Below are 54,701 nucleotides of genomic sequence, written 5' to 3'. Positions count from 1 at the left end.
CCTGCTACTTCGCAGAACAGCCCCCGCAGTCGCGGGGGCTGTTCTCTTTTCGTTGAGTCTGTCGGCATGCGGCGCCGGTACGCTCAGCCTCGTGACGACTTCCGATTCTCTTCCCGATCTGTCGCGGGAACACCGCGCGGTGTATCGCGGCGCCGTTCGCATGGCGCAAGCTGCCGGCGACGCCGCCGAGACCGCGGGCATCCCGCGCGCCCTCGTGGAGCTCATCAACGTGCGCGTCTCGCAGATCAACGGATGCGCGCGCTGCCTCTCCGTGCACGTGCCGGCCGCGCGCAAAGCCGGCGTCGACGACGCGAAGCTGCACCTCGCATCCGCCTGGCGGGAGGCGGGCGTGTTCAGTGACCTTGAGCGAGCGGCTCTCGAGATCGCCGAGCTCACGACCGAGCTGCCGATCGACCCGGCCCGCGCCGCGTTCGCCGCCGGGCGTCAGGGGCAGCTCAGCGACGATCAGATTGCCGCCATCGAGTGGATCGCGATTTCGATCGGCGCCTTCAACCGCATCTCGATCATGTCGGGCCACCACGCGTTGGCTGACAAGTTTGTCGCCGGCACTGACGCTGGCGAAGGAAGCTAGGAGTGACAACATGAGTCAAGTGCTCGTTGACGGCAAGCGGCCCGCGGTGCGCGACGACGCGGAGAGCAACCGCTACGTCGTCGAAGTTGCAGGGGAGCGGCTCGGTCTCATTGACTACAAGATGCGCGGCGAGAACATTGCCCTCGTGCACACTGAGGTCGACCCCGACCGCTCGGTGCCCGGCCTCGCGAAGCTCCTCGTGGCCGAGACGCTCGCGGATGTGCGCTCCCGTGGTCTCGGGGTGTTGCCGTACTGCCCCTATGTGCGGCGCACCATCGACCGCAATCGCGAGCAGTACCTCGACCTCGTGCCCGAGGACCGCCGCGCCGAGTTCGACCTCGGCGACGCCGCACACTAGCTGGCGGGCCTTCGGCGACAACCCGCGGGCGCGTGAGTCCCTCACGTGACGCGGCCATCCTGCCGTTGCCAGGCGGCGCCAACCAGTGACCAACCTCGGGATGCTCCTCGAGCTAAGCAGCGAACGGATCGGTGATCGCGCGCAACCGCATGAGGCTCGCCCGCGACTTGGCCATCGCATCCTTGCCGAATCAAGGAGTCGGCTTCGGGGTTCCGTGAGCTAACCAACGAACGGGTCGGTGATCTCTCGCAACCGCGTGAGGCTCGCCCGCAGCTCGGCCATCGCATCCTTGCCGAGGTGCGCCGACCATTCGGCCTCGAGTCGCTCCTCCTCGCGCCGTGCGATCGGGGCGAGGCGTTCCTGTGCCATTTCGGTGAGGCGCACGACGCGCGCGCGACCGTCGCGGGGGTCGGGTATCCGCTCGACGTAGCCGCTCGCCTCGAGCCGATCGACGAGCGCGGTCGCCGTCTGCTTCGTCACCTGCGCCTGTTCGGCGAGCTCGGAGATGCGCGTGCCCTCGGGCGCCATTCGCGCGAGCAGCCGGCTCTGCGCGAGCGTGATGTCGAAGCCCGCCGCCTGCACGGCACCGACGATGCGGTTCTCGGCCGCGCGGTAGGCAATGAACATGAGCACCGACACGGGTAGCTCGCGCTCGGCATTGTCGTTGCGAGGATTTGACATCAGCACCATTGTTCTAGTTCGAAAAGCGAAGTAATCTAGTTCGAAGATCGTACCAAACCGCCACACGCTTGGCACGGTCCTGGCGGCTCAACGACGAGAAAGGCAGCGCCATGGCCACCCCACTTCTCAACCTCGACGAGGTCTGGGCTGCGATCGATGCCCAGCGCCTCCGCACTGCGGCCATGCTCGACGACCTCACCGAAGACGAGTGGGAGCAGCCCTCGCTCTGCGCGGGCTGGCGCGTGCGCGACGTCACCGCGCATCTCACACTGCAGCAACTCAGTCTCGGCGACGTGCTCGGCTCGATCGTGCGAAGCCCCGGCAACCTCAACCACGTCATCCATGCGTCGGCCGTGCGCGCGGGGCGGCAGCCGACCGCAACGTTCGCGCCGCAGATTCGCAACACGATCGGCTCGCGGCGCCACAACTTCGGCGTGACGCCGCTCGAGACGCTCATCGACGCGCTCGTGCACCCGCAAGACATCGCCATTCCGCTCGGCCGCGAGATGCGCATGGATGCGCGGGCGGCGGCGACCGCCGCGGCCCGCGTCTGGTCGTACGGCGGTAAGGGCTCGGCGAAAGTATTTCGGGCCCTGTCGGTGCAGCGGATGCGCCTGGTCGCGAACGACATCGACTGGTCGGTCGCCCCCGACTCCGGCGAGACCGTGCGTGAGATCCGTGGGCCAATCGCGGCGCTGCTCTTGCTCCTCACGGGACGCACCACCGGCCTCGACCAGCTCGAAGGCTCCGGTGTCGAACAGCTCCGGGAGCGTGCCTAACTGATTGCCTTCGCCCCACGCCGCAGCTGTTTCAGCGCCGGCTTCAGCCCCTTGGCGTGATCGCTCGCGCGAGACTCGGCCGCCTCGGTCAGCTGCTCGTACGGCGCCACGGCTTCGCCCGCCGCGTCCGCCGCCGCTCGTGCCAGGCGCAGCCGCGCGACAAGCAACAGCGCGTCGCGCTGCTCGCCGAGCGCGTCGTGCACGCCCTTGCCAGCCGCGACCAAGTGGGAGACCTCGAAAAGCCCCGGGGCCTGCGTACCGATGGCCTCGGCGATGTACCGCAGCCGGCGACCCGCCTTGCGCAGCTCGTGCTGGGTCTCGAGCCTGCCGTCGTACGCTCGCTTGGCCCGCCGCACGCGCTTGATCTCGTGCTGTAGGACGCGGCGAAGATCTTTGCGTGCCTTGCCGCCCCGCGCGTGCGGCTCGGCCGCAAACCGCTCGAGCCGCCGCGCCCGCTTCGTTGCCGCGGTAAACGACGCCTGCTGCTCCAGGCGCGCGTGCTCGACCACGTATTGCTCGCGCTCGCGCCCGACGAGTCGGCGCCACGCATCCGCGTCGTCGACGTCGGCGTCGGTGAGCGCCGCATCCGCCTGCTCGGCGCGCACCTCGAGGTCGCGCACGACGCCGAGGGAGTGGCCCCACTCGCGATACTCGTCGCGCAGGCGGCGCGCGGCCGGAGCATCCACGTACCGGCTGACGCCCGCGAGCACAGCCCGCAGCCGCCGAACGCGCGTGCGGTGCTCATGCACGGCGTCGGGTTCGTCGCGCAGGGCAGCCGGCAGGGTGTCGCGCACGTCAGCGGCCGCCGCGCGCACCATGCGCGTGACGACCTCGGATGTGCGGAGCGACCTCGCCTTCGCCATGCGCCAACGCTAGCCCTCGCGCCTGATGGCCCACTCACTGCAGGATGCGGGTTTCTGGTGACCGGCTGGCGGATGTGCGGAAGCAGCACCGCCAAACGCCGGCCTGACCTCATGTCCCTACGGTCAATCCACATGGCCGTTGGCACACCGCTCCACCGCCGCGCCTTCGCTACTAATACGTCACGAGTTGGGGCTGCGGCTCAACCTCGAGCGTCTGCGCGGGAGTGAACGTCGGGGTGTCTTCGTCGATGAAGTTCTTCCAACCGAGCGCCATGCCGTCGGGCAGGTCGGCGGTCAGGGCGTTCCAGGTCTCCATCTTGAGCCCGGGCGTTCCGTGCCCGTCGATATGCACGACGAGCTGCAGGGTGTCGTGACCGGTGTCGATGGCGTCGCGATCGCCGAGCATGTCGCCACGGAACTCGTGCAACACCACCACCTTCTGCGGCAGCTGGTGCTCGGCGGTGAAGTCGGCGAGCCAGTCGAGCGTCTCGTTGATCTCCTCATCGCTCACGGTGCCAATCTGCTCGAGATGCTTCTGCCCGGGCTTGAGGCGCCACTCGGGGTCGAGCGCGAGGCCGACGTGCGGCTCGGCGAGCAGCGACTCATACTGCTGCGCCTGCTCGGGGAACGACGACAGCCCCGGCTGCAGGTCGAGCACGACGTAGATACCCTCCTCGGCCGCGCGGTCGATCCACGGGCGCAGCGCCTCGGGGTCGCTCTCGGCCGAGTAGTCGCCGTCGTCGCCGGCGCTGCCGCTCGCGAGCGTCACGATGATCTCGAAGGTTGGCACGACCTGCTTATCGGTGAGCGCCTGGTATTCGGCGGCACGCTCCTTCACGTCCTGCACCGCCCAGTCAAGGTCGTGCTCGCCGAGCACCCCGAGCACGGGCTCGCCGGGATATCCGTAGTCGGCGACGAGGATGCGGTCGCGCAGTGGGAGCATCCCGCCGCCCGGCAGCTCGGCCGAGTTCGCGGCCGCCCCGACCCGCTGCGCGAAGTCGTCGCTCGCCCCGAAGTCGTCGCCGAACCCGAGCACGTTCGCCCCCGGATGCTCGCGGACGATCGCGACCGACTCGCTTGTCGCGCGCGGGTCGCCTCCCGGCAGCGCCTCGATCGTGCCCCGGACTGCGGCAAGCGTCGCTGCGGGCGCGGCCGCGGCGTCGGGCACGGCGCCGTCCTCGGTGAACAGCACGGCGGGCGCAGGGTCCTGGGTCCGGTTGAGCTTGGGCACCTCGGTCGACGCGGGGTCGGCGGACGCGTCGACCGAGACCTCTGTGACGCCGCTCAACTCGACCTCGTCGCCGTTCGCGGTGACGACCGTCGTGGCGCCGAGACGATCGAGCTCACCGCCGAGGTCGGGGCCAGCCACGAGCAGCGGCGCACCCGCCGCGATCGCATCATCGGCGAGCTCACCCGCGTGCTCGGCCGTCGCGACGAACGCAAGCTCGCTCGTCTCAAAGAGCGCCGCGCTCGCGGCAATCGAGGCCGCGCTCGGATCATCGACGTCAAGCGACACCGCCGCAACCGCCTCGGCGCGCGGGCGTGCCTCGAGCCCGCCGCCGGCGCATCCGGTCACCGCCGCGAGCGGCACCGCGAGCCCGAGCACGGCGAGCAGGATGCGGATGACGGGGCGGCGGAGCATGTGACCTCGACGGTTGGCGGGGCGGGCACTCGGCCCGCGAGTACGCCGCGAGTGTAGCCGCCGAGCCTCACCGCGCCCGCAAAGCTGGCTGGTGAGGTGTTCTTCGCCGTGACGTTGTGAACGGTGTGGCGGCGAGTTAGTTATCTGAACGGCTCAACGGGGCAACGAAGACCCGGCACACGTCGCGGTGGGGTCGCGAAGTTCGGTGCCAGTGGGGTGCCAATTTCTGTCGCGGCAGTTGCCCAACTGCGCCCTGATGACTCTCGCGTGAGCAGTGGCGCGCTCAGCGACGCGGTGCGAGTGGCAGTGGCGCTGTCAGCGACAACTGGCGCGATGCTGGCAGCGCCAGTTGTCGCTGACAGCGCCACTGAGTGCGACGAAGGTCCGACGGGGCGGCGCGGGCTGGCCCAGGATCGGAAAGACGCTCGCCAGCCCCGGACGTTCACAACGTGTCAGGGGACCACAACCAGTTGACGATGCGCAGGCCGATGTCGGTCTCGACATCCTGGCGCTGGCCGCCCGAGTGCGTGAGCTGGCGTCCGTCGGCGTCGACTGTGAGCTGCGTGCGGTGACTGCGCAGCGCCGCGAGCACGGCAGCCCGCTGGTGCTCCAGCACGAACCACTCGGTGCCGGGCAGGTTCGGGTCATCGACGAGCTCGGCATAGCGAATGCCGGATGCTCGGGCGACGGCGAGCGCGGCCTCGCGGGCGCGCAGATGGTCGGGATGCCCGTATCCGCCCGTATCGTCGTAGCTCACGACAAGCTCGGGGCGCTCGAGTTCGACAACAGCCGCGAGGTCGGCGACCACGTCGGCGAGCGGCGCCGCGGTGAGCGACCGGGCGTCGCTCGAGTCGGTCGGCCCCGCGACGCCGGGCCGCACCCACCGCATGCCCGAATCGCGGTAAACCCGCGCTCCCGTGCCCGCGGACCTGGCGGGCGGAGTGCCAAGCCAGTAGTGCGCCGCGATGCCGAGCGCCCCCACCGATCCGCGTACTTCGCGCTCGCGCACCACTGCGAGCTCGGCCTCGCTCGTGCCATCAGGCAGAACGCCAGCAACGATCTCGCCGGCCTCGCCGCGCGAGCAGGTCACGAGCGCCACCCGAACCCCGCGCTCGTGCAGCTCGCGCAGCAGGGCGCCGCCGGCGAGCACCTCGTCGTCGGGATGCGCGTGCACCACGAGCACGCGGTGAACCCCCGCGAGCAGGCTGTCGCGCTTAGGCATGGATTGCTCCGTTCTCAACTTCGGCACGCACCGTGAACTGGTCGCGCTCCGAGACCGCGAATCGGTCGCGCTCCGACCCATCGAACTGGCTCACGAGCTGGATGCAATCATCAAGCCAGCCGTCGCGCTCAGCCACGCGCCGCCCCATTCACGAGCTCGCGATAGACCTCGAGCAACTGCCCAGCCGATGCATCCCAGCTCATGGCCCGCGCGTGGGCGAGCGCGGTCGTGGCCAGCCGCTCGTACAACCCCGCATCGCCGAGCACGCGCGCAATCGCGGCGGCCCAGTCGGCGGGCTCACGAGTGTCGACGAGCAGTCCCGTCTCGTTATGCCGCACCGACTCGGCCAGCCCGCCGGATCGATACGCGATCGCCGGCAGCCCGCACGCCGCCGCCTCGAGCACGACGAGCCCGAAGGTCTCGGAGTGCGAGGGCATCAACAACAGGTCAGATTCGCGCATCTCGCCCGCGAACCCTGCGCGCGAGAGCGGCCCGGTGAACCGCACCCGCTCGTCGAGCCCATGTCGGGCAACGGCGTCGTGCAGCGACCGCTCGTAGTCGAGCGAGTCGGGCGGCGGCGCTCCCACCACCACGAGGTCGGGCCGCGACGCCTCGGGCAACTTGGCGACCGCGTCGATCGCGAGGTCGATGCTCTTGAGCGGATGCAGCCGCCCGCCAACAATGAGGCGCGGCCGGTCGCGACCCGCACCTGGGGCCGCAACGACAGCATCCGCGGGATAAAACACCGTCTGGTCGACGCCGGGTGGCACGACGAAGATCCGCTCGGGCGCCGCGCCCAGCCGCTCGATCGCGGTCTCGCGCTCCGCGTCGCTGATGACGACCAGCGCATCCGACTCCCGAGCGAGCCGGGCCTCGCCCTCGAGCCGCCCGGGCGACTCCGCCCGCTCGCCCGCCGACAGCGGCAGCGACGCGTCGGCCGCGATCGAGTGGAAGCTCTGCACGAGCGGCACCCCGAGCTCGCGCGCGACCGGCAGCGCCGCGATGCCCGAGAACCAGTGCTCGCCGTGGATGACGTCGACCGGCACGTCGCGCAGCAGCGCCGCGAGGGCGTCGCGGAACTCGTCGATAAGCGCCTCGTGCTCGCCCTTCTCAATGGTGCGCGCAGGGCCCGCGGTCAGCGAGTGCAGCCGCAGGTTCGGTGCGAGCTCGACCACGGCGGGCTCATCGGGCCGCTGCCGGCGCGTGACCAGCTCGACCCGGTGCCCGGCGCGCGCAAGCACCTCGGCCTGCGCGCGCACGACGACGTTCATGCCGCCCGCATCCTTCGTGCCGGGTTCGTCGACGGGGGAGGTGTGCAGCACGACAAACGCGATGCCGAGGGGCGCGACCGAAGCTGCGTCAGAAGTCATGCTGCGACGCTACCGCGGCAAGCCCAGCGTCGCACTCGCTGCCGACGCGACGGGTCACAGGTGCCGGCCAGGCGCATCCGCGAGGGTGGGCGCATGATCATCACGGCACAGGACGACGGTTTCTCGCTCAACGAGCCCGACAACTTCTCGAGCTTCCACGTCGACGCGGGCGGGCGCACGAGCGCCGAACTCACCGAACTTGCGACGGCGCATGTCTCGGTGATCCCCATCGTCGACGCCGACCACCTCTGGGTGTCGGCCGACTTCTTGCGGCGGGAGGGCGACAGCGACGAGCGCACCGGCCAACTCGAGCGCCTCGTCGAGTTCGCGCGCGAAAAGGGTTGGTTTGATGAGGATGCGCAGGCGATCCGGGCCCACGTCGAGAACCTCGGCGAGTAGTCGCGCGCCGGGCAAACGCAGCATTTCCCTCGCGACGACGCGGGTGTAATGTGCTCGGGTGATGTTTTCGATGACTCAGCACGAGAGTGCGGTTGGAGGTCGTGGCGGCGCTGCCGCCACGGGTAGGTGACCTCGCCGCTCAAACCGGTTCTGCGCATCCGCGGTGCCGGTCACTCGTGCTGCGCAATCTGCGTGGCGTGCCGGCCGTGTGGCCGGAAATGATCATCAACGCTGGCGCTGTCATGGCGCCATTCGAAAGGCCATCATCATGCTTCCGATCACGGAAAAATTCATTCGCACCAACTTCATGAACGCTTCGAAGAAGGAGCGCACGGAGCTCTCGCTGCCCGAGCACTTCGACGAGGTCGACTGGGACTCGCTCGACTACTTCGGCTGGCGCGACCCGCGCATCGCCCGCCGCGCCTACGCCTTCGTGCCGATCGGTGGCGACGAGGTGCGCGGTATTCTGTTTCAGCAACAGCCACCGCTCTCGAAGCCGCAGCTGTGCGGTTGGTGCCACGACGTGCGTTTGCCGAACGACGTCGTGTTCTCGAACGCGAAGCGCTCGGGCTCGTCGGGCCGCAACGGCAACACCGTCGCGGTCTACGTGTGCAAGAACTTCGAGTGCTCGTTCAACGTGCGTAACGACCCGCCGAGCCCGTACGACGGCTTCGATATGGATGCGGCACGCACCTCGCGCATCGAAGGCTTGCGCGAGCGCGCGGCGAAGTTTGCCGCCGAGCTCTAGCTGGTCTCAGCGCGGATAGGGACGGCGGGGGGTGAAGTGCCGCCCCGCTGCCCGCTGCCCGCTGCTGCGCGTGGCCGGTGGCGCGATCATCGAAGACTGGCACGATGCTGACGGCGCCAGTTGCCGCTGAACCCGCCGCGGCGTGCGGGCTCCCTGCGTTTCCGAGGGTGCACACCAGGTGTCGTCACTATGCTCTGGAGCAACCTGCACGTGGTGACCTCGCAACGACGCGAGCCGCCCCGATTAGCGGCGACGCTGCCGCGGTGAGGAGTCCTCATGATCTTTACGAGCCCCTACGAAGACGTCGAGATCCCTGCCGAAACGCTCTACGAGGCGATCTTCGTCAACCTGAATGAGGCGGATGCGCGCCGCGTCGCGATCGTCGATGGCCCGACCGGCAACACGACGACCTACGGCGAGTTGAAGGCGCAGGTCGATGCGATCGCCGGCGGGCTCGCCGAGCGTGGCATCGCGCCCGGCGACGTCGTCGCGCTGCACGCCCCGAACATCCCGGCCTTCGTCGCGGTGTTCCACGCCATCCTCCGGGCCGGCGCAACCGTGACGACGGTGACGGCGCTCTCGACGGCCGAGGACATCGAGCACCAGCTGCGCGACGCGGGGGCGCGGATGCTCTTCACCATTTCGGCGCTCGGCAGCCAGTCGCTGCCGGGGGCGGCCGCGGCCGGGCTGACGAACGAGCAGGTTGTCGTGCTCGACGGAGCGGAGGGCTACCCGAACCTCGGCGAGCTGCTCGCGTCGGCGACGACCGCCCCGAAGCGCACCTTCGACCCCGAGTATCACCTCGCGGTGCTGCCGTTTTCGTCGGGCACGACTGGCGCGCCCAAGGGCGTCATGCTCACGCATCGCAACCTCGTCGCGAACCTCGTGCAGGCCGACGCCGCCATCGCGCTCGAGCCCGACGACCGCGTGCTCGCGGTGCTGCCGTTCACCCACATCTACGGCCTCACGGTGCTGCTCAACCTCGCGCTGCGCAAGCGGTCGCGGCTCATCACGCTGCCGAAGTTCGAGCTGCCCGAGTTCCTCCGCGCGATTCAGGATGAGAAGGCGACCGCGGTGTTCATCGCGCCGCCGATCGCGGTCGCGCTCGCGAAGCATCCGCTCGTCGCCCAGTACGACCTCTCATCGATCGACTTCGTGCTCTCGGGCGCCGCCGCGCTCGACGAGCAGCTCGCGAACTCGGTCGCGCTGCGGCTCGGCGCGCGCATCCTGCAGGGCTACGGCATGACCGAGACGAGCCCGGTCACCCATGTCATTCCGCGCGACCGCGACGATCTCTCGCGCGGCTCGATCGGCGTGCCCGTGCCGAACACCGAGGTGCGCGTCGTCGACATCGAGACCGGCGACGACATCGAGGTGCCCGAAGACGGCCTGAGCGAGCCCGGCGAGATGCTCATCCGCGGCCCGCAGGTCATGGTCGGCTACATGAACAACCACGGCGCGACGTCGGCGACGATCGGCTCCGACGGCTTCCTCCACACCGGCGACATCGTGCGCGTCGACGCGCACGGGCAGACGTTCGTCGTCGACCGGCTCAAGGAGCTCATCAAGTACAAGGGCTATCAGGTGCCGCCGGCCGAGCTCGAGGCGCTGCTGCTGACGAACCCGCTCATCGCTGATGCGGCCGTCGTCGCCTACCCCGACCCCGAGGTTGGCGAGCTGCCGAAGGCCTTCGTCGTGCGTCAGGGGGATGCCGAGCTCACCGAGCAGGATGTGCTCGACTTCGTCGCGGTGCACGCGGCACCCCACAAGAAGGTGCGCCTCGTCGAGTTCATCGATGCGATCCCGAAGTCGAGCTCCGGCAAGATCCTGCGCCGCGAGCTGCGAGCGAGGGATGCGGCCGCGGTCGCGTAGCGAGTGGGTCGCGTAACTACGTGCCGCAGTAGGTGACGTACGGCCCGAACGAGGCGGGCGCCGCGGTGGCGAAGCGCTCGCCATCGGTGCGCTCGCTGAAGGGCTCGGTGACGACCTCGAGCAGCTCGCCGAAGGGCGCGAGGTCGCCGCGGCCGGCCGCGGCGAGCGCCTCCTCGACGAGGTGGTTGCGCGGAATGTAGGCCGGGTTGCTGCGCGCGATCAGCTCGGCGTCGGGCGCGAGCCCGCGCCAGCGGTGCAGCCAGGGGCGCACATCCGCGGCATCAGCGAACAGCCGCTCGACCGCGGCATCGTCGCCCGCCGCCGCGCTCACGAGGGCGCGGAAGAACTCGGTGTAGTCGATGTGCTCCGCCTGCAGTAGCCGCAGCGTGGCGCTCGCGAGCGCATCCACCTGCGGGTCGGGTGTGTCGGGCGAGAGGCCGAGCTTGTCGCGCATACCGGCGAGCCAGACGCGCTGGTATTGCGGCGCGAACTGCTGCAGCTCGGCGGTCACGAGCGCGACGGCCTCCTCGCCCTCGCCGACGAGCGGCAGCAGGGCCTCGCCGAGCCGCGCGAGGTCCCACTCGGCGATCGCCGGCTGGTTCGCGAAGGCGTAACGCCCGTGCTCGTCGATCGAGCTGAACCAGAGCGCCGGGTCGTAGGCGTCGAGGAACGCGCACGGCCCATAGTCGATCGTCTCGCCCGAGATCGTCACGTTGTCGGTGTTCATCACGCCGTGAATGAAGCCGAGGCGCATCCAATCGGCGATGAGCCGGGCCTGGCGCGCGATCACCTCGCGGTAGAGGGCGAGCGCTGGCACCTCGGCGTCGGCCGCGGCGGGGGAGTGGCGCTCGATCGCGAGATCGACGAGGCGGCGCAGCACCTCGGGCTCGTCGAGCGAGCGCGCGTACTGAACGCTCCCGACGCGGAGGTGGCTGCTCGCGACCCGCACGAGCAGCGCGCCGCGCTCGGGGAAATCGCGCTGCACGATGTGGCCCGTCGCGACGACGGCGAGTGCCCGCGTCGTCGGCACGCCGAGCGCGTGCATCGCCTCGCTCATGAGGAACTCGCGCAGCATCGGCCCGAGCACGGCCTGCCCGTCGCCCTTGCGGGCGAACGGGGTCTTGCCCGAACCCTTGAGGTGCACATCCCGTCGCTGCCCGTCGCGATCGACGAGCTCGCCGAGCAAGAGCGCGCGGCCATCGCCGAGGCGCGGCGCGTACCAGCCGAACTGATGTCCCGAGTAGATCTGTGCGACGGGCTGCCCACCCTCGGGCACGGACTGCCCCGTCAGCCAGGCGAGGCCCTCGGGCCCGCGCAGCCACGCAACGTCGAGCCCGAGCTCCTCGGCGAGCGTTTCGTTGAGCACGAGCAGCTCGGCGTTCGGCATCTCTTGCGCCTGCCAGGCCTGCGCGAGCTCGGGCAGGACATCGGCGAATTCATGCTGCAACTGCATGCCCACCAGTTAACGACGGTCGGCTGGGCACCGCCACAGCTGGCCGTCAGCAAGTCGCGGCGTTACGCGCTCACTCCCAGCTCGTGGTCTGGTACTTGCCCGAGGGCTCGGGCACGGAGGCGGTGAGCAGCGTGCCGTCCGAGCGGTGCCAGCCTGCGAGGGTGTGCATGCCGAGCTCGCGGTCGACGCGCGGGCCCTGACCACGCAGTGGCACCGTGACCGGAGCACCTGCCCGCACCAGCACCTCCTCGCCGCGCACCCACACGACTGCCGAGGTGCCCGACTCGAGCGTGAACGTCATCGCCTCGGGACGCAGCTCGACGCGCACCTGCGCCTCCTTGAGCTGCAGCTTGAAGTCGATGCCCTCCCAGCCGTCCGGCAGGCGCGGGTCGAACTGCACCTCGCCACCGTGGTCGCGCATCCCGGCGAAGCCGCAGACCGCGCCGAGCCAGACACCGCCGGACGACGCGACGTGGACGCCGACATCGGTGTTGCCATGCAGATCACCGAGGTCGATGAAGGCGGTGTGGCGGAAGTATTTCTCAGCGAGCTGCAGGTGCCCGACCTCGGCCGCGATGATCGACTGCACCGCCGCCGAGAGGCTCGAGTCGGCGGTGGTGAGCACGTCGTAGTACTCGAAGTCGTTGAGCTTCTCCTCGGCGGTGAAACGGTCGCCGCGCAAGAACAGCGCGAGCACGACATCGGCCTGCTTGATCACCTGGAAGCGGTAGATGACGAGCGGGTGGAAGTGCAGCAGCAGCGGCCGCTGCGACTCGGGCGTGTTCTCGAGGTCCCACATCTCCTTGTCGAGGAACGAGGCATCCTGCGGGTGCACCCCGACCTGCTCGTCGTGCGGGATGAACATATTGCGCGCCGCGCGCCGCCACTTGTCGGGCTCGTCGGCCGAGATCGAAAGGCGGTCGATCGTCTGCTCGTACTCGAGTGGATGCGTGACGCGCAGCAGCTCGAGCGACTGGGCCGCCGTGCGGAGATTCTCCTGCGCCATGACGTTGGTGAACAGGTTGTCGTTGACGACGGTCGTGTACTCGTCGGGCCCGGTGACGCCGTGGACGTGGAAAGTGTCGGAGGCGTTCGTGCGCCAAAACCCCAGGTCGTACCACATGCGGGCCGTCTCGACGAAGACGTCGACGGCGCCGCCGAGCAGGAACTCCGTGTCGCCCGTCGCCGCGAGGTACTGCGACATCGCGTGCGAGATGTCGGCGTCGATGTGGTACTGCGCAGTGCCCGCGGCATAGTAGGCGCTCGACTCCTGGCCGTTGATCGTGCGCCAGGGGAACAGGGCGCCACGCTCGTTCAGTTCGACTGCGCGCTCGCGGGCGTGGTCGAGCATCCGCACCCGGTAGCGCAACGCGTTGCGTGCCATCGTGGGCTGCGTGTACGTGAGAAACGGCAGCACGAAGATCTCGGTGTCCCAGAAGTAGTGGCCGCCGTAGCCCGAGCCGCTCACGCCCTTGGCGGGCACGCCGAGGCCGTCGGCGCGCGCCGCGGCCTGGGCGACCTGGAAGAGGTCCCACCGAATCGCCTGCTGCAGCTCGGGTTGGCCGTGCAGCACGACGTCAGACTTCGACCAGAAGTCGTCGAGCCATGCGCGCTGCTCCGCGCGCAGCGCATCCACCCCGAGCTCGAGCGCGCGACCGAGCGTGCGACCGCAGCGGTCGGCGAGCTCGCGGGCCGGTGCGACGCCGGCCGTGTGGTAGCTGATGAACTTTGTGAGCCGAATGACGTCGCCGCTCTTCGCATTGATGCGAAACACGCGCTTGGCGTGGTCGGGCTGGAGGTCGGTGGCCGTGTGCACCTTGCGTTCGCCCTCGCAGGTGACCTCGAGGCGGTGGTCGACCGCGCACGCGAGCGACATTTTCGACATGCGCGTGCGGTACCCGAGGATGAGCCGGTCACCCTGGTCGCGCTGCAGCATTGGCTCGAGCACGCGCTCGTTGAGCTGTTCGGCGTTGCGCGGGTCGAATGCCGCCGGTTCGCTGTTCGGCTTGGCCGCGACGTCGCGGTACTCGTCGACGCCGTCTTGGCGGTTGAGTAGCTGGCTCGAGATGACAATCGACGCGTCGCTGTCGAGCAGCTCGACCTCGTACTCGATGAGGCCGAGGTGCCGCTCGACGAACGACACCATGCGGCTCGAGCGGATGCGCACCCGCTTACCGCCCGGCGTGCGCCAGATGAGATCGCGCGAGAGCACGCCGTCGCGCAGGTCGAGCCGGCGCTCGTAGGCGAGCAGCTCGGCGGTCGAGAGGATGAGCGGCTCGTCGTCGACATAGAGGCGAATCACCTTCGCGTCGGGCGCGTTGATGATCGTCTGCCCGACCTTTGCGAAGCCGAAGGCCTCCTCGGCGTGCCGGATCGGCCACGTCTCGTGGAAGCCGTTGATGTAGGTGCCGTGTTCGCCCCCCTCGCGGCCCTCGTCGATGTTGCCGCGCATGCCGAAGTAGCCGTTGCCGACCGCGAACAGCGTCTCGGTGTGACCGAGCCGCGCCGCGTCGAAGCGCGTCTCGGTGAGGGCCCAGTCGTCGAGCGGATAGCGGGCGCGGTCGAGCGGGCTGCGCTCGTGGTCGGTGCTCGTCATGCGTCGCTGCCTTTCGTGGTGGCCCCGAGTCCGGGGATGAGTTCGGCGAGGTCGTCGACGACGAGCGTCGCGCCGTTCGCCGTGAGGGCGTCGTGGCCGGCGCCGCGGTCGACGCCGATCACCTCTCCGAAGTTGCCGGCGCGGCCCGCGGCGACGCCCGAGGTGGCGTCCTCAACCACGGCGCACTCGGCCGCCTCGAGGCCGAACTCGCGGGCGGCCTGCAGGTAGGTGTCGGGCGCGGGCTTGCCGGGCAGGCCAAGCTCGGCCGCGTGCACGCCGTCGATGATCACGTCGAAGCGCTCGCCGAGCCCGGCGGCCGCGAGCACGCGCTTGCCGTTGCGCGAGCTCGTGACGACGGCGGCTGGGATGCTCCGGCTCGCGATCTCGCGCAGGAAGTCGAGCGAGCCCGGGTAAGCGGCGATGCCGTCCTCCTCGAGCAGCCGCGCGAAGTGCGCGTTCTTGCGGTTGCCGAGCCCGCCCACCGTCTCGAGCTCGGGCGCATCCTCGGGCGTGCCCTCGCGCAGCGAGATGTCGCGGGAGGCGAGAATGTCGCGCACCGCGTCGAAGCGCGGCTTGCCGTCGAGGTAGGTGAAGTAGTCGGCGTCTTCGTACGGGGCGACGCCGTGCTGCGCGAACACCTCGGTGAACAGCGCTCCCCACGCGTGCCGGTGCAACTCGGCGGTCGGCGTGATGACGCCGTCGAGGTCGAGCAGGAACGCTCGGATGTGCTGAAGGGATGGGGTGATGCTCGCGGCCGCGGTCATGTCGACCATTGTGCGCCCCTCGCGGCTGTGAATCGATCAATGCCGGCGAATGTTGAACATCGGCGACGGTTTGGTCACGTTCTGCGCGCATGGATGCCGCTTGCAGGTGCTCAGCGCACGCTGGAGGTGTCCGAGCCGCACCGACAATGGAGCTCGAGATGGCGCACGAGACAGTTCAGGGCGCGGGGCATCCCCGCATCGTCGTCATCGGGCTTGCCGACGGCGAGCCGAACCCCGAGTTTGCGCTCACACGCAAGGTCACCACGATCGGCTCGGCGTACGACAACGATATCGTCGTCTCCGGGCTCGATCTGCACCACGCCACGATCACGCGCGACGCCGGCGATGACTTTCGGCTCACGTCGCGGGGCGATACGCACTACGCGTCGGCCGGCGAGGGCTCGCCCACGAACGACGCGCCCGATGGCGTCCGGCTGCGGCACGGCTCGGGCTTCACGATTCGCGACACGAAGTTCGTGTTTCAGCGCGAAGAGTTCGCCGACCGCAGCCACGCGGAGGGGGAGTTTTAATCGTCGGAGACGCTCACGGTCACCTGGATGTTGCCGCGGGTCGCGTTCGAATAGGGGCACACCTGGTGCGCGGCGTCGGCGAGGGACTGCGCCTCGTCGTGCGGCAGGTTCGGAATGACGACCTCGAGGTGCACGGCGAGCTCGAAGCCGCCCTCGCCGTTCGACCCGATGTCAACGCGCGAGCCAACCGTCGTGTCGGTGATGGTGACTTTCTGCGCACGCGCGACTGCGTGCAGGGCCGAGTGGAAGCAGGCGGCGTAGCCGGCGGCGAACAGCAGCTCGGGGTTCGCGCCCTCGCCCGAACCGCCCATGCTCTGCGGGGTGGCCATGTCGAAGTCGACCCGGCCGTCGGTCGTGCGCACGTGGCCATCGCGGCCGCTGCCGGTCGACAGGGCTTCGGCGGTGTAGAGAGTGGAATCGATCATCGTTGCTCCTTAGCGCTTGTGGAATGGGGAGCCCGACCTTAACGCCGCTCGTTGAGAGCCCACACAGCTGGGGTGGTGACGCGCGAGGTGGGGCGCGCGCTGGCTACCGCCGCCGCGTAACCAGCACGAACGCGACGCTGAGCAGCACGAGGACGCCGACCCCGGTCAGCACGAACACGATGGTCGAGCTGCCCTGCTCGCCCTCGGCAGCGGGGGTGCCGCTCGGGCTCGGGAGGGGAGTCGTCGTCGGCGTCGGCGCGATCGTGGCCAGTCCATCCGGCGCCTCGACCTGGGCAACCTCGGGCGCCTCGCCGACGTCGTCGAGCAGGCTCGTGAGGTCGCCGAAGCTCAGCGTGCTCGCGGGGTCGGCGAACTTCACCGCCATCGCGGCGAGGGGCGCGCGTACTCGCTCGACCAGCGCATCCGGCGTCAGGGCGTCGGGAATATCGCTCCAGATCGCGAACATGCCGCCCGAGCTCGCCTCGACGAGGTCGGGGCTGCCCTGCACCGACGGATACACGGTGTCGTCCCAGCCCGCGAGGATCGCCTCGCCGGTTGGGTAGGCGTAGCCGACGCGCTCGCCGAGCACGAAGTAGAGGAACTCGTCGTTCACGTTGACGAGGTCGTAGCCGGCCGCGGCGAAGTCGCTCGCGGGCACGGCGCCGGGCGGACGCTGGGTCCAGTACGCGACCTGCACGCTGGTGTCGAGGGCGACGCTGCTCGAGCGGAGCATCCCGTCGCTCCAGACGCGCGGCTGGTAGCCCGCGTCGGTGAGTAGGCCGGCGGTCGTGTTCACGAAATCGGTGAGGGCATCGTAGGCGGTGGCCTGCGCGCCGAACTTCGCCTGCGCCGACTGCGTGAGCGCCTGCACCTCGCCCGCGTCGGCGAAGTTGACGAACTCGTCGGCGCCGAGGTTCCACGGCACGGGGCCGGGCATGTCGGGCTGTGTGAACAGCTCGGTGTACTCGCCGATGAGGTCGTGCGCGAACTCGACGCCGGCGTCGCTTGTGATGTCGAGGGCGCCGAAGACGTTGCCGCCGTACGCGTCGTGCAGGCGCAGCTCGGGGTAAGCGTGGAGCGCGTGGTCGAGGTGGCCAGGCATGTCGAGCGACGGCGCGACGCGGATGTGCAGGGCGTTCGCGTACTCGATGAGCTCGCGGATCTCGGCCTGCGAGTGCGCGTCGGGCGAGGCGATGTCGGGATGCGTCGTCGACTCGATCGCGAAGCCCTCGTTCTCAGAGAAGTGCAGTTCGAGCTCGGTGAAGCCGAACCAGCTGAGCTGCCGCAGCAGCGCCTCGAGGCTCTCGATGGGGTAGTGCTTGCGCGCGATGTCGAGGTGCGCGGCGCGGATCTGCTCGGCGGGGAAGCTGAACTCGTAGTCGCCGTTCGCGATGTCGCCCGCCGCGACGAGCTGCTGCAGCAGCGGCCGGGTGACGTGGAAGACGCCGGCGGCGTCGGGGCCCGTGACCGTGACACTGTCGTCGACGGTGAGCAGCGTGGCGTCGTCGAGGCCGAGCACGATGTCGGCCTCGGTGGCGAGCGACGCATCGGCGAGGTAGGCCACCTCGGGCGCCGCGTCGGTGAGGCCGAGCGCGGCGAGCTCCTCGGCGAGGCGCGCCCCCTCGCCCGCGAGGGCGTCGTCGGTGATGAGGATGCGCGTGCTCGAGCTCGGCGCCCAGTAGCCGAGGCGCGGGGCCACGCTCGTGGGCGGCGGCAGCATCTGCGGCCAGGCGCCGGACTGCGTCGGCGCCGTCGTCTCGGCGAGTGCGATGCCCGGCGAGCCGAGCGCGACGCTGAGCGCAAGCAGCAGCGCCGTCAGCCAGCGCCAACGGCGCGGTCGGTCTGCGGAAAACCAACGACGGTGCATGTGCTTACCCCCAAGACGTGCGCCCCCAGCATCCCACCCCTCGCCGGTCGCGTGGCTAGCGAAGTTCGGAGAACAGCTCGAGCACGTGCCGCTCGATATCGTCGCGCACCAGCCGCATGCGCTCGAGGCCGTCGATGCCGCGCTCGGAGGGCTCGTCGGTGACCCAGCGCTCGATGCTCGCGCGCATGCCGTCGACCGGCTCAACCTGGGCCTCGTTGCCGAGCACGATCACGCGGTCGGCGCGGCGCAGCAGCTCGGAGTCAAGCTGCTTCGGGGCCTCGCGCTCGAGGTCGGCGCCATGCTCCTCGAGCACCTCGCGCGAGAGCTCGTTGATCGCGTCGCCGGGCTCGGTGCCGGCGGAGGCGACCGCGACGGAGTTACCCGCAATCTGTCGCAGCGTGGCGGCGGCCATCTGCGACTTGCCGGCGTTGCGAACACAAATGAACAGTACGGTGGGCGTCTCGCTCATAGAGGCATGGTCGCACGCGGGGGTGGGGATGCGCCCGGGCGCGCCGGGTGCGCGCCGGTCACCGCGCATCCAGTGCCGATTCGTACCCTGGGGCGCATGAGTGACGCGACAACCCCCGGGCCCGAGCAGTGGCGGCCGAAGGCGGTCACGCTCGCGCCGTGGCCGCTGATTCTCGGCGCCGTGTTCGTCGTGAGCACGCAGGCGTGGCTGCCGTTTTGGGGCACGTCGATTCGCGCGAACGTTCTCTACGTCGCCTTCACGCTGCTCGGCCTCGCGCTCTGTGGCCGGGGCGTGCGGCAGCTGTGGCACGCGAACCGCGCGGTCGGCGGCGTCGGCGTTGCGAGCGGCGAGACCGGCGCCGACGGGCTGCGATCGTCGGGCACGATGTGGTGGTGGCGCAGAGCGCCCCGCATGCAACTCTCGTGGGGCATGGGTGCGCTCTGCGTCGTCGTGGGGCTGGGGTTGTGGCTGTTCGCGGATGTTCGGGTCGAGCAGGTGCTCGCCTTCCTCGGCACCGGCGGCATGGTCGCGTCGGGCTACTCGGGCATGATGCTCGCCGCGCGATACTCGCGGCTCTGTCACGACTTCAACGTGCCGTTCCCCGCCCTGTTCTGACGCGGATGCGCGCTCGAACTAGCGCGTGCAGCCGTTGTGGTGGCCGCGACCGCGGCGGTTGTGCTCGCGCGCATCCGGGTCGAAGCCGTGGCCGAATCCACCGCCCCGGCCGTAGCCGCGACGGTCGGCGCGCTGGCGGTCGGAGTCGGGGTCGAAGTCGTGCCCGTGACCGCCGCGGGGGCCGTAGCCGCCGTGCGGGCCTCGGCCACCGCGACCGCGGCGCTCGAAGCCGCGGCGCAGGCGGTCGAACTTCTCGGGCTCCGACTCGGCCATGCGGCCAATCCAGTGCTCGAAGCGCTCGTCGCCCATCCGGCGCCGCGCCTGCTCGCTCCAGCGATCGAACTCGGCGTCGGGCGCATCCCAACCCTGCTCGGCGCGCTGTTGCTCGAGCTGCTCAATCACCCGGTCCAGGATGCTCGCGAGCTGCTCACGCTCCTCATCGCTCAGGCTCGAGAACGCGTCGGGGCGCTCGGGCACGAGCTGTTCGGTCGCGCGGCCGGCTTCGGTGAGGCGAATCAGCATGACGCGCTTGTCATCGTTGGCCGGCTCGCGGGTAATGAACTCGGCCTTCTCGAGCTTCGCGAGCGCCTCGTTGAGCGAGGCGACGCGCATGCCGAGAATGAACGCGAGGTCTTTCGTAGCGATGCCGTCCTGCAGCTTGAGGGCGGCGAGGATGCGGCCCTGGCCGCGGGTCGGGTCGGCGGCGGGGCCGTGCGGGCCGCCGTGGGGCCCACCGTGCGGGTGGGGGCGCATGAGGCGGGCTGCCTCGCGGAACTTTCGATAGAGTTCGTGGCTTTCCATGAGGTTCTCCTACAGATTGGTGAAAGCTGCTGGTACCTGTTGATTCGGTACCTGTAGATAAAAGTACAGGTACCTGTTGCAAAACGCAACAGGTACCTGTCAAACCTTCAGGATGCTGGGCTCGCGGCGCCTACGCGGCGTCGCCGGCCGAGATGGTCTGGGCCTCCTCCTGCGCGGTCTCGTGCGGGCGGCCGATCTGCTGCAGGCGCTTCGACGAGAGGCCGAGCACGACGATCGAGACGATGAGGGCGGCCGCGCCGAACCAGTACGGCGACTCGGCGCCCATGGCCTCGGCGATCGGGCCCGAGACGGCCGGCGCAATGGCACCGCCGAGGAAGCGGATGCCCGAGTAGGTCGACGATGCCACCTGACGCGGCAGGTCGGTCGCCTCCATGACGGTCTCGGTGAGGGCGGTGTTGACCACGCCGAGGAACGCGCCTGAAACAATGACGCACCAGACGAGCGCCGTGAGATTGCCAATCGAGAACGCCATGACGACGAGCGTCGCGGTGAGCAGCACGAGCATCGCGAAGAGCGTCTTCACGAGGCCAAAGTTGCGCGTGAGCACGGGGGCGACGAGCACCGAAGTGATCGCGAGCAGCAGGCCCCAGCCGAAGAACACGAGGCCGAGCTCGTGCGCGCCAAACTCCCTCCCCTGCGCTGCGGCCGCCGCCTCGAGCGGGTAGGGCGTGTAGGCGAGGATCGTGAAGAAGCCGAAGTTGTAGAAGAGTGCCGTGATGCCGAGCGAGCGCAGCGTCGGGTTGCGCAGCGCCTTCAAACTCGCCGAGATCGGCACCGGTACGGGCTTCTCGGCCGGCTTGCGCAGCAGCGTCGCGATTGCGATGAAGCCGATGGCCATGAGCGCCGCCGTGCCGAAGAATGGGCCGCGCCACGACACCTCGCCGAGCGCGCCGCCGAGCAGTGGGCCGAGTGCCATGCCGACGCCAAGCGCGGCCTCGTAGAGCACGATCGCGCTGCCGCTTCCGCCTGAGGCGCCGACGATGGCGGCGAGCGAGGTTGAAATGAACAGCGCGTTACCGAGACCCCAGCCCGCGCGGAAGCCGATGATCGTGTCGACGTTGCCCGCGGTCCCGGCGAGCGCCGCGAACACGATGATGAGCACGAGGCCCGCGATGAGCGTGCGCTTCGTGCCGAGGCGGCTCGCGACCCAGCTCGTGAAGAACATCGCGACGGCCGTGATGAGCAGGTAGCTCGTGAACAGCAGCATCGTCTGCGACGGCGTCGCGTCGAGTTCCTTGCTGATCGCCGGCAGGATCGGGTCGACGAGGCCGATGCCCATGAAGGAAACGGTGCAGGCGAAGGCGATCGCCCAAACTGAAAGTGGCTGATTGAGAATCGACGACTTAGGTGGCTGCGTGTCTTGGGGCATTTCGCTTTCTCGGGTGGGTGTCCTGACGTCGGGGGCTGAGTGCAGCGGCGTGCGGGGCAGTGGGTGAACTAGTGGTGGTCGGGATGCGTCGGCTCTTCGGTCGTGAGCCGCTCGAGGATGTCGGTGGCTCGCGCGAGCGTCGCCCACTCGTCATCTGTGAGCTGCTCGAGCGCGGGCCGTGCTGCCTCGCCGGCGCGAAGCCGGAACGCGCGGATCTCCGCGTCGCCGGCCTCGGTGAGGCGCACGACGGTGGCCCGCGCATCCGCCGGGTCGGACTCGCGGGTGACCAGCCCATCCGCCTCGAGCTTGTTCACCGCGGTGCTGATCGCGGGCTGCGACATGCGCTCGCGGAGGGCGATGTCGCCGATGCGCATCGGGCCGAGCTGCTGCAGCAGCGACAGGATGCGCAGGGCGACGACCGAGCGCGGCTCGCTGGTGCGCAGGCGTGCGTAGGTCGCGAAGCGGCTGCCGTACATGACAAGGCGAGCGGCGACGCGGTTGTGGTCGTGCGGATCTGTCACTTGGGAAATATATAACTAACTTATATAAAACGTCAATGTAACTGCGTGCGGGCATGCTGACGCAGCGCCTGCCCTCGGTGGGCGCCGCGGAGTGGGGAGATGTGGCGCCGCCGCATGACTTCGACTGTGGCCGGCGTCGTGCAGATGCGGATGCGATCGCGTTGGCGAGCGTCGCTAGGGCGGTGGCCGCTACTTCTTCTTCTTCTTCATGCGGTTGCGGCGCACCGTGCGCCACACCATCGCACCGAAGACCACGGCGACAACGATGCCGCCGATCCACCAGGACACCGCGTTCGCGGCCTCGCCGGCGCCCGCAGCCAGCGCATCCATACCCGAAATCACCCCTCTATTGTCTCGCAGTTGCGGCGCGAGTGTTACGTGCGGCGTCGGGCGTGCTCGACGGGCGGCGGCGCGCGCGGGACAATGGTTGAATCGCCGCGCCCGCGACGACACCGCAACCAGCGAGGGGAGCCCGCACATGTGCCGATTGCTCGCCTACGCCGCACCCAGTGAGACGACCGTCTCGGAGGTGATCGGCGAGGCCAACGCCGAGGCCTTCCAGCAGATGACGAGCGTGCACAACGATGGGTGGGGCACCGCGTGGCTCGCGTCGGGACCGGGCGAGGAGCTGCCCGAGGTCGAGTCGGCGCGCGTGTCGACGCCCGGACAAGCCGACCCGATGCTCACGGCCGCGCTCGAAAGCGTGCCGTCGTACTCGCGGCTCGTGCACCTGCGCCTTGCGACCGACCGGCTCAAGCGCACGAAGGTGAACACGCATCCCTTCGTCGCGAACGGCATCGCGTTCGCCCACAATGGCTCGATCATTCCCGTTGAGCGCTTCGAGGAGCTGCTGAGCGAAGAAGAACTGCGGGCCGTGTCGGGTACGACCGACTCCGAGCTCTACTTCTCGTATGTGCGCAAGCAGATTCGCGAGGGTGGCGGCACCGTCGCCGAGGGTGTCGTGCGCGCCGTGCAGCGGCTGCGCCGCACGTTCCCGAACGCGAGCCTCAACGCCGTCGTGCTGACCGATGCCGAGTTGATCGTGATTCACGCGAACTCGACGGCGCACGTGACCGATGACGACTTCCGCTCGTACGGCATCGACCCGGCGCTGCTGCCCGACGACCACGACGAGAACTATTACAAGCTCGCGATGCTGCAGCGCCCCGACGGCACCACCGCGTTCTCATCGACCGGCATCAACCTCGCCGGCTGGAGTCGCGTGCCCGACGACACGATCACCCGCATCGACCTCGACACGCTCGAGCTGGCGCAGCGCAAGATCTTCGGCATCCGCGAAACCGCGTCGCGCCGCGGCCACGCCGCCCTCAACGACTCGACGATCGACGAACTCGCGCGCCACCGCCAGCTCCGCGCCAGCTAGCTCTGCGGGCTATCTCTTCCACCAGCTAGCGTCGCTGCGGAAATGCGTCGCTTTTCCCTACCTGAGACGGCGATAAGGGGTCTCAACCTCATGGACGTCTCACGTTGGGAAAAACAACGCATTTCCGCGGCGCCTAGACTGGCGGGGTGACTGTGAACCCGGATCTCGTCGGCCGACGCTTCGTGCTCGCCGAGCCCTATCTCGTTGGGCGCGAGCACGTGCGCGCTTTCGCGGCGGCTGTCTTCGCGAGCAACCCCATCCACTTCGATGTCGAGGCGGCCCGCGCGGCCGGCTACGCCGACGTCGTCGCGCCCACGACCTACCCGGCCGTGCTGCAAGACCGCGGCCTGCAGCTGCTGCTCGCCGACCCGATGGCCGACTTCGAGCTCAAGAACGTCGTGCACGGCGACGAGCGCTTCACCTACGAGCGCCCGATCGTCGCGGGCGACGAGCTCGGCGCCGAGCTTGAGGTGACGACGGTGCGCGCGGTGCGCGGTAACGCGATGATCCAGGCGACGACCAGGCTGACGGATGCGGCGGGCGAGCTCGTCGTGACCGCCTACGCGACCCTCGTGGTCGGCGGGGAAGGGGCGAACTAACCATGGCAACCCTCGAAACGGCCGCCAAGGGCGAGCAGCTGCTCGAAACCACCCTGCACTTCACGCGGGAGTCGCTCGTGCGCTACGCCGGCGCATCCGGCGACTTCAACCCCATCCACTACCGCGACGACATCGCGGTCGAGGTCGGCCTGCCCGGCGTGCTCGCGCACGGCATGCTCACGATGGGCGCGGCGATCCAGCCCGTCATCGAGCTGCTCGGCGACCCGGGCCGCGTCGTCGACTACCAGGTGCGCTTCACGCGCCCCGTGCTCGTCGACGCGAGCGAGGGTGCCGACGTGCAGATCGTCGCGACGGTCGGCGAAGAGGCCGGCGACGACGGCATCGGCCGCATCGACCTCACGGTGAGCTTCGCCGACAAGACGGTGCTGACCAAGGCGCAGGTGCGCGCGAAGTTCACCGCATGACGACGTTCGCGCAGTTGACGACGACGCAGGTCTCGCAGGCCGAGGCCGAGCTCGTCGAGCCCGCGACCCGCGACGCGCTCGCCGAGGCATACTTCGAACTCGCCGACCGCGACGAGCCGTTTCTCGTCATCGGCGGCGGCTCGAACACGATTGTGAGCGACGACGGCTTCGACGGCCCCGTGCTGCGCGTCGCGACCCGCGGCGTCGAGTACCGCCCCGGCGAGGGCGGCGAGGTCATCGTCGCCGCCGACGCGGGGGAGTCGTGGAGCGAGCTCGTCGACGCTACCGTCGCGCGCGGACTCAGCGGCATCGAGGCGCTCGCGGGCATCCCCGGCTCGGTCGGCGCGACGCCGGTGCAGAACATCGGCGCCTACGGGCAGGAGCTCGCCGACGTGCTCGTGCGTGTCGAGGTGGCGGATGCGGACGCCGGCGAACGCCGCTGGGTCGCGGCCGCCGACCTCGGCCTCGGGTACCGCACCTCGGCGCTCAAGCGCGAGGAGCTCCTCGGGCTCGTGCTCGCGGTCGAGCTGCGCCTGCGCGAGGTCGACTCGAACGACGGCGCCCCGGTGCAGTACGCGCAGCTCGCGAAGGCGCTCGACGTCGACCTCGGCGCCCGCGTGCCGGTCGCCCAGCAGCGCGAGGCCGTGCTGCGCCTGCGCGGCTCGAAGGGCATGGTGCTCGACCCCGCCGACGTCGACACGCGCTCGAGTGGCTCGTTCTTCATGAACCCGATCGTGCGCCGCAGCTTCGCGAGCGAGTCGCTGCCGGCGAGTGCGCCCCGCTTCGACGCGGGCGAAGACGCCGAGGGCGTCGAGCTCGTCAAGCTCTCGGCCGCGTGGCTCATCGACCACGCCGGCGTGAAGAAGGGCTTCGCGCTGCCCGGCAGCGGCGCCGCGATCTCATCGAAGCACACGCTCGCAATCACGAACCACGCGGATGCGACGGCCGAGCAGATCGCCGAGCTCGCGCGCTACGTGCGCGCCCGCGTGCTCGCCGAGTTCGGCGTCGAACTCATCCCCGAGCCGAACCTGATCGGCCTGCAGCTGTAGTGCGTTCGCGCGGCTGCTGCGCGAAACTCGAAGTGCGCCAACGAGACGGAGACCCAGGTGAGTGAGCAGCGACCGAGATTCAGCCCGCCCGAGCCCCGTTTCGGGGCCGAGCCGGCAGCGGATGCTGTGCCCGACGCATCCGGCTCGTCGCGACGCAGCGTCTGGTCACCCCTCACGATTGTGCTCACGAGCGCCTCGGCGGTCGTCGTCATCGGCCTCGTCATCACGCTCGCGCTGCTGTGGGGAAACCCGTTGCAGCCGAGCCAGGGCGAGGCCGCGGCGCCGCTCGAGAGCGGCGGCGGCGGCACCGGTGGCCCGACCGACACCGTGGGCCCCACGCCGACGCCCTACGCGGTGCAGCCGGGCGACACGATCTCGATTGAGCAGGATGCGGTGTTCGAGGATGGCTTCACGCTCGTCTACCCGAAGCTCGGTGACTGGATCGAGCAGGACATCGTGAATCGCCCCGAGCAGCTGACGATGTACGCGCCCGACTACAGCGCGCAGATTCAGGTCTGGCAGACGTCGGTGTTCAACTCGAACCAGACCGACAAAGAGCTCACGCTCGCACAGCTCAATCGCATCAATGATGAGTGCTCATACGGCGCGACGGGCATCTCCGAGCCCGAGTCGTACCTGCTTGAGGGCGAGGACGGCACGAAACTCGAGCTGCTCGGCGTGCGGGCCGACGAGTGCGAGGGCGGCGAGGTCTGGCTGCTGCAGCGCGTCATGCCGCTCACCGGCACGCGCGTGCACATCGTGCTGTGGAGCACGACGACGCTCGACGACAACGACGAGCTGCTCGACAAGCTCGCCGAAATTACCTTCACAACGCCGTAGCCGGGCCGCCGTCTTGCGACGGGGCCCGGCTACGGCGCGCGGTGTGGCGCGAGTTAGTTGAAGAGCGCCTGGATGCGGCGCACGCCCTCGACGAGTGCGTCGTCGCCGAGCGCGTAGCTGAAGCGCAGGTAACCCGAGGGGCCGAAGGCCTCGCCGGGGACGGCCGCGACCTCGGCCCGATCGAGCAGGAAGTCGGCGAGGTCGAGCGAGGTCTCGAGGCGAACGCCGTCGTACTCCTTGCCGAGCACGCCCGACACGTCGGCGTAGACGTAGAACGCGCCCTGCGGCGTCGGCACGGTGAAGCCGTTGACCTTGCTGAGCTCGTCGACCATGAGCTTGCGGCGGCGGTCGAAGGCGAGGCGGAACTCCTCGATCGGCTCGCTCGGGCCGGTGAGGGCGGCGAGCGCGGCGCGCTGCGCGACGTTGTTCACGTTGCTCGTGAGGTGTGACTGCAGGTTCGCGGCGCCCTTGATGAGATCCTCGGGGCCGACCATCCAGCCCACACGCCAGCCGGTCATCGCGAACGACTTCGCGACACCGTTGACGAGCACGGCCTGCTCGGCGAGCGCGGGCACGGCCTCGACGATCGAGGTGGCCTTCACGCCGTCGTAGACGAGGTTCTGGTAGATCTCGTCGGCGATGACCCACACGCCGTGCTCGAGCGCCCACTCACCGATGGCACGGGTCTCGTCGGGCGAGTAGACGGCGCCGGTCGGGTTCGACGGCGAAACGAAGAGCATCGCCTTCGTGTTGGGCGTCCGCGCGGCCTCGAGCTGCTCGACGGTGACCTTGTAGCCCTGGTCGGCGCCGGCGAAGACCTCGATGGTATTGCCGCCGGCGAACTTGATGACCTCGGGGTAGGTGGTCCACGCCGGGGTCGGCAGCAGCACATCGTCGCCGTCGCCGATGATCGCCTGGATCGTCTCGAACACGGCCTGCTTGCCGCCGTTCGTAACGAGCACGCGGCTCGCGGGCACGGTGAGGCCCGAGTCGCGCGCGGTCTTCTCGACGATCGCGTCGCGCAGCTCGGGCAGACCGACGTTGGCCGTGTACTTGTGGTTCTTGGGATCCTTCACTGCCTCGACAGCGGCGTCGATGACGTGCTGCGGCGTTGCGAAGTCGGGCTCGCCGGCGGCGTATGAAATCACCGGGCGGCCCTCGGCCTTGAGGGCCTTGGCCTTGTTGTCGACCTTCAGCGTGGCCGAAGGGGCAATGGCGGAGACGCGGGACGAAAGACGCGATTCAGTCATGATGTGCAGCCTAGTTTGTGCGGTTGTGAACGGGTTACCGTCATTCATTTTTCATGACGCGCAGCCCGCTGTCTGCACATCCGCCGGAAATGGGCCGGATGTGCGCAAACGGCAAACTCGCGGCGTCACGCGACGTCGTGGTTGCTACCTGTCGACGCCAGGGTGCCGGTACTCAGTGCCGTCGAAGCGACGTTCCACGAGCCCGAAGTCCACCAGCTACCTGCGGAGCACCGCCACGTCGTCGTGGAACTGGGACAATCGCTCGTTCATCTCGGGCTCAGAGAGCGCTTCGTCGGTGGCGATGACTTGATCGCGAACCCAGCGGAGGAGCGCGCCCCGCTCGCTCGGAGTTGCCGGGTAAACATCGATTCGGCCGTCGACGAGAAACCGTTGAACTCCAGTTTGAGTCTCGCGCCTGCCTTCCGCGAGGAGCTGGGGAAACACCGAGGGGATCAGCGTCAGCGCGCCGTCGCTCGTCAACTCGGCGATGCCCGAGTTCACGATCGCACTCACGACGTGACGGGTGCGTGACGGCGACAGCTCAAGGGAGTCTGGGTGGACCGTTTCGTCGAGCAGCAGCCGGCCGGCGACCTGACGTGTTTGTTCGTTGACAAAGAGCGCGATGACATTGCGCCACTGGTGAGTCATGGATGACACTTCCTCTCGTTCTGGCATTTCACCCGCGATTCCGTGGCAAACGCAAGCTGGACCGCATCATCCAGCCGCCGATGCGCAGGCAACCTCGTGCCAGCATGTGGAGGTGGCGGCGGTTTTGTCGTAAACTGTCTGGGTTGCCCGCGCAGCATGCGCGACGTGACGTAGGGCGGTAGCTCAATTGGCAGAGCAGCGGTCTCCAAAACCGCAGGTTGCAGGTTCGATTCCTGTCCGCCCTGCAATCACGGGCCGTGCGGAGTGCACGGCCCGTTTTGCATCTTGGCTGGTCTTGCAGGGCAAGCGGGCCCGCGTTATCGACAAGGTTGTCGGCGTGACGTAGGCTGGTGCAGTTGCCAAAAGGCATACTGCAGTGCGCCCAAAATCCGGTTCGTGCCGCATATCCAAGCTTCGAAAGGGATCCGCGTGGCCACAGGCACGTCTGATGACGAGCGTGACGACGACCTCACCAACAGCACCGAATCAACCGGTGACGAGGCCGACGCTTTGGACGAGACGCTTGATGCGGAGGCGGCCGACGAGTCGGCTGCGAGCGAAGCTGACGAAGACACCGACAACGAGGCTGACGCCGACGCGGAGGACGACGACGCTGACGACAGCGACGCTGACGAGGATGACTCGGACGATGCGAAGTCTGACGCCAAGAAGGATGCTGCGGTAGCGGCATCCGGCAAGGGCAAGAAGGCGAAGCGTGGCGAAAAGACCTCGGCCAAGGGCGCCGCTGTTGAGGCCTCGAAGAAGCCGAGCAAGAAGAACGACAAGAAGGACGCCGGCGAGAAGCGCGGCCTTCGCAAGTTCTTCAGCGAGGTCGTCATCGAACTGAAGAAGGTCGTCACCCCGACCCGCCAGGAACTCTGGCGCTACGTCGGCGTCGTGATCGCGTTCCTCATCATCATGATGCTGCTCGTGATGCTCTTCGACTGGATCTTCGGCTTCGCCTCTTCGTGGGTGTTTGGCAACGGCCAGTCGTTGTTCCCCGAGGAGTGGTTCCAGGGCGGCGATCCGACCCAGACACCGCTGCCCACCGAGACCGTCCTGCCGACCGAGTCGGTTGCCCCGACCGCGACGGCGACCCCGTAAACCCCAAGTCGCGGCGCCACGCGCCCGCGCATCCGACACAGACCGAGCGGCCAGCGCGCCGCAATTCGATGAAGTGAGTTGAACTACCGTGGCTGACGAAACCCAGCTTCCCGAGCAGAACGAGACCGAGCTCGACGCCGTGAACGAGGCTCCCGAGAGCCAGGACGCTCCCGTCGAGGCCGAGACTGACGCCGTCGAGACCGACGCCGACACCGAGGCAACTGACGGCGCCGAGGCGACCGACGAGACCGACGCTCCCGCCGTATCCGACGAGGCTGCGCCGGCCGACGCCGAGCCCGCCGCGGAAGGCGAGCCCGCCGAGGGCGACGACGAGGCCGAGGTTGACCCCTACGCCGAGTTCAAGCTCGAACTGCGCATGAAGCCCGGCAAGTGGTACGTCATCCACACCTACGCCGGCTTCGAACGCAAGGTGCGCGACAACCTCCAGCAGCGCGTCGAGAACAAGAAGCGCTCGGACTCGTCCGAGGGCGCCGACGACATCTATGAGGTGCAGGTGCCTATGGAAGACGTCGTCGAGATGAAGAACGGCCAGCGCAAGATGGTCACGCGCGTGCGCATCCCCGGCTACGTGCTCGTGCGCATGCACCTCACCGAGGACAGCTGGTCGCTCGTGCGCCAGACCCCGGGCGTCACCGGTTTCGTCGGCAACGCGCACGATCCGGTGCCGCTGCGGTTCAAGGAGGTCTTCGAGATGCTCAAGAGCATCGTCGAGCTGCCCGACGTCAAGGATGTCAAGGGCGAGGCCAAGGCCGGCACCGCTACGGGTGGCAAGCAGCCGATCACCGAGGTCGAGTTCGAGAACGGCGAGACCGTCACGATCAAGGAGGGCTCGTTCGAGGGCCTCACCGGCTCGATCAGTGAGATCAACGCCGCGGCGGGCAAGCTCATCGTGCTCGTCTCGCTCTTCGGTCGCGAGACTCCCGTCGAGCTCTCGTTCGACGAGGTCGCGAAGCTCTAATTCAGCTCGAGCAGGCGCGGCGTCGGCCCACGTGGTCGGCGCCGCGTTCGCGTGAACGGCCCCTGGCCAGGATGCGCGGAATCGAGTAAACTTGCGGGGTTGCGCATGCGCAACCGATACCGGGCGCCGGAAAGGCCGGCGTTGCGGGAGAGGGATGTTCGCAACATCCACTCGACAGAAAGGAAACCACATGGCACCGAAGAAGAAGGTTTCGGGTCTGATCAAGCTTCAGATCCAGGCTGGCGCCGCGAACCCTGCTCCGCCGGTTGGTCCGGCCCTGGGTCAGCACGGCGTCAACATCATGGAGTTCTGCAAGGCGTACAACGCGGCGACCGAGCAGCAGCGCGGCAACATTGTGCCCGTTGAGATCACCGTGTACGAAGACCGTTCGTTCACCTTCGTGCTCAAGACGCCCCCGGCGGCTGAGCTCATCAAGAAGGCTGCGGGCGTGAAGAAGGGCTCGGGTGTGCCCCACACGAACAAGGTCGGCAAGATGACCATGGACCAGGCGCGCGAAATCGCCGAGACCAAGAAGGCCGACCTCAACGCGAACGACATCGAAGCTGGCGCGAAGATCATCGCCGGCACCGCCCGCTCCATGGGCATCGAGGTCACGGGCAACTAGCCCCCGCCTCCCCGAGCTAGCGATCGGGGGAGTGCACACACGCCGCGCCACAGCGCGTGGCCGTACACACTTTCGCGGGAGAGCCAGCCAGCTCGTTCGACCGCACACTCTCAAAGGAGCACAACATGGCAAAGAATTCCAAGGCGTACCGCGCCGCGGCAGAGAAGATTGAAGAGGGCAAGGTCTACGACCTTGCCTCGGCCGCGCAGCTCGCGAAGGACACTTCGTCGGCGAAGTTCGACAGCACCGTCGAGGTCGCACTGCGCCTCGCCGTTGACCCGCGCAAGGCCGACCAGATGGTGCGCGGCACCGTCAGCCTCCCGCACGGCACCGGTAAGACCGCTCGCGTCATCGTGTTCGCGCAGGGCCCGGCCGCTGAGGCCGCCCTCGCCGCGGGCGCCGACGAGGTCGGCAGCGACGAACTCATCGCGAAGGTCGCTGACGGCTGGACCGACTTCGACTCGGCCGTCGCCACCCCCGACATGATGGGCAAGGTCGGTCGTCTCGGTAAGGTGCTTGGTCCCCGTGGCCTCATGCCGAACCCGAAGACCGGCACCGTGACCCCGGACGCAGCGAAGGCTGTCACCGAGATCAAGGGCGGCAAGATCGAGTTCCGCGTCGACAAGCACTCGAACCTGCACTTCATCGCGGGCAAGGCGTCGTTCGGCGCCGAGCAGCTCACCGAGAACCTGCAGGCCGCGCTCGACGAGGTCATCCGCCTCAAGCCGGCTTCGGCGAAGGGCCGCTACGTGCAGAAGGCTGTCGTCTCGACGACCTTCGGTCCGTCGATCCCCCTCGACGTTTCGGCGTTCTAAGCAACGTCTCGCGCTCGTCGCGAGTTCACTGGCCCCGCTTCGGCGGGGCCAGTTTGCGTTTCCTGGCCTGTGCGAGGGCTGGCGGCCGGATGCGCGACTCGAGCCGCGCATCCGGCCTTCGGGAGGCTGTGGGAGCGCGCCTGAGCACGCGAGATAAGGCGGGCGAGGGAATTACCGACGATCGGGTCGGTAATGCGGTAGTGTCTGGCGTGACGAATGTGACGTTCGCCTGAGTCGCGCCACGGTGGCCGACTCGGATTGTCATGACAACGGAGCCATGAAATGTCCAATACCTCTGATATCGACCAGTTGGCGGTGACGAGCCCGGCCGAGCGCCGGCGCGTCCTCGCCGCGACGATCGTCGGCACCACCGTTGAGTGGTACGACTTCTTCATCTACGCCTTCGCGGCGTCGCTCATCTTCAACACCCAGTTCTTTGGGCCGATGGGTGAGGCGATGGGGCCGGCCGGCCCGACGCTGATCTCGATGGCCTCGATCGGCCTCTCGTTCCTGTTCCGCCCGCTCGGCGCGTTCCTCGCCGGCCACTTCGGCGACAAGTACGGCCGCAAGCCCGTGCTCATCGCGACGCTGGTGCTCATGGGCGCGGCGACCGCGCTCATCGGTCTGCTGCCCACCGGCGATCTCGCCGCGATCAGCGCCATCGGCCTGCTCCTGCTGCGCGTGCTGCAGGGTATTTCGGCCGGTGGCGAGTGGGGCGGCGCGGCCCTTATGGCCGTCGAGACCGCCGCCGACGGTGGCCGCAACCGCGCGGGCGCCTGGCCGCAGCTCGGCGTGCCGTTCGGCATGCTGCTCGCGACCGGCATGCTCACGGTGCTGCAGATGACGCTGGGCCAGGAAGGCTTCGTCAACGGCGGCTGGCGCATCGCGTTCCTGTTCTCGGTCGTGCTGATCCTCGTCGGTTACGTCGTGCGCCGCGCGGTTGAAGAGTCGCCAGTGTTCCGCCAGATCTCGAAGATGGCGAAGAGCCAGTCGGCTCCCATTGCTGTCGTGTTCCGCAAGTACTGGCTCATTGTGATCCTCGCCGCGCTCGTCTTCGCGGGCGACAACGCGGTCGGTTACATGCTCGTCGGTGGCATCGTGCAGAAGTACGCGGCGACGCCGCTCGAAGCCGGTGGCATGGTCGGCATGGACGGCGGCCAGGTGAGTCTCTTCCTCAACCTCGCCGCGATCTCGTGGGCGATCTGGACCTACGTCGGCGCCTGGATCGCCGACAAGTACGGCGCGAAGCCGGTGTTCATCGTCGGCTACATCCTCATGATCTTCGCCTCGATCGCCCTGTTCCCGCTCGTCGTCATGGGCGGCGAGAACCCGATCTTCTTCGTGCTCGGCACCTGCCTTCTCGGCATCCCGCTCGGCTTCTGCTACGGCCCGCTCAGCGCCTGGTACGCCGAGGTGTTCCCCGCATCCGTGCGCTTCTCGGGCGTCTCAATCACCTATGCGATTGGCGCGATCGTCGGTGGCGCGTTCGCGCCGCTCATCGTGCAGGCGACCTTCGAGGCGAATGCCGGCCAGTGGCACTGGGCCGCGGTCTACCTCGCGATCATGTCGGCCGTCGGCCTCGTCGGCTCGATCCTGCTCAAGGGCCGCCACGGCATCCCGCTCGGCCACGACATGGAGCACTCGGGCCAGTGGGAGACCTGGAAGACGGGCGACCCGATCCCCGAGGGCGTGCGCACGCAGCACTAGCCCGCGCGCGCTGGCTCGCTCATCACGAGGGCGGCCCCGCACCGAAATCGGTGCGGGGCCGCCCTCGTCGTGCGCGGTCGGCGTGACTATTCGGCAGTGAGGTCGAACACGATCTTGCCGCGCGTGTGCCCCTGCTCGAGCTGCTCGTGGGCCGCGCGCGCCTGGCTGAGCGGGAAGCTCGCGTCGAGGTGCGTCTGCAGGTCGCCCTGGTCGAAGAGCTGCGCGATGGTGGTGAGGATGCGCCCCTCGGGCGAGAGCTTGAGCGTGGATGCGCGCAGCTCGCGGCCCGCGGCCTCGGTCTCCTCGTGCATCGTCGGCCACGAGCCGGTGGGTACGTTCACGACGAGGCCGCCGTCGCGGAGCACCTCGAGCGAGCGGCTGCCCGTGTTGTCCTGCACGTTGCCGATGAGGTCGATGACGACGTCGACCGGCTCGTCGATCGCCTCCTCGAAGCGTTCCGAGGTGTAGTCGATCACCTGGCTCGCGCCGAGATCGGTGAGCCAGTCGTGGTTCCGGCCGGATGCGGTGGTCACCACGTCCGCGCCGTAGAACGCCGCGAGCTGCACCGCGAAGTGGCCGACGCCGCCCGCGCCGGCGTGCACGAGCATCCGCTGGCCGCTGTGGACGCGCGCGGCCTCAACCACCGCGGCCCACGCCGTGAGCGCGGCGAGCGGCACGCCGCCGGCCTCGAGCATCGTGAGCGACTTCGGCTTGTGCGCGAGCGACATGAACGGCACCGACACATAGTCGCCGTGCGCGCCCTGGTAGCGCGGGGTGAGCAGCATGCCGTAGACCTCGTCGCCGGGCTGGAACGGCGCGAGCTCGTACGACGCCTTCTCGACGACGCCGGCGAACTCGCCGCCGGGTACCCAGGGCATCCGCTCGATGGCCCCCGACGCGCCCTTGCCCGCGCGGGTCTTCACGTCGATCGGATTGAGGCCGGCCGCGTGCACGCGCACGAGCGTGTCACTGTTCACGACCTTCGGCATCGGCACCTCGCCGAGCCGCAGAACCTCGGGGCCACCAAATTCATTGACTACAACGGCGCGCATCGTTTCAGACATGAACCCAAGCTTGGCACGTTCGGCTGCGCGCGGGCGGGGCGAAACTGGCCGGGCAAACCGGGTGCGGTGACACGTTCGCGGGCTACGCTGAGCGAGTCCACTGCGAAAGGAACGAAGATGCCTGCTGTAGTTTCGCTCACCCCGGCCCCCGTGATCGATCGCACCTATTTCGTGGAAAGCTTCGACACCGGCAAGGTGAACCGCGCGACCGAGATTCAGGAGTTTCTCTCGGGCAAGGGCATCAACGTGTCGCGCACGCTGCGCATCGCCGGCGTCTCGACCTCGGCAGTGCTGCCGGTCGGGCGCGAGGACGAGCACCTGCTGTTCCGCACGCCGTTCCCGCAGGTGCTGCGCATTCTGCCGGTGCCGGGGCGGATGCGCGTGAACACCGCGATTCTCGAGCCCGAGGGCCGCACGACGAACGTGAACCAAAAGGCCGTGCCGCTGCACGAGCGCGACTGGGATGCCGTGGTCGACATGACGCTGCAGGAGATTCGCGCGCTGCGCGCTGACTGGCTCGTCGTGTCGGGCTCTGTGCCGAAGCTCGTCGAGTCGGGCGAGAAGATCGACTTCACCCGGCTGTTCAGTGAGGCGCGCCGCATCGGCACGCGCGTCGCCGTCGACACCTCGGGCTCGTCGCTCGAGACGTGGGCAACTTCGGGCCTTGTCGACTGCATCAAGCCGAACGCTGACGAGATGGCGACGCTCGTGAAGCGGCATCTCAACACCGTCGGCGACGTGCTCGAGGCGGCGCGCGAGGTGATCGAGCGCGCGGGGCTCGAGGTCGTGCTCGTGTCGATGGGCGGCGACGGCGCGATGGTGGTCACCCGCGACGAGGCGCTGTGGGGCTACGCGAAGGCGCCGCAGGTCGTGAACACGACGGGCGCCGGGGATGCGTCGCTCGCGGGCTTCGTCGGCCACTCGATTCAAGGCCCGGGGCAGCGCGGCGGGCAGGCCGACTACGGCGAGCTGCCCGCGTTGGCGCTCAAGTCGGGGCTGTCGAAGGCCGTCATCTACGGGGCCATGGCGGTGTCGGTGCCGACGACGATCATCGACTCGCTCGACGGCGCCCCGACCGCCGAGATCACGGTGCCCGACCCGGACCGCCCCCTCAGCGAGCCCACCAAGTTCTTCGAAACCCCTTCCGCCTAACCCCGCCCGCCCCGTTGGGTTGCCGTTCTAGGGGGGTTGAGTGGTCGCTTTTTGTAGTGCTGGCGGTGGCGGATTCGTGGGGTGAGTGCAACTCCCTGATTGTCAGGGGTGTTGGATGTATCGGCTTGCGGATCGGGTTCGGGCGATTGAACGGGTGTTAGACGGCACTCCGGTACGGTCGCGCCAGTTGTGGCCAGGGGTGGGCGTGCGAACGTTGTTCCGATGGCTTCGATGGGCAGGAGTACGGATGCAACGAGGGCGACCCAGTGACACCCGCTCGAGTGTGGTGTTTCCCGACCCGATCGATCCGGCGTCCTCGCCGGGCACGGGACACGGCCGGCGGCTGCAACTTGGGGACCGGATACTGATCCAGCTCGGGCTGGAACAGGACCTGTCCCAGGCACAGATCGCGGAATTGATCGGGTTCTCTCGTGCGACGGTGTCGCGAGAAATCTCGCGCTACCAGCTCGTGTTGACCACGGGCGCGGGGCAAGAAACGCAGTACAGCGCCAAACTCGCGCAGTACCGTGCAGACCATGCACGCGCTCGTCCGAAACCCCGAAAACTTGACCACGACCCGCGGTTACGGCGGGTCGTGGTCGGGTTCCTCAACAAGCAGGTGTCCCCGCCACAGATCTCGGCCCGGCTCCCGGTCGAGTACCCGCGGGATGCGGCGATGAGGGTCAGTCACGAAACGATCTACCAAGCCTTGTACGTCCAAGGTGCGGGGTCGTTACGGCACGAGTTGAAGGTCGAACACGCGTTGCGGTCGAAACGTACCGGCCGCAAGCCCCAGTCGAGACTCCCGGCCCGGAATCAACGGCCGTGGTTGGACGGGTACCGACTCGCGGACCGTGATGAGCAACTCGCGGCCGCGCATGCGGGGCGTGCGGTGCCCGGGCATTGGGAGGGTGATCTCGTGGTTGGCCCGAACAATTCCGGGATTGTCACGTTGATGGAACGCGCGAGTCGGTTGTGTCTGCTCGGGCGTCTTCCCGGGGTTCGGGACTCCGCGACCGTGATCGAGGTCCTCACGGGCATGGTCGAGCAACTGCCGGATGCGGTGTTGGCATCGTTGACGTGGGATCAGGGCACGGAGATGGCGCAGCATCGTCAGTTCACGGTCGCGACAGGGTGTCCGGTGTTTTTCTGTGATCCGCACTCGCCGTGGCAGCGGCCGAGTAATGAGAACTTGAACGGGCAGTTGCGGTGGGACTTTCCCAAGGGCACGGATTTCAACCGGGTCACGGACCGGGAGTTGCGGCTGGTGCAAGACCAACTCAACTCCCGGCCTCGTGTCGTGTTGCAGGGCTACACGCCGGCTGAAAGACTTCAGCAACTCATCGATGGAGTTGCACTGACCACCTGAAGCCCCCACCGCCAGAACTACAAAAAGTGACCACTCAACCCCCTACGCCATCGGCGGCGGGGGAGGCGGCCGTTGTCGGCGGGTGGTGGCAAACTGGAGCAATGGTAGTTTTCCGGCCGGCACCCGACGAAGCTCTTTCGTCGACCCGAACCGACGACTACGCGCCGCTCGCTCTTGCCGCGCCGCCGAGCGTCACAAACGCCGCGACCGAAGAGATCGAGGCGAGCCTGCGCGCCCTGAGTGAGCGCGCATCCTTCACCGTCTCCGAGACGATGCCAGCGAGCGAGCCTACCGCGCCCGCGAGTGGCACGCTCTGGCGCGCTGGCCTTGTTGACGAGCTGCTCAACCCGCGCCCCACGGGCGAGCTCGCGGCGCGTGTCGTCTGCGCCGACTCTGACCGCGAGGAGTGGCTGCGCCACCGCAAGGTCGGCATCACCGCGACCGACGCGGCGCGACTCGCAACCCCCGCATCCGTTCGTGCCGTCGTGAACGACAAGCTCTATGGCGGCAGCTTCACGGGCAACGCGTTCACGGAGTATGGCAAGAAGCGCGAGCCCGAGATCCAAAAGTGGGTACGCGAGCAGCACGGCATCGGCAGTTGCGGTTTCCTCATACGCTCCGCCGAGAACCCGCGCCACCTCGCGACCCCCGATGGGCTCGCGCAGCGCGGTGGCGAGGCCCTGCTTGCCGAGATCAAGACGACGAACAAATCGTGGGCGAAGATTCCTCGTAACTACCTGCGGCAGATCTACTGGCAGCAGTACGTGGTGGGGGCCGAGCGCACCCTGTTCGTGTGGGAGCACCACAAGAACTTTGTAGTGCAGGACCCAGAGCCCCGCGCCGTCTGGATCGAGCGCGACGATGCCGAGATCGCGCGCCTCGTTGGCCTCGCGAACGAGGTGCTCGAGCGGCTCGCGCTCTCGTAACTCGAGCTCGCGGCCAGAACGGCGCGAAGCTAGGGCAACTGCACCGCGGGCGTCTTGCCGAGCAGCCCCTGCATTGCACCGATTGGTTCGAGCCACACCTTGCCCGCGAACGACTTCGCGGGTTCGAGCAGCAACCCTGCCTTCAGACCGATAAAGGTGATCGTCAAGTGGGCGCCGAGCACCGCGTCCGGGTCGGGCACCGCACCATCGTCGGGGTCGATACCCGACGGAATATCGACGGCGATGATGAGCGGGTCGGCCTCCGCGGCCGCTGCCTTCACCGCGACCATCACCGAGCGCAGCGGTTCGCGTAAGGCGGGCGAGCCGCCGGCCGCAGCCCCGCCCGAACCGATGCCGAGTACGCCGTCAACCAGCACATCCGCGCCAGCAACTCGGGCCGCGACCCCGGCTGGGTCTTGCTCGAACACCAGCTCGACGCCCGCATCGCGCGCCGCTGCTTCGGCCTTCTCGTGCAGCGTGCCCTTCACCGCGACGACCTCGACCTGGGTGCCCGCGGCGGCGAGCAGCGACGCGGTGTAGGTCGCGTCCGCGCCGTTGTCGCCGCCGCCGGCGAGCACGAGCACGCGCGCCGTCGCCGGGTCGGGCAGCACGCTCGAGATCTGGTCGGCGAGGGCCTGCGCCGCCCGCAGCATCAGGGGCACGCCGCGCTCGAGGAGGGGCAGTTCGGCCTCACGAATCTGGGCTGCCAGGTATCCGATGCGCATGCCCCCATCCTCCCACCCCGCGACTAGCGGATGCGCATGCCCCCATCCTCCCACCCCGCGACTAGCGGATGCGGGGGTGGCGCAGTTGCGACGGCGGTGCGCCGAAGCGTGCCTTGAACGCACGGCTGAAGTGCGCGGAATTCGCGAAGCCCCACGAGTGCGCGAGTTGCGTGAGCGTCACGTCTTTCGGGCACTGCGCGAGGTCGCGGTACGCGCCGTCGAGGCGCCGGTTCCAGACCTGGTTCATGAGCGTGTCGCCGTCGTGCGCGAACGTCCGGTGGATGCTGCTCGGCGACAAGTGCAGCGCCGCGGCGATCGACGCGACGCTGAGCGACGGGTCCCGCAAGTGCTCCTCAAGATGCGCCTCGATGAGCCGACGTCGCGCCGAACCCGCGTCGGCGTCGAGCGGTGCGAGCGCCGCCAACAGCAGGTGCTCGAGCCCCTGCGCCATCGACGACGCAATGGCGGGGCCGACCTGGTCATCGACGTGCTGCAGCGAGCCGAGCGCCGACAGAAACACGCTGCCCACTCCGGCCCCCTCGACGGCGCGCGCGGTCAGCGTTTCGGGAGCGCGCATCCGGTCGAACACCAGCCGCGGAACCTGCACCACAACTTGCTCAAACTCACCGAGCAACTCGAGCCGATACGGTCGCTGCGTGTCATAGGCGGCAAGCGACCCCTGCGCGATCTCGGCGCTCCGGCCGTCCTGCGTCACGACGCACCGACCCCGGGTTTGCACCCCGACCAGGTAGCCAGCGTCGCACCGCGCGGCCGCCACCTCGGAACGCCCGCGCGTCACGAGCTGCGCCGTCGACCGCACCGTCGAAACCTGCAGCCCGCCGAACGACCGCACGTCGATCTCGCCCTCGATGCTGTCGGCGTCATTGCCGGCGATGCAACCGAGGTCGACGAAGGTCTCCGACACTGCCTGATTCCAGAACGCGACGCGCTCGCGCCGCGGAACCCTCGCCGTCGTCAATTTCTTGGCCATGCCCGATTCTAAAGACGCGCAGCGCCGATTGCGCTGTGCTTCTTGCCGAGTTGGTACACCGGATGCGGCGACCTGCGACAACGGGGCAAGCCGGCTGACGCTGTGGGGCAAGCGCCGCATCCGCCGCGAACGTAGCGTCGGCCGCACCAGTTCAGGGCGTTGTGCAAAGGAGTACGACATGACACACCCAGCGTTCAAGGCGGCCGCGATTCAGGCTGCACCTGTTTTTCTTGACCTCGATGCGACGATCGACAAGGCGATTGGTTACATCGCCGAGGCGGCGGCCGAGGGCGCGTCGCTCGTCGCGTTCCCGGAGGTATGGTTCCCGGGCTACCCCTGGTATGCCTGGCTCGACGTGCCGGCCGTGTGGATGCAGAAGTACGCGCAACGCTATTTCGACAACTCGCTTGAGTACGGCACGCCCCAGGCTGATCGTCTCTCGAAGGCCGCGCGCGACCACAACATCATGGTGTCGGCGGGCATCAGCGAGCGTAGCGGTGGCAGCCTCTACATCGCGCAGTGGCTCATCGGCGCCGATGGTCGCACGATCACCCAGCGCCGTAAGCTCAAGCCGACCCACGTCGAGCGGGTGATCTACGGCGAGGGCGACGGCTCCGACCTCGTCGTTGCCGAAACCGAGCTCGGCCGCGTCGGCGGGCTCTGCTGCTGGGAGCACTTCCAGCCCCTGTCGAAATACGCGATGTACGCGCAGCACGAGCAGGTGCACATCGGCGCCTGGCCGAGCTTCTCGCTCTACGAGGGCGGCGCCTACGCGCTCGGCGCCGAGGTGAATACCTCCGCGTCGCGCACCTACGCCGTCGAGGGGCAGACCTTCGTGATCGCGCCGTGCGCGACGGTGTCGCAAGAGATGGTTGACGAGATGTGCGAAACTGACCTGCAGCGCCAGCTGCTCAAAGTTGGCGGCGGCCACGCGCGCATCTTCGGCCCTGACGGCCAGCAGCTGCACGAGAGCCTCGCGCCGGATGCTGAGGGTCTCGTCTACGCCGACCTCGACCTCGGCGCGATTTCGGTGGCGAAGGTCGCCGGCGACCCGGTCGGTCACTACTCGCGCCCTGACGCGACGCGCCTCGTCGTAAACCGCACCCCGCGCATCCCCATGACCGATTCGCTGGCGCCGCGCTCCCGCGACACCGTTGACTCGTTCGCTGAAGAACTCGACGAACTCGAGCAGCCGGTCGAGTAGCACCCCGCCGATCCGGCGCCGCAGCCCCGTCCATCCCAGCCATAGGTGTCGCGTTGGTGTTCGTTCGCGAGAACGGACCCAACCGCGACACCTATGCTTGTTTGGGCACCCCAACGCCGCGAACGAGCGAAGATGCTATTGCGCGCGGGCCACGCGTATGGCTAAACTTGACGAAGCCTTAGACCGCTGGTGCTTGGCGTGTGCCCATTGAGTTCAACTCACGGGCCAGAGTCGAGCGAAAGATCCGCAAGGACCACCCGCGTAGGAAAACGAGCAACTCGCTCCGCGTACATCCGTGTGCGCGTGCCAGCAACGCTCCGACGCCTACGTCGGAGCGTTTTTTCGTGTCATTCGTGCCTAGTGGTGGGATCCCGGCATCCGCCGAGATCTCGCGTACAGACGAGAGGAGAACCATGGCGACCAAGGAGGCAACCGTCGCTGAGCTCGTGGAGCGATTCCAGGGCTCAAACGCCGTTGTGCTGACTGAGTACCGCGGTCTCACCGTTGCACAGCTCAAGGAGCTGCGCCGTTCGCTCGGTGAGAACGCAACCTACGCCGTGGCAAAGAACACGCTCGCCAAGATCGCAGCCAACAAGGCTGGGTTCGAGGGTCTCGACGACAACTTCGCTGGTCCGACCGCTATTGCGTTCGTCACCGGTGAGGTCGTTGACGCGGCCAAGGCGCTGCGCGACTTTGCCAAGGACAACCCTCTCCTGGTGATTAAGGGCGGCTACTTCGACGGTAAGCCGCTCACCCCGGAAGAGGTCAACAAGCTCGCCGACCTCGAGTCCCGCGAAACGCTGCTCGGCAAGCTTGCCGGCGCATTCAAGGCCTCGCTGTTCGGTGCCGCGTACATGTTCACCGCGCCCGCGTCGAAGGCGGTTCGTACCGTCGACGCGCTGCGTGCAAAGCAGGAAGAGACCGCGGAGTAGTCCGTCCCGGACCGCGGCATTTCAAAACTAAGGAGAAACCCCATGGCTAAGCTCACCGCTGAAGAGCTCATCGAGCAGTTCAAGGAGCTCACCCTCATCGAGCTCAGCGACTTCGTCAAGCTCTTCGAAGAGACCTTCGACGTCACCGCTGCTGCCCCCGTTGCTGTTGCTGCTGCTGGCGGCGCTGCTGCTGCTGACGCTCCGGCTGAGGAAGAGAAGACCGAGTTCGACGTCATTCTCGAGGCTGCTGGCGACAAGAAGATCCAGGTCATCAAGGAGGTGCGTGGTCTTACCTCGCTCGGCCTTGGCGACGCGAAGGCACTCGTTGACGGCGCTCCGAAGCCCGTCCTCGAGGGCGCAAGCAAGGAAGACGCTGAGAAGGCCAAGGAGGCCCTCGAGGCCGCCGGCGCCACCGTCACCCTCAAGTAGTTGCTCGCTGCGCACGCAGCTTGAAACTTCGCGCTGACCTTTTCGTCGGCGCACGACCTAGCGGGTCGAGACACTGTCTCGACCCGCTAGGTCGTTTCCGCCGTGGATCGACCGACCTCGAGGTAACGATCCGTGCACGACCGCAAGTTCACCCTTGCCGCTGGCTGGATGCAAGGTGGACGCTTGGTGCGTGCAGGGTTGGGGGATCCTGAGAATTCTGTGCGACCCAAGTCGAATCTCACGAAGGAAGCAATGATGCTCAAGCTCACGAGGCGAGTCGGTGGATTCATCGGGGCCATCGCGATCAGCGTCGGCGGATTGTTCGCCGTCGCAACACCGGCTCTGGCGGCGCCGCTCGACTCAAGCGTGCTGCACCGCCATGCGGAGCCACTCGACGTCAACGATGACGAGACCACGGCGCCGGCCGAGACGCTGGTCGACCCAAGCGACTCCGCGACCGCGACCGCGACGAGCGAACCGGCCGCCACGCCGACTGACCCTGCCGCGCCCGAACCAACCGCGACCACCGAACCGACAGAAACCCTCGGTGAACCGGGCGAAACCGAGGCGACGACGTCGCCGACGACGACCGCCGACCCGAGCGAAGAGGCCGCGGCCCCCGCGTTGACGCTCGCCCAGACCTCGTACACGCCCGAACAATCGGCGGCCGGCATTGGCTGGTCGGTCAGCGGGATGAACGAGGGGGACTCGTACTTCCTCTATGTCAACGGCAACAATGTTGGTGGCAGCGACTCCATGGACAACGTGGCGCATGCCGACGGCAACGCGACGGGAGTCATTGGCTTCGACAGCCTGCAGAGCGATGGCTCGCCGCTCTTCGCTGAAGTTGCCACGGGCGTGGCGGCGCCGGTTGGCGACTACATGCTCGAGGTGCGCTTCGAGGATGCTGCGGGCAACCTGACGGGCTCGGTGACAGCCGCCTTCGTGGTCAGCGAGGATGTGCCGACGAGCCCCTTCGATCCCAGCGTCTGGGTGCCGGCTGCGTCGGTGCTGCAGAGCGAAAGCCTGAATGGCGTCGCCTACGTTGGCGAGGGCTGGCAAGCCGGGGTGATCGATGCTTCGGTGACGCTGCCCGATGGGTCTACCGTTGCCCTGAATCCGATCGAGCCGATGGCCGACGGCTCCTTCGAAGACGCGCTCGTTTACTACGCCATTGATGAGGAGACAGGCTTGCCTGGCAAGACCCTTCCGTTCCCAGCGGGCACCTACATCATCACGGTCTCGCAGGCCGGCGTCGAGCGCAGTGTGAGCTTCGAAATTATTGACGAGGGGCTCTCGGGCAACGGCGACTGGCAGAACCCGGGGCCCAAGGCTGGCGACGGGCCGAATGCACCATCCGACCCGAGTGCAGCAACGGATGCGGTTGGCGCCGCTGACGTGCTGGCAAACACGGGTACGAACCAGGCGGCATTGACCGGGATGCTCGCGGGGGCGGGCGTGCTGATCGCGGCTGGTGCAGTCTTCCTGCTCATGCGCCGATTCCAGTCGACTGACTCGTAAGGAAGTAGAACCGATCGACGCGAAAGTGGCCGCGGCGGATGCGCCGGCCACTTTCGCGTCGGCTGTTGGCTAGCCGATGCGTACGCATATTGGAAGTCATTCTGTGGGTGCGTTTGGAAACATCTCCGTTACGAAACTGTTGCATCTGAGTGCCGCCTGTGAAACTGTGGACGGGTGCAGGGTTGGGGAATCCTGAGAATCTGCGCATACGCAACCGCATCCTCAAACAAGAGAAGAGACAACGATGACCGCTTTCTCAAAGCGCATTGCTGCCACTGCTGCCGCGGCAGCGCTGACCGCTGGTGGCGTGTTTGCCGTCGCCACGCCGGCATTCGCAGCGACCACCACGCCGACCGCCACTGACGATGCCGCCGCGGCGCAGCTCGTTGTTGACGCCTCGTCGCTGGAGACCGGTACTACCGCCGTCAACTGGGCCGCGACTGGCCTCGAGCCGGGCACCACCTACACCGTTCAGCTTGAAGCTCCCGAAGGCTCGTTCGATGTGCCGGCCACCGGCGGTAACGAGTACGTCGTCGACGAGGACGGCACTACCTCGGGTGAGATCACCTGGAACGACAGCTCGGCTTTCACCGACGGCGACTACACCCTGACGTTGACCCCGGCTGAGGGTGACCCCATCACCGTGGCCTTCGTCGTTGGCCCGCAGGCCACCGAGACGCCGGAGCCGACCGCGACCGCGACGCCGACGGCGACTCCGACTGAGACAGAAACTCCGGAGCCGACCGAGACCACGCCAGCCGAGGACCCGACCGTCGTGGTGTCGGAGGACTCGCTCGAGTCGGGCACCACCGCCATCAACTGGGCCGCCGCTGGCTTCACGCCGGGCGCCGAGTACACCGTGACCCTCGTTACCCCCGAGGCGGAGTACGAAGTTCCTGCGATCGACGGCAACGAGTACGTCATCGCGGAAGACGGCAGCACCTCGGGCGAAATCTCGTGGGAAGACAACCGCGCGTTCACCGACGGTGACTATGTCATCGTGGTCGAGAACGTTGACGGCACCGAGTCGGCCACTGTGTCGTTCGTCATTGGTGAGACCGAGACCCCGGAGCCCACCGAGACCGAGACTCCCGAGCCGACCGAGACCGAGGAGCCGACTCCGACCGCAACCGAGACCGAGGCTGAAGAGGCCCCGGCGCTCGGCATCGAGAAGGACACCTACACCCAGAGCGAGACGCTCTCGGGCGTCAACTACGCGGGTGCCGGCTGGGCCCCGGGCGTTGAGATCACTATCGAGGTGACCGAGCCGAACGGTTCGACCACCGTCATCTCGCCGGTCGGCGACCCTGAGTCTGACATCGCGGTCGACGAGAACGGCGAGTTTGCCGGCACCGTCACCTACACCACCTACGAGGACACGAACGGCAACGGTCAGTATGACGCCGGCGAGCCCAGCTCGTCCGAGGTTCTCCCCGTCGGTGACTACACCATCACCGCCACCCAGGACGACGTGACCGAGACCGTCGCGTTCTCGGTCGTTGCCGACGCCTCGGAGTCGATCCCGGCTTCGGACGGCGAGGGCACCTCGAACAACGGCGGTAGCAACGGCGACTCGCTTGCCGTGACCGGTGCTGACGACGCTGCGCTGCTCGGCATGCTCGCCGGTGGCCTCGTGCTGGTCGCCGCCGGTGCGACCACCATGGTCGTGCGTCGCCGCCAGAGCTAGTAGCTCACGAGGTCTGGGCGGCTAACGCTCAAATCTGACGAGGTGGGATGAAGAGAAGGCTCTTCATCCCACCTTCGTCGTTTCCGGGTTGGGCGGGGCAAAAGAATTTTTATTACTACGCACGAAATGCTGTGAAAACTCTCCAAGGTCGCTAATATATCGATTAGGTAACTTTGCCTTTTCTGGCTCGATGAGATTGGACACCGACATGCCCGCATCACGGCGTGCCACCGGCGCACTCGCCCTTGCGGTCGCTGGGGTGTTCGGCAGCTTCGTGGTTGTCGGTCTGTCTTTCGATCCTGCTTCCGCTGCCGAGCCAGCGGGTGCAACCAGTGAGACGCAAGTCTCTGAAAACTTGGTAGCGGACGAGCCCGGGGCGACGACGGTGCCCAATAGCGCCTCGTCGGTCACCGGCGTCTCAACCGAGCCGGGATCGACCTCGGGCGGCGACTCAGATGAGGGCTCTACCGGAGGTCCGACGGGTGGTGCTACGGCCACCGGCGACCCCGACCCCGGTGAGACGACGACCCCTCCGGTGGAGACAACGACGCCGCCCACTGAAGAGCCGACGAGTCCGCCTGAGACTCCCACGCCGACCCCCGAGCCGACCGAACCCGTCGAAACGGGGGGAACGACGCCCGATCCGGGGGTGGAGGAGCCGGCACCCGAGCAGCCCCCCGTGGATGAGCCGATCCGGCAGGAACCCGGCGGGCCGACCGGTGCTCCCGAGGCTGGTGGCGAGGTAGGCGAAAACATTGTGCCCGTCGAGCCAGGCCACCGCGGCGGACAAGACTCCACGAGCGACAACGGCACGCGCCCAACCGTGAAGCAGAGCCCGACCACCGGGCCGAGCTCTGCATCCGATGTCGATGTGTCGGCACCGACACCGTCGGCAACCCCTCAGGCCGACGACCTCGCGAATACGGGCGTGAACGGCAATCTGATCGCGGTCTTCTCGATCGCGGCGATCATCGTCGCGATCGGCACCGTCCTGCTGCGACGTCGTAACGGTCGTAACGCCTGACCCCACGTGGCACGGGCGGCCCGCGCATCTGTATGATTGACCGATGTGCCACGTTCGCGTGCACACCTGGAGGATTCGCCTAGTGGCCTATGGCGCACGCTTGGAAAGCGTGTTGGGTGCAAGCCCTCAGGGGTTCGAATCCCCTATCCTCCGCAATGTGTCCTGAGTCGCGACATAGTTTACGAACTAGTCGCGGCTCAGGATTTTTTTTGTTGCCTTGGGTGTTGACGGTTGACGTGGGGGTCTGCTGAGCGGATAGGTGACAGTTGGGGTTAGGCCGCGAGGGCCAGGGTCTGGTTCATGATGGTCTCGAACTCGACCGGGGTCAAACGGCCCAGGCGGTCCTGCCTGCGGCGCCGGTGATAGGTTCGTTCGATCCAGGTCACGATCGCGTTGCGCAGTTGTTCCCGGGTGGCCCAGGAGCGGCGGTTGAGGACGTTCTTCTGCAACAGCGAGAAGAAGCTCTCCATGGCCGCGTTGTCGCCCGCGGCTCCCACTCGGCCCATCGATCCGACCATGCGATGACGGGCAAGCTCGCGCATCACCTTCCGGGAGCGGAACTGGGATCCCCTGTCGCTGTGGACGATGACGCCGGCGACATCGCCGCGTAACGCGGCGGCGTTGCGGAAAGCGTTGACGACGAGGCGGGACTTCATCCGCGAGTCGATCGAGTAGCCGACGATCTTGTTGCTGAAGGCGTCCTTGACGGCACAGAGGTAGAGCTTGCCCTCGGCGGTCTTGTGCTCGGTGATGTCCGTCAACCAGAGCTGGTTCGGGGCATCCGCTTCGAACTGGCGCTGCACGAGGTCGTCGTGGACAGGCGGGCCTGCCTTCTTGCCCTTCCCGCGGGCCCGGCGCTTGGCTAACGCTGACCACCAACCGTTCTGGGACGCGATCTTCCATGCGGTCCGGTCCGACATGACCTCACCCGCTTCGCGGGCCTCGTCGGCCAGCAGCCGGTGCCCGAACTCCGGGTCGTCGCGGTGTGCGTCGAACAGCGCGTTCGCGCGATACGCCTCCGTCAGCTCCGCATCGGTGATCGGCTGCTGGAGCCAGCGGTAGTAGGGCTGGCGGGCGAGCTTGAGGACCCGGCACGTCACCGCGACGGGAATCCCATCGGCGGCGAGCTCCTTCACGAGCGGGTACGTCATTTTCCCGGGAGATGCGCCTGCGCGAAATACGCCGCCGCACGACGGAGCACCTCATTCTCCTGCTCCAGCAGCCGGACCCGCTTGCGCAGCTCCCGCGCCTCATCGGCCTCGGCCTTCGTCGTCCCGGGTTTGGTGCCGGCTTCGACATCGGCCTGACGGACCCAGTTCTGCAGGCACGTCTCGGAGATTCCGAAGTCCGCCGCGATCTGACGCAACGGCACACCGGTATCGCGGCCCAGAGCGACGCGCACCACGTCGTCACGGAACTCGCGGGGATAGGGCTTGGGCATGAGAACATCCTTCCAGCAGCACCCTCAGGCACCACAGATCAGGTGGCACCTATCCGTTCAGCAGACCCGGAAACGGGCCGGTGACCTGCTGAATCGTGACTTCACCACCCCTGCTCCGAACCGGGTCTGGGTCACCGACTTCACCTACGTCCGCACCTGGGCGGGGTTCGTCTACGTCGCGTTCGTCGTCGACGTCTTCGCCCAGCGAATCGTGGGCTGGCACGCCTCCACCTCGAAGCAGACCGACCTGGTCATGACCCCGCTGCGCATCGCGCTGTGGCACCGCGAGAGGGAAGGAAACCCGGTCTCACCATGAAACTTGATCCATCACAGCGACGCTGGGACTCAGTACACCGCCATTCGACTGACCGAGCATCTCGCCCTCGAGGGCATTGCCCCGTCGATCGGGACCGTCGGCGACGCCTTGGACAACGCGCTGATGGAGACGATCAACGGGCTCTACAAGACCGAGTGCATCCGCACCACCGTCTTCCACGCCGGCCCCTACCGGACCCTCGCGGACGTCGAGTTCGCGACCGCCGGCTGGGTCGACTGGTACAACAACCGCCGCGTCCACGGCTCCCTCGGGATGCTCACCCCGATAGAGTTCGAGACGCTGCACAACGAGGCCCTCACCCGGGAGCCCGAACCCGCAAAGTAGCGGCAGAGAACCTGGGCCGATTCACATCGACAAGCTGGGCCCACGGTATGAGCAATCCTGAGACTCGGAGCTGAACAGATATGTCTGAGGGTGCGGACGAAGGGCTCGGAATCGCGCCGGGTCGGGGAAACAGTCAGGTACTCATTCGTCGGGGAGCAGTCCGGTCACAAGATCATCGATGACGTCATCGCTCGAGATGTCCGGGGCGATCGGGGTGGTCAGCAGGTCGAAGAGCAGGCCGTCGATCGCGTAGTGAAAGAGCGCGATCTCCCTGCGTCCGCCGGGCAGCCCCATCGACTGGTTGAACGCGATATCCGCCTCGAAGTTCGTGCGAAGCCACGGCGTGAGGACGGCGGAGAGGTCGGGTCGCCGTGCGGAGTCGAGTCGTAGTTCGAACAGGGCGCGAGCGATGTCGGGTTCGGCGGTCAGGCGTCGCACGATGTCGCGCATGTAGTCGGCAAACAGAGCTCGCCCGCGTGGTTGTTCGGCGCGCTTGGCCAAATCATCCGGCGTGGGGGCGAGGCGAGTTCCGATCCTCTCGAACAGGCCCGCGAGGAGCGCTTCCCTGCTCCGGAAGTAGTTCGTCGTCGTCCCGGTGGGGACGCCCGCTTCCTGGTCGATGGCGCGGTGGGTCAATCCGCGGGATCCTTCGCGTGCGAGTACGGTGATGCCTGCATCCGCGAGCGCGTTTCGGCGTGTGTCGTTCTTGGCCATGAGGAGAGACTAGCGCAACCACTGCAGATGATGTAGTCTCACAACCACTGCAGATGCTGTGATTGGAGAATGATGCGAGAACTGACCTATTACGTCGCCGTCAGCCTGGACGGATACATCGCCGGACCCGGCGGTGAGTTCGACACCTTTCTTGCTGCCGGCGATCACATGGGGCCGATCTGGTCCCGCTATCGCGGCACGGCTCCGACGCAACTGGCCGAGGCGGCCGGACTTTCGGTCGCTGATGGGCCGTTCGACACGGTCCTCATGGGGAAAAACACTTACGCCGCTGGACTACCGCACTTGCCAAACCCGTATCAGCACCTGCGGCAGATCGTCTTCACGAGCACGCCGTCACAGCGACCGGAAGGAAGTGACGCCGTTGAGTTCACCACGGCCGATCCGACAGCGGCCGTGCGTGCACTCAAACAGGAGGACGGGCTGGGCATCTGGTTGTGCGGCGGCGGTGCGCTCGCCGCAACGCTCATCGAGGAGATCGACCGGCTGGCGCTGAAGATCAACCCTGTTCTGCTCGGCGCGGGCATCCACCTGCTCGGGTCTGCCGGCTACTCACCGACGACATGGAACCCAATCCGCACGGAGGCGTTCGAGTCGGGCGTGATCTTCGCCGAGTACGTGCGCGCCTGAACCGAACGCGGCATACGGCATACGGCATACGGCATACGAAGCAACATCACGCTTGTGGACGCCGTTCCCGTTTACCTGACGTCATCGGAGGAACAAGAAACATGAGTACGATGCCCTCACCAGCAGTGCGTTTGTCGGGCTTGAGCATCCGTTTCGGTGATCGCGTTGCCGTCGATGCGGTCGACCTATGCGTGCCGGAAGGCATGTTCTTTGGCCTTGTGGGGCCGAACGGTGCAGGGAAATCGACGCTCCTGTCGATGATCGCCGGCATCCTCGCCCCCGACGCCGGGAGCGTGGAGATCGCCGGGTTCGATATCCGCCGGAGTCGAGAGCAGGCACTGGAGGTCATGGGGCTCATGCTGGAAGGATTCTCCCTTCCCGAACGGCTCACCGGCAGCGAACTCCTGGAATACACCGCCCGGTTGCGCGGCATCGGGAGCGAGGCGCGCGAACGTGCTGTGGACCTTCTTGAGATCCTTGAGCTCGACAGGTCGCCTTCGACATTGATCGTCGACTACTCGACGGGCATGCGCAAGAAGATCGGACTGGCGGTCGCCATGATGCATCGGCCTCGCGTCCTGGTGCTGGATGAGCCATTCGAAGCCATCGATCCGGTGTCCGCCCTGGCGATGGAAACGCTGCTCGGCCAGTACGTCGACGGTGGAGGGACGGTGTTGCTGTCTAGCCACATTATGGACGTGATCGAGCGCAGCTGCGAGCGGGTCGCCGTGATGAACGACGGGCGTGTCCTCGCTGAGGGCACGATCGACGAGGTGTCTGCCGAGGGCACTCTCGCCGAGACGTTCATACGCCTCGTCGGTGCTCCTCCGAATCGCGACATCGGGTGGCTGCGATGAGACATCGTATCGACTTCATCTCGTTGCGTTGGCGGGTCATCCGCCGCGGCCCGAACGACGAGCGGGTCTTCGGCCTGATCGCCGGACTCATCGCTGCCGCAGGCGTCATCGCCGTGGCGGCTCTCACCTGCGCTGGAGATCTCGATCCAGGCTGGCTCGCCGTTGCTATCTCACTCCTCGGAGTGACATGGCTGCTCGGCCCGGTCCTGTTGCCGGGCGTTGCTCCGATGATGGACCCACAGTGGTTCCGCACGCTCCCACGACCGCCGGTGCGTATCGCCAGGGAGATGTCGGCCAGCGAGGCGATGAGCGTGGGAACCGTGATCACCACAGCTGCTCTGCTCAGCTTCGTCGTGGTCGCCGCGCCACACGGGCCTGGCGTCATCGCTGTCGCCGTCTTGGCGGTAGGAGCACAGATGCTTTTCCTGGTGTGGCTGGGGCGGTGCGCATCCGCCTTGGTGGCCCGTTCGCTCCGCTCGGCCTGGGGCGTCAGGACAGCGGTCTTCCAGATGTCCGCGGTGCTGGCGCTCTCCTTCGCCGGGTGGGTTCCCTTGTTCGCGGTGGTCCTGCCGAACCTTGGTGACGGAGATGTCACGATCCACACCCCACCGACCGTGGCCATCGTACCCGGATCTCTCGTGACGATCCTGCTGACCCTTCCTACCGGGTGGGGTCTCGTCGCGGTGAACGCAGCGATGTCAGGGGCGGCACCGGCAGCGATCGCTGCACCCCTTGTCGGCACCTTGGCCTGTGCGCTGCTGCTACGCAGAGCATGGATCGAACTCACCGCACGCACGTTGCGCCAACCGCCTCGGACCGCGCGCTCGGGCATTTCCGTGCGTGAGCGTCGCCGCGTCCTTGTCGCGTGGCCGGACAGCGCAATCGGGGCCGTCGTTGCGCGCGAGGTCAAGACCTGGTTCCGCGACCCGCATCGTCGCCTCGGCCTCGGGCATGCGTGGCTCACGCCCGTTCTCATGGTGGTCCTAGTGGCTCCCAGCGGTTGGGTGTGGGTCCTCCCGTTCATCGGTGTCGTAGCGGCGGCAATCGCTGCGATGGCCGCTGTGAACACGTACGCTCTCGACGGCAAGGCACTATGGCAGATCCTCACCACGCCCGGCGCCCTGCGCGCCGACATTATCGGACGACAGGTCACGTGGATGCTGCTCTTCGGCCTACCAGCAATAGTCGGCACGATTGCCCTCAGCATCGCCAGCAGGTCCCAGTTCGGTCCGCTCGCGGTCGGTATGACTCTCGCCGCGACCGGTGCCGGGTGCGCGACCGCACCACTGCTCAGCGCGCTGATGCCAGCCATCGGAGCAGACGCGAGAAACCGAGCTGCGACCTCGGACAACGTCGGCAATCCCGCCGGAGCGCAATGGACGATCTTCACCGCTGTAGCCATCGCGGCAACCATCCCGCTCATCCCCGCCGGTCTCACCGTGGCCGTACCATCCTCGGTCGCACACCTGGCCGTCGGCGCGATCGTCGGCTCGCTCACGCTCCTGCTCGCGCTACCTCTCACGCGTGCATGTATCGAACGAACGGGCCCAGCGCTGCTCGCCGCAATGGCCGCCGGAGACCCTACGCGTCACAGCGCAGGACAACGGCGTGCCCCTCAGTTCGACGCTGGCGCGATTCTGCGCAGCAAGGACACTAATCGCATCTGGCATGAGCCATAACGTCAAGCGAGTCGATCGCGCGATGCAGCGAGCGAGTCTGCGCAAGCTTGAGCTGATCCATGCGGCGAAGGACGTTGAGGGCGGATGTCGAACTCGCCGCCTGCCATTGACGCCGACCTGATGGAGCCGATCCATCCGGGAGAGCTCCTGATGGACGACTTCAGCAAAGGGTTCGTGATCACACAGAATAGGCTGGCAGTGTCGATCGGAGTGCCGCCGCGGCGGATCAACGAAATCGTGCACGGTAGAAAGGGTGTCACGACTGACAGCGCGATCCGACTCGCGCGGTGCTTCGGCATGTCCGAGGAGCTGGGGATGAACCTGCAGTCGAACGACGAGCTGCGCCTTGAGCGGCGAGCCCTGAGCGACCAGATCGCCGCGATCAGGCCCCTGGATGTCGCGTGAGCACTGTCCCTGAATCGAACGAAGGCGACGCAGCGCCGACAGCTCGTACCCGTCGCTCAACGCTTGACGATGCAGCAGCGCTCGTGGAATCTCAGGTCGAGGTGTGAAGCGCCCTGAGTTTGTTGGAGGCTCCTGACCATGCCGATCGCGCCGAATGCAGCGGCTCTAATGATCAGATGTGGTCTTTGTTTCTCGGTTGCGGAAGTTGACCGGCGACCATCGCGATGAGTGCGGCGGCGAAGCCGAGAAGTTGGAGTGGAGTCAGGCCTTCACCTGCGATCGCGACGCCGAGCACCGCCGCTACGAGCGGAGAGAGCAGGCCGAGCAGGGCGGTCGCCGTCACAGGCAGACGCCGGATGCCGGCGAACCAGATGGTGTAGGTCAGCAGTGCCCCGATCAATCCCAACCAGGCGTACCCCAGCACAGCCTTGCCGTCGATACCGGGCGGAATACCGTCGATGAGCAGAGTCGGCAACAGCAGGACAAGACCGGCCGCGGTGAGTTGCCACCCGGCCAGACCGACTGCGGATACCCCATCGGGGCGCCCCCACTTCTTCGTCAGCACCACGCCGATGCCCATCGACACGGCGCCGCCCAAGCCCGCGAGGATACCAAGAGGCGACATCGCAGCGTTCGGGCCGAGGACGACGAGCGCAACGCCGATCATGCCGAGCATGCCCCACGTGACTCGCCAGAGCGAGAGCTTCTCGTGCAGGATCGCCACGGCGAGGAGCGCGATCACGATGGGCTGGGCCGCACCCAGCGTGGCTGCTACTCCGCCTGGCAGCTGCTGGGCTGCGAGGAAGAGCAGCGGGAAGAATGCGGCCATGTTCAAGGTGCCGAGCACGAGGCTCTTCCACCACCACGAACCGTGCGGCAACTGCCTCGCGATCAGGTGCGCGATCAGACCTGCGGGAAGCGAGCGCATCATCGCGGCGAAAAGAGGATGCCCCTCGGGCAGCAGGTGCGTGGTCACGATGTAGGTGGTGCCCCAGGCCATCGGGGTCAGCGCAGTCAGTATCGTCCAACCCACTCGGCGCGTCGATCTTGCCTGCGCGCTTGGAGGCGTGCGGGGTGAGGTCGTGATGCTCATGGTTACATCGTCGGGTCCGACGTGCTGATGAGTCCAGGACATTGTTGTCATATCAGTGATGAGCAGGAATCATTGACGTGTGGAGTTTCAGCAGATGCGGTATGTGGTCGCGGTGGCCGAGGAGCGCAGTTTCACTCGCGCGGCGGAGCGGTGTCTCGTGGTGCAGTCCGCTCTGAGCCACCAGATCAAGGCGCTCGAACGCGAACTCGGGGTGAGGTTGTTCGCGCGCACCAGCCGCAGGGTTGAGATCACCGCCGCCGGAGAGGCATTCCTGGCGCGAGCACGAGAGAGTCTCGATGCGGCTGAACGGGCGGTCTCCGAGGCGGCGGAGGCGGACGGGCAGATTCGAGGCAGTCTCACCATCGGTGTGATTCCGACGGTGACCGCCATCGATATACCCGCTGCGCTCGGGCAGTTCCATCGGGCCCACCCTGCGGTGCGGATCAAGCTCCGAGGCGGCGGTAGCGATGAGTTCGTCACCGCGATCAGCGAGGGCCGTATGGACGTGGCAGTGCTCGGGCTGCCCGACAGTGCACCCCCGAAAGGCGTGAACGCGCGCGTTCTTGCCAGGGAACGGCTCATCGTCGTCGTCTCCGCCGAGCATTCACTGGTTCGGCGTCGCATACTGCGGTTGGAAGACTTGGCTGATGAGGTGTTCGTGGACTTTCCCGAAGGAACACCCGGACGGCTTCCCTCCGACCTCGCGTTCCAGGCCGCCGGCATCCATCGCGAGGTCGCCTTCGAAGCGATGAGCACCGACCTCATCCTCGACCTGGTCAGGCAGGGCCTCGTGATCG

Annotated in this window: 56 protein-coding genes, 3 tRNA genes and 1 pseudogene (2 of these 60 running past the window's edge); 36 read left to right on the top strand and 24 right to left on the bottom strand. The window is 67.6% G+C overall.

Features of this window, described 5'->3' with window-relative positions; translation table 11 throughout:
• The 3 genes from M3M28_RS11100 to M3M28_RS11090 form a co-directional block, all read left to right on the top strand.
• Positions 1-7, top strand: a tRNA-Met gene (locus M3M28_RS11100) (it extends 67 nt beyond the left edge of the window).
• An 84-nt stretch (positions 8-91) separates the two neighbouring features.
• On the top strand, positions 92-592 hold the full coding sequence (locus tag M3M28_RS11095) for a carboxymuconolactone decarboxylase family protein (RefSeq protein ID WP_249386520.1): 501 nt from the start codon (positions 92-94) through the stop codon (positions 590-592).
• A gap of 10 nt (positions 593-602) precedes the next feature.
• On the top strand, positions 603-950 hold the full coding sequence (locus M3M28_RS11090; RefSeq protein WP_249386519.1) for a GNAT family N-acetyltransferase: 348 nt from the start codon (positions 603-605) through the stop codon (positions 948-950).
• A 219-nt stretch (positions 951-1,169) separates the two neighbouring features.
• Here the strand turns inward: M3M28_RS11090 and M3M28_RS11085 are convergent, their stop codons facing one another.
• Positions 1,170-1,631 (bottom strand): MarR family winged helix-turn-helix transcriptional regulator, encoded by a 462-nt coding sequence (locus M3M28_RS11085; protein WP_249386518.1) that lies wholly within the window; start codon positions 1,629-1,631, stop codon positions 1,170-1,172.
• A gap of 110 nt (positions 1,632-1,741) precedes the next feature.
• On the opposite strand from M3M28_RS11085, the gene M3M28_RS11080 reads away from it, so the two are divergent.
• Positions 1,742-2,410, top strand: coding sequence for a maleylpyruvate isomerase family mycothiol-dependent enzyme (locus M3M28_RS11080; protein ID WP_249386517.1), 669 nt, complete (start codon positions 1,742-1,744; stop codon positions 2,408-2,410).
• On the opposite strand, the gene M3M28_RS11075 is transcribed toward M3M28_RS11080, so the two are convergent.
• From M3M28_RS11075 to M3M28_RS11055, 5 genes are all read right to left on the bottom strand, one after another.
• Positions 2,407-3,273 carry a CHAD domain-containing protein gene (locus M3M28_RS11075; protein ID WP_249386516.1) on the bottom strand — a complete coding sequence of 289 codons (867 nt, stop codon included), beginning with the start codon at positions 3,271-3,273 and terminating at the stop codon, positions 2,407-2,409. The two genes, M3M28_RS11080 and M3M28_RS11075, sit on opposite strands and share 4 nt — an antisense overlap.
• 172 nt (positions 3,274-3,445) lie before the next feature.
• Complete coding sequence (locus tag M3M28_RS11070) at positions 3,446-4,915, bottom strand: hypothetical protein (protein ID WP_249386515.1); 1,470 nt, start codon at positions 4,913-4,915, stop codon at positions 3,446-3,448.
• A gap of 442 nt (positions 4,916-5,357) precedes the next feature.
• Positions 5,358-6,137 carry a PIG-L deacetylase family protein gene (locus tag M3M28_RS11065; protein ID WP_249386514.1) on the bottom strand — a complete coding sequence of 260 codons (780 nt, stop codon included), beginning with the start codon at positions 6,135-6,137 and terminating at the stop codon, positions 5,358-5,360.
• Complete coding sequence (locus M3M28_RS11060) at positions 6,130-6,273, bottom strand: hypothetical protein (RefSeq protein ID WP_249386513.1); 144 nt, start codon at positions 6,271-6,273, stop codon at positions 6,130-6,132. Before M3M28_RS11060 ends, M3M28_RS11065 begins: the two co-directional genes overlap by 8 nt.
• A complete protein-coding gene (locus M3M28_RS11055; protein WP_249386512.1) occupies positions 6,266-7,507 on the bottom strand; it encodes a glycosyltransferase in 1,242 nt (413 codons plus the stop codon). Before M3M28_RS11055 ends, M3M28_RS11060 begins: the two co-directional genes overlap by 8 nt.
• A 93-nt stretch (positions 7,508-7,600) precedes the next feature.
• Here M3M28_RS11055 and M3M28_RS11050 point away from each other — a divergent pair, with 93 nt between their 5' ends.
• The 3 genes from M3M28_RS11050 (at position 7,601) to M3M28_RS11040 (ending at position 10,526) form a co-directional block, all read left to right on the top strand.
• Positions 7,601-7,906 (top strand): hypothetical protein, encoded by a 306-nt coding sequence (locus M3M28_RS11050; RefSeq protein ID WP_249386511.1) that lies wholly within the window; start codon positions 7,601-7,603, stop codon positions 7,904-7,906.
• A 268-nt stretch (positions 7,907-8,174) separates the two neighbouring features.
• Entirely contained in the window at positions 8,175-8,654 is a 480-nt protein-coding gene (locus M3M28_RS11045; RefSeq protein ID WP_249386510.1) for an FBP domain-containing protein, read from the top strand.
• 276 nt (positions 8,655-8,930) lie between these two features.
• Positions 8,931-10,526 (top strand): AMP-binding protein, encoded by a 1,596-nt coding sequence (locus M3M28_RS11040; protein ID WP_249386509.1) that lies wholly within the window; start codon positions 8,931-8,933, stop codon positions 10,524-10,526.
• Between the two features lie 16 nt (positions 10,527-10,542).
• On the opposite strand, the gene M3M28_RS11035 is transcribed toward M3M28_RS11040, so the two are convergent.
• The 3 genes from M3M28_RS11035 to M3M28_RS11025 form a co-directional block, all read right to left on the bottom strand.
• Complete coding sequence (locus M3M28_RS11035; protein WP_249386508.1) at positions 10,543-11,979, bottom strand: protein adenylyltransferase SelO; 1,437 nt, start codon at positions 11,977-11,979, stop codon at positions 10,543-10,545.
• 70 nt (positions 11,980-12,049) lie between these two features.
• Entirely contained in the window at positions 12,050-14,575 is a 2,526-nt protein-coding gene (locus M3M28_RS11030) for a glycoside hydrolase family 65 protein (protein WP_249386507.1), read from the bottom strand.
• On the bottom strand, positions 14,572-15,348 hold the full coding sequence (locus M3M28_RS11025) for an HAD family hydrolase (protein WP_349305329.1): 777 nt from the start codon (positions 15,346-15,348) through the stop codon (positions 14,572-14,574). Before M3M28_RS11025 ends, M3M28_RS11030 begins: the two co-directional genes overlap by 4 nt.
• Before the next feature lie 149 nt (positions 15,349-15,497).
• Between M3M28_RS11025 and M3M28_RS11020 the strand changes: the two genes are divergently transcribed.
• A complete protein-coding gene (locus tag M3M28_RS11020) occupies positions 15,498-15,869 on the top strand; it encodes an FHA domain-containing protein (RefSeq protein WP_249386506.1) in 372 nt (123 codons plus the stop codon).
• Here M3M28_RS11020 and M3M28_RS11015 read toward each other — a convergent pair.
• The 3 genes from M3M28_RS11015 to M3M28_RS11005 all read right to left on the bottom strand — a co-directional run bounded on the left by M3M28_RS11015 (position 15,866) and on the right by M3M28_RS11005 (position 18,630).
• A complete protein-coding gene (locus tag M3M28_RS11015; RefSeq protein ID WP_249386505.1) occupies positions 15,866-16,294 on the bottom strand; it encodes an organic hydroperoxide resistance protein in 429 nt (142 codons plus the stop codon). The two genes, M3M28_RS11020 and M3M28_RS11015, sit on opposite strands and share 4 nt — an antisense overlap.
• Positions 16,295-16,397: 103 nt before the next feature.
• The gene (locus M3M28_RS11010) at positions 16,398-18,161 is read right to left on the bottom strand and encodes a family 20 glycosylhydrolase (protein WP_249386504.1); all 1,764 of its coding nucleotides are present in this window, start codon (positions 18,159-18,161) and stop codon (positions 16,398-16,400) included.
• 55 nt (positions 18,162-18,216) lie between these two features.
• Complete coding sequence (locus tag M3M28_RS11005) at positions 18,217-18,630, bottom strand: arsenate-mycothiol transferase ArsC (protein WP_249386503.1); 414 nt, start codon at positions 18,628-18,630, stop codon at positions 18,217-18,219.
• Positions 18,631-18,726: 96 nt separating this feature from the next.
• On the opposite strand from M3M28_RS11005, the gene M3M28_RS11000 reads away from it, so the two are divergent.
• Positions 18,727-19,245 carry a hypothetical protein gene (locus tag M3M28_RS11000; protein WP_249386502.1) on the top strand — a complete coding sequence of 173 codons (519 nt, stop codon included), beginning with the start codon at positions 18,727-18,729 and terminating at the stop codon, positions 19,243-19,245.
• An 18-nt stretch (positions 19,246-19,263) separates the two neighbouring features.
• On the opposite strand, the gene M3M28_RS10995 is transcribed toward M3M28_RS11000, so the two are convergent.
• From M3M28_RS10995 to M3M28_RS10980, 4 genes are all read right to left on the bottom strand, one after another.
• Complete coding sequence (locus tag M3M28_RS10995; RefSeq protein WP_249386501.1) at positions 19,264-20,046, bottom strand: MarR family winged helix-turn-helix transcriptional regulator; 783 nt, start codon at positions 20,044-20,046, stop codon at positions 19,264-19,266.
• Positions 20,047-20,176: 130 nt separating this feature from the next.
• Entirely contained in the window at positions 20,177-21,436 is a 1,260-nt protein-coding gene (locus tag M3M28_RS10990) for an MFS transporter (RefSeq protein ID WP_249386500.1), read from the bottom strand.
• 68 nt (positions 21,437-21,504) lie between these two features.
• A complete protein-coding gene (locus M3M28_RS10985) occupies positions 21,505-21,957 on the bottom strand; it encodes a MarR family winged helix-turn-helix transcriptional regulator (RefSeq protein WP_249386499.1) in 453 nt (150 codons plus the stop codon).
• Between the two features lie 189 nt (positions 21,958-22,146).
• Entirely contained in the window at positions 22,147-22,299 is a 153-nt protein-coding gene (locus M3M28_RS10980) for a hypothetical protein (RefSeq protein WP_249386498.1), read from the bottom strand.
• A 136-nt stretch (positions 22,300-22,435) separates the two neighbouring features.
• Between M3M28_RS10980 and M3M28_RS10975 the strand changes: the two genes are divergently transcribed.
• The 5 genes from M3M28_RS10975 to M3M28_RS10955 all read left to right on the top strand — a co-directional run bounded on the left by M3M28_RS10975 (position 22,436) and on the right by M3M28_RS10955 (position 26,254).
• Complete coding sequence (locus M3M28_RS10975) at positions 22,436-23,341, top strand: class II glutamine amidotransferase (protein WP_249386497.1); 906 nt, start codon at positions 22,436-22,438, stop codon at positions 23,339-23,341.
• Positions 23,342-23,487: 146 nt separating this feature from the next.
• Positions 23,488-23,940, top strand: a complete 453-nt coding sequence (locus M3M28_RS10970) for an FAS1-like dehydratase domain-containing protein (protein WP_249386496.1) — start codon at positions 23,488-23,490, stop codon at positions 23,938-23,940.
• A 2-nt stretch (positions 23,941-23,942) separates the two neighbouring features.
• Positions 23,943-24,365, top strand: a complete 423-nt coding sequence (locus M3M28_RS10965) for a MaoC/PaaZ C-terminal domain-containing protein (RefSeq protein WP_249386495.1) — start codon at positions 23,943-23,945, stop codon at positions 24,363-24,365.
• Entirely contained in the window at positions 24,362-25,414 is a 1,053-nt protein-coding gene (locus tag M3M28_RS10960; RefSeq protein ID WP_249386494.1) for a UDP-N-acetylmuramate dehydrogenase, read from the top strand. The genes M3M28_RS10965 and M3M28_RS10960 overlap by 4 nt, the downstream gene beginning before the upstream one ends.
• 57 nt (positions 25,415-25,471) lie before the next feature.
• Positions 25,472-26,254, top strand: a complete 783-nt coding sequence (locus M3M28_RS10955) for a hypothetical protein (RefSeq protein ID WP_249386493.1) — start codon at positions 25,472-25,474, stop codon at positions 26,252-26,254.
• 53 nt (positions 26,255-26,307) lie between these two features.
• On the opposite strand, the gene M3M28_RS10950 is transcribed toward M3M28_RS10955, so the two are convergent.
• Both M3M28_RS10950 and M3M28_RS10945 read right to left on the bottom strand, forming a co-directional pair.
• Entirely contained in the window at positions 26,308-27,504 is a 1,197-nt protein-coding gene (locus M3M28_RS10950) for a pyridoxal phosphate-dependent aminotransferase (RefSeq protein WP_249386492.1), read from the bottom strand.
• Positions 27,505-27,720: 216 nt separating this feature from the next.
• Entirely contained in the window at positions 27,721-28,152 is a 432-nt protein-coding gene (locus M3M28_RS10945) for a DUF2087 domain-containing protein (protein WP_249386491.1), read from the bottom strand.
• 172 nt (positions 28,153-28,324) lie between these two features.
• Here M3M28_RS10945 and M3M28_RS10940 point away from each other — a divergent pair.
• The 6 genes from M3M28_RS10940 (at position 28,325) to M3M28_RS10915 (ending at position 33,382) form a co-directional block, all read left to right on the top strand.
• A tRNA-Trp gene (locus M3M28_RS10940) sits at positions 28,325-28,397 on the top strand.
• Between the two features lie 184 nt (positions 28,398-28,581).
• The gene (gene secE, locus M3M28_RS10935) at positions 28,582-29,256 is read left to right on the top strand and encodes a preprotein translocase subunit SecE (protein ID WP_249386490.1); all 675 of its coding nucleotides are present in this window, start codon (positions 28,582-28,584) and stop codon (positions 29,254-29,256) included.
• Between the two features lie 88 nt (positions 29,257-29,344).
• Positions 29,345-30,235, top strand: a complete 891-nt coding sequence (gene nusG / locus M3M28_RS10930; RefSeq protein WP_249386489.1) for a transcription termination/antitermination protein NusG — start codon at positions 29,345-29,347, stop codon at positions 30,233-30,235.
• 190 nt (positions 30,236-30,425) lie between these two features.
• Positions 30,426-30,860 (top strand): 50S ribosomal protein L11, encoded by a 435-nt coding sequence (gene rplK, locus M3M28_RS10925; protein WP_125106791.1) that lies wholly within the window; start codon positions 30,426-30,428, stop codon positions 30,858-30,860.
• A gap of 125 nt (positions 30,861-30,985) precedes the next feature.
• Positions 30,986-31,675 (top strand): 50S ribosomal protein L1, encoded by a 690-nt coding sequence (rplA, locus tag M3M28_RS10920; protein WP_249386488.1) that lies wholly within the window; start codon positions 30,986-30,988, stop codon positions 31,673-31,675.
• A 282-nt stretch (positions 31,676-31,957) separates the two neighbouring features.
• Positions 31,958-33,382: an MFS transporter gene (locus M3M28_RS10915; RefSeq protein WP_249386487.1), complete on the top strand. Its 1,425-nt coding sequence runs from the start codon at positions 31,958-31,960 to the stop codon at positions 33,380-33,382.
• An 86-nt stretch (positions 33,383-33,468) separates the two neighbouring features.
• Here the strand turns inward: M3M28_RS10915 and M3M28_RS10910 are convergent, their stop codons facing one another.
• A complete protein-coding gene (locus M3M28_RS10910; RefSeq protein ID WP_249386486.1) occupies positions 33,469-34,446 on the bottom strand; it encodes an NADP-dependent oxidoreductase in 978 nt (325 codons plus the stop codon).
• Positions 34,447-34,563: 117 nt separating this feature from the next.
• Between M3M28_RS10910 and M3M28_RS10905 the strand changes: the two genes are divergently transcribed.
• From M3M28_RS10905 to M3M28_RS10895, 3 genes are all read left to right on the top strand, one after another.
• Positions 34,564-35,598, top strand: a complete 1,035-nt coding sequence (locus tag M3M28_RS10905) for a 1-phosphofructokinase family hexose kinase (RefSeq protein WP_249386485.1) — start codon at positions 34,564-34,566, stop codon at positions 35,596-35,598.
• Positions 35,599-35,713: 115 nt separating this feature from the next.
• A complete protein-coding gene (locus M3M28_RS10900; protein ID WP_431193846.1) occupies positions 35,714-36,967 on the top strand; it encodes an IS30 family transposase in 1,254 nt (417 codons plus the stop codon).
• Positions 36,968-37,068: 101 nt separating this feature from the next.
• A complete protein-coding gene (locus M3M28_RS10895; protein ID WP_249386483.1) occupies positions 37,069-37,893 on the top strand; it encodes a YqaJ viral recombinase family protein in 825 nt (274 codons plus the stop codon).
• Positions 37,894-37,922: 29 nt separating this feature from the next.
• Here the strand turns inward: M3M28_RS10895 and M3M28_RS10890 are convergent, their stop codons facing one another.
• Positions 37,923-38,618: an NAD(P)H-hydrate epimerase gene (locus M3M28_RS10890; RefSeq protein ID WP_249386482.1), complete on the bottom strand. Its 696-nt coding sequence runs from the start codon at positions 38,616-38,618 to the stop codon at positions 37,923-37,925.
• 61 nt (positions 38,619-38,679) lie between these two features.
• Complete coding sequence (locus M3M28_RS10885) at positions 38,680-39,609, bottom strand: AraC-like ligand-binding domain-containing protein (protein WP_249386481.1); 930 nt, start codon at positions 39,607-39,609, stop codon at positions 38,680-38,682.
• A gap of 178 nt (positions 39,610-39,787) precedes the next feature.
• On the opposite strand from M3M28_RS10885, the gene M3M28_RS10880 reads away from it, so the two are divergent.
• The 7 genes from M3M28_RS10880 (at position 39,788) to M3M28_RS10850 (ending at position 46,559) form a co-directional block, all read left to right on the top strand.
• The gene (locus M3M28_RS10880) at positions 39,788-40,813 is read left to right on the top strand and encodes a carbon-nitrogen hydrolase family protein (RefSeq protein WP_249386480.1); all 1,026 of its coding nucleotides are present in this window, start codon (positions 39,788-39,790) and stop codon (positions 40,811-40,813) included.
• Positions 40,814-41,226: 413 nt separating this feature from the next.
• The gene (gene rplJ, locus M3M28_RS10875) at positions 41,227-41,745 is read left to right on the top strand and encodes a 50S ribosomal protein L10 (RefSeq protein ID WP_125106799.1); all 519 of its coding nucleotides are present in this window, start codon (positions 41,227-41,229) and stop codon (positions 41,743-41,745) included.
• Between the two features lie 42 nt (positions 41,746-41,787).
• The gene (gene rplL, locus M3M28_RS10870) at positions 41,788-42,174 is read left to right on the top strand and encodes a 50S ribosomal protein L7/L12 (RefSeq protein WP_249386479.1); all 387 of its coding nucleotides are present in this window, start codon (positions 41,788-41,790) and stop codon (positions 42,172-42,174) included.
• A 255-nt stretch (positions 42,175-42,429) separates the two neighbouring features.
• Positions 42,430-43,695, top strand: coding sequence for a hypothetical protein (locus M3M28_RS10865; RefSeq protein WP_249386478.1), 1,266 nt, complete (start codon positions 42,430-42,432; stop codon positions 43,693-43,695).
• Positions 43,696-43,939: 244 nt separating this feature from the next.
• Complete coding sequence (locus tag M3M28_RS10860; protein ID WP_249386477.1) at positions 43,940-45,382, top strand: hypothetical protein; 1,443 nt, start codon at positions 43,940-43,942, stop codon at positions 45,380-45,382.
• A gap of 679 nt (positions 45,383-46,061) precedes the next feature.
• Positions 46,062-46,406 (top strand): LPXTG cell wall anchor domain-containing protein, encoded by a 345-nt coding sequence (locus M3M28_RS10855; protein WP_249386476.1) that lies wholly within the window; start codon positions 46,062-46,064, stop codon positions 46,404-46,406.
• 68 nt (positions 46,407-46,474) lie between these two features.
• A tRNA-Ser gene (locus M3M28_RS10850) sits at positions 46,475-46,559 on the top strand.
• Positions 46,560-46,678: 119 nt separating this feature from the next.
• Here M3M28_RS10850 and M3M28_RS10845 read toward each other — a convergent pair.
• Positions 46,679-47,847 (bottom strand): IS3 family transposase gene (locus M3M28_RS10845; RefSeq protein ID WP_249386475.1). Its coding sequence is split into 2 segments (ribosomal slippage): positions 46,679-47,560 and positions 47,563-47,847, totalling 1,167 coding nucleotides; the frame shifts between segments, so codons are not numbered across the junction.
• 73 nt (positions 47,848-47,920) lie between these two features.
• Between M3M28_RS10845 and M3M28_RS10840 the strand changes: the two are divergent.
• Positions 47,921-48,508, top strand: a pseudogene (locus M3M28_RS10840) (IS3 family transposase); the annotation flags it as partial.
• Between the two features lie 141 nt (positions 48,509-48,649).
• Here the strand turns inward: M3M28_RS10840 and M3M28_RS10835 are convergent.
• A complete protein-coding gene (locus M3M28_RS10835) occupies positions 48,650-49,222 on the bottom strand; it encodes a TetR/AcrR family transcriptional regulator (protein WP_249386474.1) in 573 nt (190 codons plus the stop codon).
• 72 nt (positions 49,223-49,294) lie between these two features.
• Here M3M28_RS10835 and M3M28_RS10830 point away from each other — a divergent pair, with 72 nt between their 5' ends.
• From M3M28_RS10830 to M3M28_RS10815, 4 genes are all read left to right on the top strand, one after another.
• Positions 49,295-49,870 carry a dihydrofolate reductase family protein gene (locus tag M3M28_RS10830; RefSeq protein WP_249386473.1) on the top strand — a complete coding sequence of 192 codons (576 nt, stop codon included), beginning with the start codon at positions 49,295-49,297 and terminating at the stop codon, positions 49,868-49,870.
• 101 nt (positions 49,871-49,971) lie between these two features.
• Positions 49,972-50,727, top strand: a complete 756-nt coding sequence (locus M3M28_RS10825; protein ID WP_249386472.1) for an ABC transporter ATP-binding protein — start codon at positions 49,972-49,974, stop codon at positions 50,725-50,727.
• Positions 50,724-52,406 carry a hypothetical protein gene (locus M3M28_RS10820; RefSeq protein ID WP_249386471.1) on the top strand — a complete coding sequence of 561 codons (1,683 nt, stop codon included), beginning with the start codon at positions 50,724-50,726 and terminating at the stop codon, positions 52,404-52,406. Before M3M28_RS10825 ends, M3M28_RS10820 begins: the two co-directional genes overlap by 4 nt.
• A gap of 84 nt (positions 52,407-52,490) precedes the next feature.
• Entirely contained in the window at positions 52,491-52,811 is a 321-nt protein-coding gene (locus M3M28_RS10815) for a HigA family addiction module antitoxin (protein ID WP_249386470.1), read from the top strand.
• A gap of 172 nt (positions 52,812-52,983) precedes the next feature.
• On the opposite strand, the gene M3M28_RS10810 is transcribed toward M3M28_RS10815, so the two are convergent.
• A complete protein-coding gene (locus tag M3M28_RS10810; protein ID WP_249386469.1) occupies positions 52,984-53,904 on the bottom strand; it encodes an EamA family transporter in 921 nt (306 codons plus the stop codon).
• A 79-nt stretch (positions 53,905-53,983) separates the two neighbouring features.
• Here M3M28_RS10810 and M3M28_RS10805 point away from each other — a divergent pair, with 79 nt between their 5' ends.
• Positions 53,984-54,701, top strand: the 5' portion of a protein-coding gene (locus tag M3M28_RS10805) for a LysR family transcriptional regulator (RefSeq protein ID WP_249386468.1). It continues 173 nt past the right edge of the window; the window shows 718 of its 891 coding nt (coding positions 1-718); it begins with the start codon at positions 53,984-53,986; its stop codon lies beyond the right edge, outside the window.

Source organism: Gulosibacter sediminis (genome assembly GCF_023370115.1).
Classification (GTDB): Bacteria; Actinomycetota; Actinomycetes; order Actinomycetales; family Microbacteriaceae; genus Gulosibacter; species Gulosibacter sediminis_A.
Note: the sequence above shows the minus strand (reverse complement) of the source record. Positions and strands in the feature narration are given on the sequence as shown.

Excerpts from the sequence above, each read along its gene's own strand:
- M3M28_RS10995 (WP_249386501.1), bottom strand. The coding sequence starts at position 20,046 with ATGGAAAGCCACGAACTCTATCGAAAGTTCCGCGAGGCAGCCCGCCTC.
- M3M28_RS11045 (WP_249386510.1), top strand. The coding sequence starts at position 8,175 with ATGCTTCCGATCACGGAAAAATTCATTCGCACCAACTTCATGAACGCT.
- M3M28_RS11015 (WP_249386505.1), bottom strand. The coding sequence starts at position 16,294 with ATGATCGATTCCACTCTCTACACCGCCGAAGCCCTGTCGACCGGCAGC.
- M3M28_RS11050 (WP_249386511.1), top strand. The coding sequence starts at position 7,601 with ATGATCATCACGGCACAGGACGACGGTTTCTCGCTCAACGAGCCCGAC.
- M3M28_RS11085 (WP_249386518.1), bottom strand. The coding sequence starts at position 1,631 with ATGTCAAATCCTCGCAACGACAATGCCGAGCGCGAGCTACCCGTGTCG.
- M3M28_RS11055 (WP_249386512.1), bottom strand. The coding sequence starts at position 7,507 with ATGACTTCTGACGCAGCTTCGGTCGCGCCCCTCGGCATCGCGTTTGTC.
- M3M28_RS10965 (WP_249386495.1), top strand. The coding sequence starts at position 23,943 with ATGGCAACCCTCGAAACGGCCGCCAAGGGCGAGCAGCTGCTCGAAACC.
- M3M28_RS10830 (WP_249386473.1), top strand. The coding sequence starts at position 49,295 with ATGCGAGAACTGACCTATTACGTCGCCGTCAGCCTGGACGGATACATC.
- M3M28_RS10885 (WP_249386481.1), bottom strand. The coding sequence starts at position 39,609 with ATGGCCAAGAAATTGACGACGGCGAGGGTTCCGCGGCGCGAGCGCGTC.
- M3M28_RS11025 (WP_349305329.1), bottom strand. The coding sequence starts at position 15,348 with ATGGTCGACATGACCGCGGCCGCGAGCATCACCCCATCCCTTCAGCAC.
- M3M28_RS11030 (WP_249386507.1), bottom strand. The coding sequence starts at position 14,575 with ATGACGAGCACCGACCACGAGCGCAGCCCGCTCGACCGCGCCCGCTAT.
- M3M28_RS11065 (WP_249386514.1), bottom strand. The coding sequence starts at position 6,137 with ATGCCTAAGCGCGACAGCCTGCTCGCGGGGGTTCACCGCGTGCTCGTG.
- M3M28_RS10810 (WP_249386469.1), bottom strand. The coding sequence starts at position 53,904 with ATGAGCATCACGACCTCACCCCGCACGCCTCCAAGCGCGCAGGCAAGA.
- M3M28_RS10975 (WP_249386497.1), top strand. The coding sequence starts at position 22,436 with ATGTGCCGATTGCTCGCCTACGCCGCACCCAGTGAGACGACCGTCTCG.
- rplJ (WP_125106799.1), top strand. The coding sequence starts at position 41,227 with ATGGCGACCAAGGAGGCAACCGTCGCTGAGCTCGTGGAGCGATTCCAG.
- M3M28_RS10880 (WP_249386480.1), top strand. The coding sequence starts at position 39,788 with ATGACACACCCAGCGTTCAAGGCGGCCGCGATTCAGGCTGCACCTGTT.
- M3M28_RS10860 (WP_249386477.1), top strand. The coding sequence starts at position 43,940 with ATGACCGCTTTCTCAAAGCGCATTGCTGCCACTGCTGCCGCGGCAGCG.
- rplK (WP_125106791.1), top strand. The coding sequence starts at position 30,426 with ATGGCACCGAAGAAGAAGGTTTCGGGTCTGATCAAGCTTCAGATCCAG.
- M3M28_RS10945 (WP_249386491.1), bottom strand. The coding sequence starts at position 28,152 with ATGACTCACCAGTGGCGCAATGTCATCGCGCTCTTTGTCAACGAACAA.
- M3M28_RS11090 (WP_249386519.1), top strand. The coding sequence starts at position 603 with ATGAGTCAAGTGCTCGTTGACGGCAAGCGGCCCGCGGTGCGCGACGAC.
- M3M28_RS10950 (WP_249386492.1), bottom strand. The coding sequence starts at position 27,504 with ATGACTGAATCGCGTCTTTCGTCCCGCGTCTCCGCCATTGCCCCTTCG.
- M3M28_RS11035 (WP_249386508.1), bottom strand. The coding sequence starts at position 11,979 with ATGCAGTTGCAGCATGAATTCGCCGATGTCCTGCCCGAGCTCGCGCAG.
- M3M28_RS10865 (WP_249386478.1), top strand. The coding sequence starts at position 42,430 with ATGCTCAAGCTCACGAGGCGAGTCGGTGGATTCATCGGGGCCATCGCG.
- rplL (WP_249386479.1), top strand. The coding sequence starts at position 41,788 with ATGGCTAAGCTCACCGCTGAAGAGCTCATCGAGCAGTTCAAGGAGCTC.
- M3M28_RS11040 (WP_249386509.1), top strand. The coding sequence starts at position 8,931 with ATGATCTTTACGAGCCCCTACGAAGACGTCGAGATCCCTGCCGAAACG.
- M3M28_RS10820 (WP_249386471.1), top strand. The coding sequence starts at position 50,724 with ATGAGACATCGTATCGACTTCATCTCGTTGCGTTGGCGGGTCATCCGC.
- M3M28_RS11080 (WP_249386517.1), top strand. The coding sequence starts at position 1,742 with ATGGCCACCCCACTTCTCAACCTCGACGAGGTCTGGGCTGCGATCGAT.
- M3M28_RS11000 (WP_249386502.1), top strand. The coding sequence starts at position 18,727 with ATGAGTGACGCGACAACCCCCGGGCCCGAGCAGTGGCGGCCGAAGGCG.
- M3M28_RS10960 (WP_249386494.1), top strand. The coding sequence starts at position 24,362 with ATGACGACGTTCGCGCAGTTGACGACGACGCAGGTCTCGCAGGCCGAG.
- M3M28_RS10835 (WP_249386474.1), bottom strand. The coding sequence starts at position 49,222 with ATGGCCAAGAACGACACACGCCGAAACGCGCTCGCGGATGCAGGCATC.
- M3M28_RS10815 (WP_249386470.1), top strand. The coding sequence starts at position 52,491 with ATGTCGAACTCGCCGCCTGCCATTGACGCCGACCTGATGGAGCCGATC.
- M3M28_RS11075 (WP_249386516.1), bottom strand. The coding sequence starts at position 3,273 with ATGGCGAAGGCGAGGTCGCTCCGCACATCCGAGGTCGTCACGCGCATG.
- M3M28_RS11005 (WP_249386503.1), bottom strand. The coding sequence starts at position 18,630 with ATGAGCGAGACGCCCACCGTACTGTTCATTTGTGTTCGCAACGCCGGC.
- M3M28_RS10905 (WP_249386485.1), top strand. The coding sequence starts at position 34,564 with ATGCCTGCTGTAGTTTCGCTCACCCCGGCCCCCGTGATCGATCGCACC.
- M3M28_RS10825 (WP_249386472.1), top strand. The coding sequence starts at position 49,972 with ATGAGTACGATGCCCTCACCAGCAGTGCGTTTGTCGGGCTTGAGCATC.
- M3M28_RS10900 (WP_431193846.1), top strand. The coding sequence starts at position 35,714 with ATGTATCGGCTTGCGGATCGGGTTCGGGCGATTGAACGGGTGTTAGAC.
- M3M28_RS10990 (WP_249386500.1), bottom strand. The coding sequence starts at position 21,436 with ATGCCCCAAGACACGCAGCCACCTAAGTCGTCGATTCTCAATCAGCCA.
- M3M28_RS11020 (WP_249386506.1), top strand. The coding sequence starts at position 15,498 with ATGGCGCACGAGACAGTTCAGGGCGCGGGGCATCCCCGCATCGTCGTC.
- M3M28_RS10895 (WP_249386483.1), top strand. The coding sequence starts at position 37,069 with ATGGTAGTTTTCCGGCCGGCACCCGACGAAGCTCTTTCGTCGACCCGA.
- M3M28_RS10910 (WP_249386486.1), bottom strand. The coding sequence starts at position 34,446 with ATGTCTGAAACGATGCGCGCCGTTGTAGTCAATGAATTTGGTGGCCCC.
- M3M28_RS11070 (WP_249386515.1), bottom strand. The coding sequence starts at position 4,915 with ATGCTCCGCCGCCCCGTCATCCGCATCCTGCTCGCCGTGCTCGGGCTC.
- M3M28_RS10890 (WP_249386482.1), bottom strand. The coding sequence starts at position 38,618 with ATGCGCATCGGATACCTGGCAGCCCAGATTCGTGAGGCCGAACTGCCC.
- M3M28_RS11010 (WP_249386504.1), bottom strand. The coding sequence starts at position 18,161 with ATGCACCGTCGTTGGTTTTCCGCAGACCGACCGCGCCGTTGGCGCTGG.
- M3M28_RS10915 (WP_249386487.1), top strand. The coding sequence starts at position 31,958 with ATGTCCAATACCTCTGATATCGACCAGTTGGCGGTGACGAGCCCGGCC.
- rplA (WP_249386488.1), top strand. The coding sequence starts at position 30,986 with ATGGCAAAGAATTCCAAGGCGTACCGCGCCGCGGCAGAGAAGATTGAA.